We start from the raw sequence: 53,340 nt of genomic DNA, 5'->3' as shown, positions 1-53,340 counted from the left end.
ACCAAGGGCCAATCGATCGCCCTCCCGGAACCAATCTCGCACACTTTCAACAGACAAGGGCCAATGCGGGAGCCACAGACAAATCTGCGCGGACTGGAGACCCTCGGGTCAAGCCCGAGGGAACACCGAGAATGTGATGAGCGCGTCTAGAGAAGCGGGCTACGGGCTAGCGGCGGCCCCTACCGCACCGCATCCTTCGGCGGCCGCAGCTTTAGCGACAGCAACACACACCCAATCGCGATCGAGCATGTCACCGTCGACGAATAAAACGCGGCGGACCCAAAAAACTCCACCAGCCAGCCAAAGCAAATCAGCATGACCATGGCCGCGCCCTGGTTGAGCATATTGGCAAAGCCCTGCGCTTCGGCAGCATTGCTCTCATGCGTCCAGTTGGCGATGAAGTGCACAACGCCGAAATAACCCATGCCGAAGCTGAAGGCGTGGAGCAACTGCACGGCGAACAACACTTCCACAGGCGGCGAAAACGCCAGGACAGTGAAGCGCAACAGCCCGGCGATGGCAGCTGCCAGGATCATATTGCGCGCCGTCACCCGTCCGCCAAACCGGCGCCAGGCAAACATCAGCACCGCTTCCCCGATCGCTGCACTCCCGAGCAATGGCCCAAGGAAATAGTCAGGAATACCCTGCTGGTGCCAGAGCAGCGCTCCAAAGCTGCCGATCACCGCATTGCTCGAGTTGACGAGCGCGAAGGCAATCAGCGGCAGCACGAACCAGAGCTTGAGCGAATCTTTGAGACGCGCCGTCTGCGGCAATGCCTGCGTTACGCCAGCCAGTGTCGGTTCGGCCGCTGGTGCCCTGAACCGCGGCAGCAGAAAGCCGAGCGCGGCTCGGAGCACTGTCATCAGAATATAGAGCGTGATGAACGCACTTGGCCCCAGAAGCGTCAGCAGGATGCCAATGCCCGACGCCCCAAGCACATAACCGACCGTCGCCCAGGCTCGCACCGCCCCGAAGTCCGTACCGTTCCGCTGAGTCATGCGCACCGTTGCGGCATCGATGATCGGTGCGACGAGGCCGTTCGACATGCCGGTCAGCGCCCAGATCAGCAGAATTCCCCAGAATTCAGTGGTGAAATAAAGCGCGAACGGCACGATCGTCGCGACCAGCGAAATCGCGATGATCGCCGTGCGCCAGTCATCGGCCCTGTCGGCGATACGCCCGATGACCATGTTGAGGACCAGCAGCCCCAGCATCGGCAGGGCATTGATCAGCCCGATCTGGTCGGCGGGAATCCCGTGCTGGCTCAGCCAGATGCCAAGATAAACCGAAGCGACCGCACCCGGCAGGTAGACGGTGAATTGATAAAGGGATGCGCGCGCCTCGGGCGTATCGAGGCGGGATAATGCGGGGGGCATGGAAAAAACTCCGGACGCAAATCATGCGTCCGATCCCCTTGGTGCATCGCAGCGAACGACAATGCAAGACCGAATATGCCGGAAAAATAACGTTGCAGCCGCGATGTGACAAAGGTGTAACGTAAGTTACGCCTGCTTAAACTGCCGCCGCCATTTCCGCCACACGGCTCGTCGCCGGCACTAAGCCGTCCAGAAACTGCCGCGCGCTAGCGGCCCAGGTGAAATTCTCCGCGTGCGCGCTAGCATCCGACATTGTCAGCATGAGCGCACGCCGAACCGCCACAGCAAGATCCTGATGCACGACGCCCGCTCGGCCGTCGGTCAGAATGTCCTTCGGCCCGGTCACCGGATAAGCTGCCACCGGTGTCCCGCAGGCGAGAGCCTCGGTAATGACATTGCCAAACGTGTCCGTCCGGCTCGGAAAAACCAGCACATCCGCGCCGCGATAGGCATCGACCAAGTCCTCGCCGTGTCGATAGCCGCAAAACACCGCCTCAGGGTAAAGCTTTTCGAGCCTCGTCCGATCGGGCCCATCACCTACGACGATCTTGGTCCCCGGCACATCAAGGCTGAGGAAAGCCTCGATATTCTTCTCCGCCGCCACGCGCCCAACATGCAGCAGTTTTGGCCCCTGCAAATGCGCAAAGACGTCCGACCGTCCCGGTTTGAACCGCTCCATATCGACCCCCCGGCCCCAAAGCCGCAGATGCGAAAATCCGCGGTTCAAGAGATCATCCCGCAGCGATGGCGTCGGCACCAGCGTATTGGCGGCCGGATCGTGGAACCAGCGTAGATAGCCATAGCCCCAGTCCTGCGGCACAGGCAGCCGCGCCGAGAGATATTCGGGAAAGCGCGTGTGAAAGCTCGTCGAGAACGCCTTGCCGCGCTCTAGACAATAACGTCGCGCCAACAGCCCCAGCGGGCCTTCCGTCGCAATATGAATGTGATGCGCGCGGGCATGCGCCAGCCGATGAAACACGGCCCGGCGGGAGGCCAGCGACAGCCGGATTTCCGGATAGGTCGGCACCGGGACGGTCCAGAATTCTTCCGGCGTCAGATAGTCGACGCTGTGGCCCCATTCGCGCAGCACCTTGCCGGTGCTTTCGAGCGTCCGAACCACGCCATTGATCTGGGGACGCCAGGCATCGGTGACGATGACGATACGGCGGGATGAGGCAGGCGAAACGGTCTTGGCCATGGCGGCACCGCGGGGCTGATGTAACCGTCTTCAGCCTGCTCTGCCTGGATTGCGCTGCGATGACCCTATTGCGACGGGCGCGCGACAGCCTATTCGCCTAGAGACTTTCGCACTTTTGCACGCCGCGGCTCGCCGACGATCATTTCGGTCCATTTGATCATCTCGAACTGCCCATCGTGATTCTCCACCACAGCCGTGCAGCTTTCCACCCAGTCGCCGGTATTGATATAATGGATGCCAAGCCGATCATGCATATCGGCAAAGTGGATGTGGCCGCAGATCACGCCATGGACACCCGATTCCTTGGCCTCATGAACCAGCGCTTCCTCGAAACGCCCGATGACGGAAACAGCGTTTTTCACCTTCTGCTTCGCCCAGGCGCTCAGCGACCAATATTGCAGCCCAAGCCGGCGCCGCACCCAGTTGATCAGAATATTGACCCGTAGCGCGAAGTTGTAGGCCCAGTCGCCGACATGGGCGAGCCACTTGGCATTCATCACGACCACATCGAACTGATCGCCATGGATGACGAGATAGGTCCGTCCCGTCGCGGAGGTGTGCACGGTGCGATCGACGAGCTCGATCTCGCCGAAATAGGTTCCGAGGTATTCGCGCAAAAACTCGTCGTGATTGCCAGGCAGATAGACGACGCGCGTCCCCGTCGTGGCCTTATCGAGCAGAATCTGCGTCAGCACATTATAGTCTTCAGGCCAGTGCCAGGCCTTGGCCAGTCGCCAGCCGTCCAAAATATCGCCGACGAGATAAATGGTCTCGGCGTCGTGAAGGCGCAGGAATTCGATGAGTTGCCGCACACGGGTTGGCTTCATGCCCAAGTGCACGTCGGACAGGAACAACGCCCGGACGTGCCGGACCTCGCGATCATCCGTCATTGCTCTTTGGCCTCCAATCAGGCGCTCACCTTAGCGTTGCGGGCCTTCGGAGGAAACGGGCTTCATGAGAAAGAGGTGGAAAGGCTTAACCTAAGCGCCGCTTGAGCGCGACGATGCGCTCATAGCTCTCCTCGATCCGCGCCTTGAACACAGGATCGGCCTCGGCGTGCTCGACGAGAATGTCGAGAATTTCCTTGCCCAAGGTCGGCCGCTGATAGCCGGTATTGGAAAAGAGCAGGATATCCATGCCCGCCGATACGGCCTGGACCACAGTTTCTTCGAGCGTGAAATGATCGCGGATGGCGCCCATTTCGAGATCGTCGCTGATCACGACGCCCTTATAGCCAAGATCGGTGCGCAAAACCCCGTCGATCCAACGCTTTGAGAGCGATGACGGCGTCTGCTCAGCGCCCTCTGCATAGTCCGAATGGAACAGGTGCCCGACCATGACCATGTCCAGCACGCCCTCGCCGATCAACGCCTTATAGGGCTCGAGTTCGGTCTCCGACCAAGTCTTCGAAATATCCGTAAAACCCTCGTGGCTGTCAGTCGTCGAAGACCCATGCCCCGGGAAATGCTTCAGCGCCGTCGCCAGCCCCGCTGCATGATGCCCCTCGATGAAGGCACGATCATAGGCGGTCACGATTTCCGGATCGGCGCTAAACGCCCGGCCAAACTTCGCAATGACAGGATTGTCCGGATTGACGTTGAGATCGGCAACCGGCCCGAAATTGACGGTGAAACCAAGCGCAGCAACGCTCTTGGCCATGGTCTCATAGATGCCCTCGGCCTGCTCCGGGGTGTTCTCGGCGGCAATCGTCGACGCCCGCGCGATCTCCTTGAAACCGACATCCTCCGTCAACCGCTCGACCGCGCCCCCTTCCTGATCGAGCGTGACAAACGGCGGCAGGTCCGGTGACGCCGCACGAAACTGCGCATTCATATCCCGGACTTGCCCGACCGACTTCACGTTCTTCTTGAGATACATGACGCCGCCGAGTTGACCGCTTTTCAGCTCGTTGGCAATCGCCTTGACGCTGGCATCGCTCGCACTATCGCCATCGAACCCGATCACGATCATCTGCCCCGCCATGTCCTCAAGCGTCGCGGCATGGATCGGCGCAGCCAAGGCAAGGCTGGTAAAGGCAGCAAGAAATAGCGGGCGCAAGCGACGCCTCCGGAGTGCGAATCTAGTGGCCGACACTGGCCATGGAAAGCGGGCGAGACAATGACTGTGGTTATGGACGGGTGTCACCCCCTCCCAGCCTCCCCCATCAAGGGGGAGGTGCAGGCTGGTGGATTTGACTGTATGGCGCCACAAACTCGATGTGACACCTCCCCCTAGATGGGGGAGGTTGGGAGGGGGTGACCGGCAATCACCACCCCCGTGACGAATTACCGATTTTGCCGATTGCTAATCAGATCATCCACGACAGCCGGATCAGCCAATGTCGACGTATCCCCCAAGGATCCGAAATCATTCTCGGCCACCTTGCGCAAAATCCGTCGCATGATCTTGCCCGAACGGGTCTTGGGCAAGCCTGGTGCCCACTGAATCAAGTCCGGCGTCGCGATCGGCCCGATTTCCTTGCGTACCCAGTTCCTGAGTTCGCTGCGCAGCTCGTCCGAACTCTGCTCGCCCGCCATCAGCGTCACATAACAGTAGATGCCCTGCCCCTTGATGTCGTGCGGATAGCCCACCACGGCCGCCTCGGACACCTTTGGGTGCGCCACGAGCGCACTTTCGACCTCGGCCGTCCCGAGCCGGTGCCCAGACACATTGAGCACGTCGTCGACACGCCCCGTGATCCAATAATAGCCATCGCTATCCCGCCGGCAGCCGTCACCGGTGAAATAATAGCCCTTATACTGGCTGAAATAGGTGTCGACGAACCGCTGATGATCGCCATAGACGCTGCGCATCTGCCCCGGCCAGCTATCGGCAATCGCCAGCACGCCCTCGGCCTTGGTCTGGCTTTGCACCACGCCCTCGGGCGAGAGCACCACCGGTTTGACGCCAAAGAAGGGCTTCGTCGCCGAGCCCGGCTTGGTCGGAAACGCGCCGGGGAATGGCGCGATCATGTGCCCGCCGGTCTCGGTCTGCCACCAGCAATCGACGATGCCGCAGCGCTCCTTGCCGACATGCTTATAATACCACATCCAGGCTTCCGGGTTGATCGGCTCGCCCACCGAGCCCAGCAATCGCAGGCTCGGCATGTCGTATTTGTCGGCAAAGTCATGCCCCGCGCCCATCAGCGCGCGGATCGCCGTCGGCGCCGTGTGGAACACGTTCACCTTGTGCTTTTCGACCACCTGCCAGAAGCGGCTGGCGTCCGGATAGCTCGGCACGCCTTCGAACATCAGTGTCGTCGCGCCGTTCGCCAGCGGCCCATAGACGATATAGGTGTGCCCGGTGATCCAGCCCACGTCAGCCGTGCACCAGAAAACCTCGCCATCGCGATAATCGAAGGTCAGCTGATGCGTCAGCGACCCATAGACGAGATAGCCGCCCGTCGTGTGCAGCACGCCCTTGGGCTTGCCGGTCGAGCCGGAGGTATAGAGGATGAAAAGCGGATCTTCCGCGTTCATCGGCTCCGGCGGACAATCGGCGCTCACCTTGGCCGCCTCGTCGTCATACCAGACGTCCCGGCCCGCCTCCATGGCGACGGTATTGCCGGTCACCTTGGTGACGATCACCCGCTCGACGCCGCCGACCTTGGCCAGCGCCGCGTCGACATTCTTCTTGAGTGCGATGGTCTTGCCGCCGCGGCGACCTTCGTCGGCTGTCAGAATGATCCTCGAGCCGCAATCCTCGACGCGCCCGGCAATGGAATCGGGCGAGAAACCGCCAAAGATCACCGAATGCACCGCGCCGATGCGCGTGCAAGCGAGCATGGCAACAGCCGTATCGATCACCATCGGCATATATATGGTGACTCGATCGCCTTTCTTGACGCCATTCGCCTTCAGGACATTGGCATAGCGGCAGACGCGCTCATGCAGTTCGCGAAAGGTCGCCTTGCCATCCGTGCCCGGCGTATCGCCTTCCCAGATGATCGCCGTTTGATCGCCACGCTTTTCGAGGTGTCGGTCGAGGCAGTTGTAGGAGACATTGAGCACCCCGTCCTCGAACCATTTGATCGAGATATCGGGATAGGCAAAGCTCGTGTTCTTGATGGTCTTAGGGAAATTCACCCAATCGAGGCGCTTTGCCTGCTCGGCCCAGAAACCATCGGGATCGTCGATCGAGCGCCGATATTGCGCTTCGTAATCGGCTTCCGTGGTCCTGGTATGCGCGAGTGCAGCCGCATTGGGCTGGAACAAGAGCTCTTCGCTCATTGTCGTCCTCCTAGTCTCTCCCGCTATCCGTTCTAGAGAGCCCGGCAACCGCCCGCAACCCCTTGACCATTCGAGGCAAAGCTGAGTGCAAACGCCACGGTCCATTAACGGCCCTCGGCTATTCTAGCCTCTCGCAGATATGCGCAAGGGAAGAGATCAATGGTAGAAATGACCATCCGGGCCGCCGAGCCCAAAGATATCGACCTCATTCACGCCGAACTCGAAGACGTCATCGCGACGTCCCCGTTCTATAATGACCGCTTCAAGGCCTATGAAACGGCGCGGCTCAACAAGACCTATCTGCAAAATCTCCTCGCCATCGATCCCTGGCACATCATGATCATGTGCGCCGATGGCGTCCCCGGCGGCGCCATGGTTTCGGGCCCCGAATTCGGCGCCGTCTTCCGCTATTGGAGCTGGGTTTTCCCGTCCCATCGCCAAACCAAGCTCGGCATGTTCGGCATGCGCGCCTTCGACGAACACTGGAACGAAAACCGCTTCCATAAGGCCTACACCTTCGTACGCCCGGAAAACGAAGTCGCCCGCATGCTCCTGAAGCGCTACGGCTATCGCGAAACGGCGCTCCTCGAGCAGCACATTTTCGGCCAGGACTATCTGATGATCGAAAAGTTCTACATCAAGGTCGGCGACGACTACGACAACGGCGTCAACATCGGTCGTTTGGGTCGGTTGAAGAATAGCATCAAGGGTTTGGTCGGGGTCTAAAACCTTGCGATCACCACAAGATTTCACCCCGGCGCACGCCGGGGCCCATCCCTGAACCTATCAAAATTGCTCGCAAGCAGTGGCGTGAACATCATCCCAAGATGGATCCCGGCCTTCGCCGGGATGACACCGAGTGCTTGGCCGCCTACTCCGCCGCCACCACAACCCGCCGGCTCCTGAACCACTGCAAGATGGACACATCCACCCGCGCAGTGTGCAGCGCGGTCATCCACAGTGCCATCGACCAGATGGTGATCGAGAGGATCGCCGCCAGCGACGCCCCGACTAGCCCCATGGCCGGCACCAGCACGAGATTGCTGACAAACAGCGAAAAAATCCCCAGCGCAATCGCTGGAAGGCTTGCCCAGGGCCGATCATGGATCGAGAGCACGATCGAGGCTGGCCCCAAAACCGATCGCACCACCAGCGACAGGCAGAGGATGGCGAGGGGCGCCGCGCCTGCGGCAAAGTCGGGCCCAAACAGCATCAGCGCAAAAGGCGCGCCGACGACGGCCCCACCAAACAACAGCAGCGCGACGCCGCTCGCCACGGCATTGGCCTCGCCCACCTTGCGGTTGAATTCGCTGCGGTCCGCCTTGGCCTCGCTCTCGAACATGTCCGGCATGGTCACGGCATAAACCGCTGCCACGCCAAAGGACACGAGCGAGAAGATGCGCGTGCAGACGCCGAAGATTGCCAGCTCTTCCTTGCTCAGCAAATGGCTCAGCAACAGAAGATCGATGTCGAAGAAAAAATCGGTCGCAAGACTGATGATCACCCATGGCAGTGCAAAGCGCCACCAACGCTTGCTGTCCACCGGTGCCGGGTCCGCACTCAGCGGCACTTGCGGCAGGCTCTTGATCACAAGACCAAACTGCACCAGCGACACGACGATATAGGCGAGCCCAAAGCACCAGAGCATCTGCGTAAAGCCAGCCTCCGGCAAGCCCACACCCAGCGCAAAGAGGAAGGAGGCCAGCACGATCATCGGCCGCAGCAGCGCATCGGCGAAGAAGCCGGCAAAGGGGCGCTTGAGCCCCACCAGCATGGCGCTGTTGACATAAACGATCGCAGTGCCCAGCGTCAGCAGCGCAAAGGGCACGAAATGCAGCGCCAGCGTACCCTGGCCCTGCCCGATCAGGTCGAGCAGCATCGGCCCGGCTATGATCAGTCCGACGAAGGTGAGCAGCACATGGCCATAGGCCCGCGCCAGGAAAGCTAGCAATTGCTGCCGGCTGCCGCGCGCCCGATATTCGGCCGCGAAATAGGTACCCACCGTATGGAAGCCGAGCGGCATCACCACGGCGACAAGATTGACGCTCGCCACCGTCAGCAAAAACTCGCCGAGCAGTTGCGCGCCCCAAAGCCGAGCGATGAGTGCCTGTGTGGCGAAGATGAAACCGGCGCCAAAGATTCGGGCCGCAAAGATAACCGACGACTGCGACGCTAGTCTCCGGGCAAGGCTCATTTCAGATACTCGTCCCAGATATGTGGCGTCTGGTCCGGCTTGGCCTTGCTGCTCCGCAAGCCATCGATATGCCGGCGCGTGTGCTGATAAAGATCGCGCAACGTAAACGCCGCCGTGCCGATCAGCTTCGCCCAAGGCGAGGTGGCATAGTTCAGGACGGGCGGCACGGGCCGAATCACCCCGGCATCGCCCACCATGCCCGTCTTGAACTGGTGCAACCCCTGGAAACCGTCGGTCCCGCCGAGGTCATACCACTGGCCCCGCGTATTATCGCGCAGCCAGCGGATCACGTGCCAATGGAGGAAGTAACCGGCGCGAAGCGGCAGCGCCTTGTCATTGGTCGCGCCATAAAGATAAACCGCGCGCTCGCCCGCCTTGAAGACCAGCGCCCCGGCCACCGTCTCGTCGCCTTGCCGCACGAAGAACAGTTCGGGCCGGAGCGGCTCGTCGAGCGCCATCAGCGCATTGAGCGTTTCGTAAGCCGAATGATCGGGAAATTGCTTGCGTTCCGTCATCGCCGCATAAAGCGTCTTGAACGCTTCGATCTCGCCCGGCTCAGCGCGCCAGAACTCAAGACCAGCCTTGTCCGCCTTATTAAGCTGCCGCCGCCAGGTCTGGCTAAAGCTCTTTCGCAGATCGGCATCGGGAAGCTGGAGCTTGACCATATAGCGATTGGGAAACAGCAGCGTCGAGCCGCGCGCAAAGCCGAGCTGGCGCAGTGCCACATAGCCCGCATTGATCTCCTCAGGCGCGGCATGCAGCAACACCGAGAGCATCATGTTCCGGGTTTCGGCATAGTCCTTGACGAGGCATTCAGTCATCGCGACGCGTAAGGCGTCGGCATCCGCAACCTTACGCGAGGCCAGCATCGGCGCCCACTTGACCACAGCCATCTTGCCCAAGCCGAGCGGCAGCGGCTGGATCATCACCAGCGCCCCACCAACCACAGTCCCGCCGCGCGAAAAGATCAGCGGCTCCTGGCTCACGCCCGGCCAGCGGGTCGAGGCAAACGCATGCATCTGCTCTTGGCAGACCTCGTCAAAACTGCCGATGATCGCGTCCCAGTCTGCGCCTGCAACCTGCTTGCTGGCCAAGACGATGCCGGATGCTCCAACGGTGGAAGCAGCCCGGCTCTGGTCATACGAATCTTCGGCGATGACGGACATAAAAATCCCCGCAACTTGATGTTTGCGGGGAAAGCTAGTGCCTCTAGATGAGCAAATCCCTATTGAGCTCTCGCAAATGCCCCGGATTTGGGGGCGTGGTTAGCGAAAGCTCAAATCATTGGATCAATGTGCAGCTGCTGCGCCCACTGCATGCGGCGTATAGAGCAGCGGGATTTCGGGGATGGTGACGAAAGCACCGGCACCTTCGAGCGTCATGCGCACCGCCACGAACAGGATGATCGCGAGGCCGACCCAGGCGATCCAGCGGAAGCGATGCAGCAGCCGCGCGATGAAGGTCGCAGCGACGCCCATCATGACGACGGAGAGCGCGAGACCAAAAATCAGCGCCTCGGTGTGATGCTGCGCCGCGCCAGCCACGGCCAGCACGTTGTCGAGCGACATCGATACGTCGGCGATGATGATCTGGGTGACGGCCTGACGCAGCGTCTTGCGCGGCGCTTTGCCGGCAACGGTACCATCGGCATTGAGATCATTGCCGGCGAGCGCTTCGGTCGCCTCGCCTTCTTCCTCGTGACTGACGCTGAGCTCGCGATACATCTTCCAGCAGACCCAAAGCAGCAGGATGCCGCCGGCAATCAGCAAGCCGCCGCCCAGCGCGAGGAGCTGCGAGGTGATGAGCGCGAAGATAATGCGGAGCACGGTCGCTGCAGCAATACCGACCAGGATGGCTTTGCGGCGCAGATCGGCCGGAAGGCCCGCCGCGGCGAGACCGATGACCACGGCATTGTCACCTGCTAGCACGAGGTCGATCATGATGACCTGGAGCAGCGAGGTGAAGAAACTCGGATCGATTCCGAACATGAGGGGATGACTTTCAGTGAGCAATTCTTGCTGCGGCTATACGACGCGCCGCCGCGGGAGAAAAGCGCATCCCACGCAGATTAGCCTATTTAACTAGAAACGGGCTCAAAGTTACCGGAATGGTAGCAGAAACCACCCGAACTGCCACGCCCGGGGAGAAGCGGCACATCTCTCGTGCCGCCCTGTCATTTGATCGCCATGTCAGGGGCTTAGAAGACTTTGGTGGGCGCACAAGGGCTCGAACCTTGGACCCGCTGATTAAGAGTCAGCTGCTCTACCATCTGAGCTATGCGCCCGTCTTTGAAGACCGGCACCAAAGTGGCGCCTATGTAACAAGGGTCTTTTGGGCTGTCTATAGCCAAGTGCCCGAACCTGTGGATAAAATTTTGGGACCCTTCTGGGTCCCGCCAACATTTCTGGCATTTTCTCCTGCGGCACGCTTTGGCGCCGCTGAAGTTCCCCGTTCCGAACCGTCCTATCGGCGGGGATAAGGCCTTTTACCGCCGCGCCTGACGATAAGCGTCCAGTTCAAAAACGTTATCGGTCTGGCTCGTCTCCTCCGGTCGGAAATCATCCATCAGGCTGATCGTACGCTCGATGATATGACGCAATTGACGTGATCGCTGGTCGGCGCCTTGCAGTATGATCGCTGCTCGTTGCAGGTGATCACGTGCAAGCAAGTAAGTTGGGTTCACGTTTTGCTCCTTTATACCCGGCATATGGGTAACCCGCCGTCCACACGGCGCGTTGCAGAAGGTGGACCCGTATAGTTGTCGCTAACTTTCTGATTGCGCTCGCTTTTAATTCAAATGCCAGCGATCGGCCTGCGCCCATCGAATCTCCCCGCAGCAAGTGGGTCCGCGATTTATGAACAGGAAAACCGCCTGTTGAGAACCGACTCGGGGCTGGTCGCGAAAGCCATGTTGCGCCCCATGGAACTGCGCTAGAAATGAACCAACACACGCCTTCGGAGCGCACAATTGGCCCCGCCCAGATTGACCGAAATCGCCGAGAACTTGCCCGAAACCGTACCCTTCGTTGGCCCGGAGGCCATTGAACGGCGCATGGGGATAAAATTCGCCGCTCGAATCGGCGCCAACGAATCGGGTTTCGGCCCAAGCCCCAAGGTTCTCGACGCCATCCGCGATGCCGCAGCGGGGATATGGCAATATCCCGATCCAGAGAATCATGACCTCCGCACTGCCCTGGCCAAATTCCACGACGTAACCGCCGAAGAAGTTGTCATTGGCGAAGGTGTCGATGGCCTGATGGGCCAAATCGTCCGCCTTTTCCTCGCCCCCGGCGAGGTTTTGCTGACCTCGCTCGGCGCCTATCCCACTCTAAACTATCACGTAATTGGCCATGGCGGCCGTTTGGAGTTCGTCCCCTATGCCGGGGCACACGAAGACCTCACCGCCCTTGCCGAGGCTGCCCAGCGCCTAAAACCGCGGATCGTTTATCTCGCCAATCCCGACAACCCGATGGGCTCGTTTTGGCCCGCTGCAGACGTGGAGAGATTTATCGCAGCTATCCCCGAGGATACGCTGATCATGCTCGACGAAGCCTATGGCGAATTGGCTCCAGAAGACGCCCTGCCCGCCATAGACACGAGCAAAAACAACGTCTTGCGCCTCCGCAGCTTCTCGAAGGCCTATGGCCTCGCCGGCATCCGCGTCGGTTACGCTATCGGTCCTAAACCCATCATCGGCGCCTTCAATCGCGTCCGGAATCACTTTGGGGTCAATCGCCTAGCTCTGGCCGCCGCGCTGGCCGCTCTTGACGACCAGGATTATCTTGCGCACGCCAAGGGTCAGATCGCCCACGCACGCGATCGAATCGCTGAAATTGCTAGGGAAAATGGCCTCAATCCCCTGCCCTCAGCCACCAATTTCGTCGCCGTTGATTGCGGCCGCGACGGCGCCTATGCGGCGAAAATCCTCGAAGAACTGGCAAAACTCGGCGTCTTCATCCGCAAGCCCGGCACGCCGGGCCTCGACCACCATATCCGCATCAGCGTCGGTCCAAAGGCGGCGATGGATCTTCTCGCCGAAACCCTGCCAAAGGCTATCGCCGCCGCTCAGAGCGGCGCGTAAAGGCCAATCCGCGCAAAGAGATAGCGATGGTTCGACCCAAAGCTATCCTTGCCGGACGTTGTGTAGATGATCCGCGCATCGCCCTTGGTGAAGATATTGTCAATCGGCACGCCGAACTCGCCAAATTCCACCGGCCAGGTCGAGCGATATGTCGGGGGCGGAATCAGCTCCTGCGCCCGACCGAGAAAAGCTAAGGGGGCCGACCAAGCCGCGGCATTGAAATCACCAGATAACACGATCGGCCCGGTAATCTTCGAGAGCGTATACCGCAGATAACCAAGCTCCTGCAGCGACGCTTCGTCAAAATACGGCTTCGAGAGATGGATGCCGACGACCGTCACCTTCACACCCTCTACCGTCATCGGCGCAATCGCCAGACGCGCGCGGCGAAACGGGGGGATATCTCTTATTTCGCCAATCTCGATCGGGAATCGCGAGAACAGCGAAATATCGCACGTCGCGACCCGATCGCAGCCCAGCCGATAGGGCAACACCGCCTCGATCTCGGGCAGATACTCGACCACCCCCGGCGTCTCCATGATCAGCGCCACGTCAGCGCCTGACGTCGCGATGTAATGCGCCGCCACGTCGGCCGTCTGGTTGGACGCTAACACATTGTAATTTAAATACGAAAACTCAGCCTGCAGCGCCCCGACGGGCACTTCGCGCCGCTTCTGGAACTCCCAGACATAAAAAGCGCCATGCGCAAACGCGCCGCAGAGAAAAACGAAAAACAGCGCCGCCCGCCATTTCGCTCCGAAGATGACCATCAGAACGGTCAATACCAGCCCGAGCGCAACGAGGTGAAACCTTAGAGACTGCAACAGCAATTCGCCCGGAATCCCGGGCGAAATGGAGGTGATGATCAGAATGACGGCAAGCACCCCGCCAAGGGCGAGGACAGCGCCACGAAACTCTGCCCGGCTCCACATGTTGCCCCCTGACGACGTGCCGTAAGGCTAGAGCAGCTTCCTCATCTGGATGCAAGACTCGGCAATGCCAACAAGCTCATCGCGGTCCCACTCGAACCGCTCCCAGCCCGTCTTCTCGTAAAAACCCAGCGCGTCCGCCGCCGCATTGACCAGCAGCGTGTGCACACCAAGCGCCCTGGCCCGCTCGGTCAACAGCTGCTCCATCACGCGCCCATGGCCCGCGCCCTGCGCATCTCGCGTCACTGCAACTAGTCGCACCGCCGCCTTGCCTTCACCAAAGAGATCAAGCCGCACGGTGCCAAGCGCGCGGCCATCTTTCTTCAGCAAATACGGATGGGCAAAATCGGCAAAGTCATCGGGATGCCCGTCATTATAGACCCCGAATCGCCCTTTGGCTTCGAACAATTCCTGCCGTCGAATGGCATGGAAATCGCCCCAGTCCTGCGGGTCGGTCACCGCGACCAGAACGTAGCTCATGGCTCGCCTCCTCGCGTCGTCCACGGCGTTTGGCTGCATCACGCCAAACGGGCGATGCAGCCTCGCTTTTTTAGCCCGCCAAAGCCCCTTGCGCCGCAGCGCCGCGCTCGATCATCACGCGGTTGAGCGCATTGAGATAAGCGCGGGCCGAAGCCACCAGCGTATCCGGTTCTGCCGCGTTGCCCGAGGCGATGCGGCCGTTCATTTCGAGACGCACATGGGCCGACGCCTGCGCGTCGGTGCCGCCGGTCACGCCGTCGATCGCATAGAGCACCAGATTGGGGTCCTGCCCGACCCCTTCCTTGATGGCGTTGAAGATCGCATCCACCGAACCCGTGCCCTCGTAGGTTACCGAGGATTCGACGCCATCGACAGACAGCGTAATAGAGCAACGATGCACGCCGCCGGTCTTGCTGACGACCTCCATGTCGACGAGCTTGATCCGATCGCCAACCGAGCCCACCTCATCATCAACCAGCGCGACGATGTCTGCGTCATAGACATGCTTCTTGCGGTCGGCCAGATCCTTGAAGCGCTGGAAGGCTTCCTGGAAGGCATTGTCACCCAGTTCGTAGCCCAGCTCCTTGAGCTTGTCCTTGAAGGCGGCGCGACCCGAGTGCTTGCCCATCACCAAAGTCGTTTCCTTGATGCCGACGCTGGCGGGCGTCATGATTTCATAGGTTTCGGCATTCTTCAGCATGCCGTCCTGATGGATGCCGCTTTCATGCGCAAAAGCATTCTTGCCCACGATGGCCTTGTTGTACTGCACGGGGAAATTCGCCGCGGCTGACACGACGCGGCTGGCGCGCGCCAGGTGGGTCGTCTCGATATCGGTGAAAAACGGCATGGCATCGCCGCGTGTGCGCAGCGCCATCACTACTTCTTCGAGCGCAGCGTTGCCGGCGCGTTCGCCCAAACCGTTGATCGTGCACTCGATCTGTCGCGCGCCGCCGGCAACGCCTGCCAGCGAATTGGCAACAGCCATCCCGAGGTCATTGTGGCAATGAACCGAGAAAATCGCCTTGTCAGAGTTCGGCACGCTCTCGATGATGGTCTTGAACATCTGGAAATGTTCTTCGGGCACCGCGTAGCCCACCGTGTCGGGCAGATTGATCGTCGTTGCGCCGGCCTTGATGGCGGTATCGACGCATCGCTTCAGGAATTCGAGCGGCGTGCGGGTGGCGTCCATGGCCGACCATTCGACATCTTCAACCAGATTGCGCGCCTGAGCGACGGTCCGCGCGATGATCTCGATCACCTCGTCCTCAGTCTTCTTCATCTGGTGGGCCAGATGGATTGGCGAGGTAGAAACGAAAGTGTGGATGCGGCCCTTCTGAGCGTAGCGCACAGCTTCTGCAGCGCGGTCGATATCGGCTTTGATGGCGCGGGCCAAGCCGGCGACGGTCGCCTTCTTTACCTGCTTCGCCACAGCAACGACGGCTTCGAAGTCGCCATTGGAGGCAATCGGGAAACCGGCTTCGATAATGTCGACGCCCATCTCGTCGAGCGTTTCGGCAACCTGCAGCTTTTCTTCCAGCGTCATCGTCGCGCCGGGCGATTGCTCACCGTCGCGCAGCGTGGTGTCGAAGATGAAGACGCGTTCTTTGTTGCTGTTGGCAGTTGCAGTCATTTCAGGCTCTTTTCCTATCGGCCCCGAGGCAATGGCTCGTCGGACCGGACATTTTTGATGTTCGGTTTGTGGCGATATCCCCTGACGACCCGCTCGCTAATCCGAGCTGCCGGTAATCAGGGGCTGATAAGAAGGAGAAGAAGCGCGGCCGGAAGCAGCAGCATGCCAGCAGCGATCATCAAGGCGCTGTTACGCTCCTGAGTCTGTGCGATGGCAATGGCTTTGGCGCGACGGCGCTGCATGGAGAAACTCTCTATTTCGATCGGAGCATGCGCGAATTTGCTGACCTATGCAAGTGTCGAGAGGCTGATGTCGCCAAATTTCGGCCGCCTCTCGACGAAAGGCTTAGTCGAGGTCGAGCTTCCCTTCGCCGACGATGACCGCATAGCCGCCGATCGCGCCATGTGTCAGCACTTCGGCTTCCTTGCGCAATTGCAGCGTGATGCGGCAAAGCCGGCCCATTTCCTTGCCCTGACGGAGGATATAATCCGCTTGGCCCGTACCGAGATCGGCCTTATCCGCCAAAAGCCCGATCAGCGCCGCGGCCGCCGAACCGGTGCCCGGATCTTCGCCGATATCCATGCCGAACATGCGAGCGGCGATATCGTTCTCGGGCTCCTCTGGCGTCAGCGTAAAGACATAGGCCGAGTTGTGGTCATGCGAAAACACCTCGCCGAACATTGCCTGATTGGGGCGAACCCGCGCCAAGACCGCTGCATTACGGACGGGAATGAGGTGAAATGTGACGCCTGCCGTGTAAACCGCCGGCGTAAAGAGATCGCAGCCGATATCCTCGGGCTCGATCCCCATCGCTTGCGCAATCCCGAGCCGGTTGTCGAGATCAGCCACCTTGACCGGCAGCTTGGGCAACGTGAAGCGCGCCTCGGCCGTCCGCTTGTCCGCCTTTTCGACCAGCGCCGTCACGAGCCCGATCTTCTCTTCCATCCGCACCGCGCTGCGATCGCCCTGCAGACCCAGCACTACCGCCGCGCCAACCGTCGGGTGACCTGCAAAAGGCAGTTCCTGATAGGGCGTAAAAATCCGGACGCAGGCAGCATTGCTCGCGCTCTTCGCCTTGGTCAGAAATACGGTTTCGCTGAGATTGAATTCCCGTGCGATGGCTTGCATCTCTGGGTCGGAGAGCCCGTCCGCCTTCAGAACGACCGCAAGCGCATTGCCCTGCAGCTGGTCGCGGGTGAAAACATCGAGCAGCAAATAGTCGAGTTTCATCTCAAGAGGCCTCAGGCAAAGCGTAATCGGCGCGATCGCGGCCAAGATGGTCGCACAGCGCATCAACCGCCACGGCATGATCCTTCCAACCCGGCAGGCCGGAAATCGTCAGCGACCCGATGATTCCCGCACCCGGCACGCGCAGCGGAAAGCCACCGCCGGCAATGACATAGTCGGCAACGTCGGCGCCGGACTGCGGCGGAAACGGCACCTCGCCACGCTCCAGCACCATGCGATAACTCGCCCGGTGAAAGCGCTTCACCGTATTGATCTTGCGTCGCACCCATTCAGCATTGTCCGAACTCGTGCCCGGCGTGGCCGTGAAAAACAGCTGCCGGTCCCAGGTGCGGATATCGACCACCAGCGACAATCCCTCAGCCACAGCGCGCCTCCGAATGGCCGAGCCGATATCGTAGGCCACGGCTTCGTCGAGCACCGGCAGAACCAGCTCGAGCTCCTGGCGCTTCACCTTGGCGATATGGTCTTCATTGCTCATGCGAGTCAGTCCTGATCGAGCGCAAACTATGCTGATAGCGGTATCCGGTCGAACGCCGATCGTGCAAGCAGTGTCGATGAAAAAGCGCGCCTAGAGCGTGATCCGTCCATCATGCCAGGCATCCAGCAATTCGGCAGCATAAGCCATTACCTGCCCCCTGCCTGCCGCATCGGCGCCACGGCGTAGCGCGACCACGTCAGCCAGTTCGCGATGGTCCTGCGTTTCGAGATTTGCTCGGATCTGAGCGACGAGATCATCTGCCGTCGTGTCGAAATGGTATGCCTGACCAATCGAAATGCGCGGGCCATCGAGAACGGCCACGAGGTTGCCCAGACGCGCATCCGCATGGTTCAATCCGGTTTCCTCCTCCAACTCCCACTGCGTCGAGCGGGCCACGTCGATCCGCCCATCCGGCAAGACATCACGCGGCTCCAGTGAACCGCCAGCCGGATAAATCTTCCCGGCATTGGCGGTATCGTCGCCCATCAGCCCAAGGATCATGTACCCGTCGTTCGACATGATCAGCGCCGAGCCGAAGAGATTATGAATACCGATCTGTGGGAAACCCGCCTCACGCCAGGTCAGAAAAGCCGAGAATGCGTCCTCCTTCGCCTCCGCACGCAAAATGCCGTTGTTGTCGATTATGGGCGGGGTCACCCCGATAATGCGACCGTCCCAGAGATGCGGATTGGCCGCGATCATCTCTGCCCAGCGCGGCGCAACTGAAGCCCGAAGCTCATCCGGCAGTGGCCAGGCTCCTTCGACAAAGCGGATGTCTACGCCCTTGATGGGGACGATGCCGATGCTCATGCGCTCTTCGCTCCTGTAGCCAAACGAAAACGGGGGCCGAAGCCCCCGTCTCTATATTGCGAGTATGGCGATTAGGTCTTCGCCTTGTCGACCAGCTCGTCAGCCTTGATCACTGGCGCCGCGTTAGCGCGCCGACGAAAAGACCGGGGAGCAAGGCCAAGCTTAGTTCTTTGCCTTGTCCACGAGAGCGCCGGCCTTGATCCACGGCATCATGTCGCGGAGTTTGGCGCCAACTTCTTCGATCGGATGCTCGTCGGCGAGGCGACGGGTCGCCTTGAAGCGCGAGGCGCCGCCCTTGTATTCCTGCATCCAGTCCGAGGTGAACTTGCCCGACTGGATGTCGTGCAGCACGCGCTTCATCTCGGCCTTGGTTTCCGAGGTGATGATGCGCGGACCGGTGACGTATTCACCCCACTCGGCCGTGTTCGAGATTGAGTAGTTCATGTTGGCGATGCCGCCCTGGTAGATCAGGTCGACGATCAGCTTCACTTCGTGCAAGCACTCGAAGTAGGCCATTTCCGGCGCATAGCCAGCTTCCACCAGCGTTTCGAAGCCAGCGCGGATCAGCTCGACGAGACCACCGCAGAGAACGGCCTGTTCGCCGAAGAGGTCGGTTTCGCATTCTTCGCGGAAGTTGGTTTCGATGACGCCCGAACGGCCTCCGCCAACGCCCGAAGCATAAGCGAGCGCGATGTCATGGGCATTGCCCGACGCGTCGTGGTGCACGGCGATCAGGCACGGCACGCCGCCACCCTTCTGGTATTCGCCGCGAACAGTGTGGCCCGGGCCCTTTGGCGCGATCATGATCACGTCGACGGTGGACTTGGGTTCGATGAGGTTGAAGTGGACGTTGAGGCCGTGGGCGAAAGCGAGCGCTGCGCCGTCACGGATATTGGGCTCGATGTCCTTCTTGTAGATATCGGCCTGCAGTTCGTCCGGGGTCAGCAGCATGATGACGTCGGCCCAGGCAGACGCTTCAGCCACCGACATGACCTTGAGGCCTTCGCCCTCGGCCTTCTTGGCGGACGGCGAGCCGGGACGCAGACCAACGGCAACGTCGGTAATGCCCGAGTCGCGCAGGTTCAGCACATGGGCATGGCCCTGCGAACCGTAGCCAATGATGGCGACCTTCCGGGACTTGATGATGTTGATGTCAGCATCACGATCGTAATAGACGCGCATGGGTATCTCCCCTCAACTGCGTTTTTCTTAAGAGTTTGCCTTGGCCCCATAGAGGGCCAGGAATTGATCCGTCGCTGCCACGACATCGGCTTCGATATTGGCTTCGACATTGGATTGGGTGAGGCTGTTGTCGCCGAGCAGCAGACGGATCTGCACATCGCGGACAACGAGGCCGAAAAAGGTGCGATAGGCGTCTTCGCTAGACGTGAAGCGGACAAGCCGCGCATCGCGCGCTGCTTCGAGAATGGGCTTGAGCCGGCGACGGATCGCCATCGGGCCGTTTTCGAGAACGATATTCCCAAGGCTGTCCTTTTCTTGGGCAGCATGGGTAATGGCGGTGCGATTGAGCGTGATGGAAACTTCGCCGATGATCGTCGTCAGCAGGTCCCGCGCAAATTGCTGCAGGCTTTCGCGAAGCACCTTGGCGCTGAGGTGGCTGCGATCGACATGCGGCATGCGCACCTTGGCCGCCTGCCACTGCACGGTGGCCGTGAGAAGGCCGTCGCGATCCCCAAACCACTTATAAAGCGTTTCCTTGGAGCACGACGCCCGTCGCGCCACGGCGGTCATGGTCAGGCCGTCTCCATTTTCGACCAGCAGGTCGAGGGCCGCCGTCAGCACGGCCTGCTGGCGCGGCGTAAACGTCTCTTCGCTGATCTTGATAGGCAAAGGCACTTGTCGTTCCCGCACGCCGATGCCGAACGCTTCCGGCACTTTCCGTCCGCAGGCGTACCGTACGGTACGGTTCCGCGCAAGAGGGATTCGTGTCGCTCTCCCGACGAAATGCGGCAGTACCTTTGCCACATCCTAGATGGGCCAATTTAACTAATAGACCGGTGAAACGCGAGTATCTCCAGCCAAATCGCTTTCAAAGAGAACGTCATTGCCGACAACCCGGCTGACCACGACAGCCGTGGCAAAATTTTCTCCTTCGGCGTTGAGGCGCGCAAGACCAGACCTTCTCAATCCCGACTGTGTTGATAGAGTTTTGGAACAAGACGCGGCCGCTTCGCGTGGTCCACTTCAAGGAGAAATAGCATGGTGCCCTTCTTCGGAATTCTTGACCCAAGCCACAGCCAACGGTTCCGGGCTGCCGAAGCTCCGCAAAAGCTGAGCTTCTTTGGCGGCGTGTCTGCACTTACCCCCGATGCCATATTCGAGAGCCAGCCGGAACAAACCGTCGAGGAAAAAGCATCGGACATGCATTTAGATAAACTGGAAAATCCAGAAAACCTCCAAACGCGATGAGCCGCACCCATCTCATCGTCCCCGGTCTCAATGGATCCGGCGACGGCCATTGGCAGCATCATTGGCTGGATGATCACGAGCATTCCGAGCTGGTCGAACAGTCCGACTGGTCCAATCCGCATGCGGGACGCTGGCTGGCCCGGCTTGAGCGCGCCGTCATCGCTCACCCTGGCGCAATTATCGTTGGTCATAGTCTCGGCGCCATCCTGATCGCGCGCCTCGCGTCCAGCTCTGTCGCGCCGCTGGTTGGTGGCGCCCTGCTTGTCGCAACCGCCGATATCGAGCGCACCTCGACCATTCACGCGCGCACCTATGAGTTCGGCACGCTGCCCACCGATGCCCTGCCCTTTCCAGCGCTCGTCATTGCCAGCCGCAATGACGATTACATGAGCCAGGAAAAGGCGCGTTCGCTGACCTCAGCATGGGGCGCCACCTTCTTCGGCTTCGGAGACAATGGCCATATCAATATTGCCAGCGGCTTCGGTCGCTGGACCGGCGGCTATGATCTTGCTCAACAGATCGAGGCAAAAGCCGATCGGCGCTTGCGTCACGACATCGGCAAAGGACTTGTCGAGAATGTCTATCAAATTTAAAGCGGTACCCGCGATACTGATGGCCGTCGCGATCGGACCGGGAACTGCGCATTATGCTGACCAAAAAGGGCAAATACGGGCTCAAGGCTCTTACGGCGCTGTCGCGCCTGCCAGAGGGTCAGTTGACGGGCGTTGCCGAACTGGCTCAGGCCAATGCGATCCCCAAGAAATTTCTCGACGCGATCCTCGCCGAACTGCGCAATGCGGGCTTCGTACGCAGCCGCAAGGGCAAGCTCGGCGGCTACGGTCTGGCCCGACCGGCGGCGGAAATCATGATCGGTCACGTCGTCCGCGTGCTCGATGGCCCGCTTGCGCCCATTCCCTGCGCCAGCCGCACGCGCTATCAGCCCTGCGAGGACTGCGATGTGGAAACCTGCCAGGTGCGGCATTTGATGCTCGACGTGCGCAATGCCATCGCGCAGGTTCTCGACCAGACCAGCCTGACGCAAATGGCCGCCATGGGCGGCGCCGAAGCGGTGGAGCAATCGCTCACCGCCTGAACAAGCGGAACACCCCATGAGCGCTGCCAACAAGTCGATCATCATCATTGGCGGCGGCGCCAGCGGCGTGTTGCTCGCGGCACATCTCTTGCGCAATCCCGATCCAGATCTTCGGGTCACACTGGTTGAACGTCAGGGCCGCTTTGGACAGGGCCTCGCCTATTCCGCACTCCAGCGCGATCATCGCGTCAATGTTCCCGCCCGCGGCATGAGCGCCTTTGCCGATGATCCAGAACATTTCTGGCGCTGGCTGCAGCGCCGCGAACCCGGCCGCCATGCTACATCTTGGACCTTTGTGCCCCGCCGGGTCTATGGCGCCTATCTCGAACACGTCCTGCGCGAAGCCGGCGAATCCCTGCCCGGCCGCTTACGGGTGTTGAGCGAAGAGGTCGACGCGGTGCGCGAAAGCAAAACCGGCGTCGAAGTTGCTCTCGCCAATGGCACCAGCCTCGTCGCCCGCTGGGCGGCTCTCGCCGTTGGCCACGAAACCCAGCCTGCCCGCGGCAAGGGAATCGCTGTTCGCGCGACCTCCGACCGAGATACGGCGCTGCCGCCCGATTCTCCCGTAATGATCCTAGGGTCCGGCCTCAGCATGGTGGATGCGTGGGTATCTCTTTCGGAAACCAAGCACACCGGCCCCGTCACTGTCGTGTCGCGAAACGGCCTCCTGCCACAGGCGCATAGGGACGTCGCCCCTATCACCATCGACGCTGCTGACGTCCCCTTCGGCACGAGCCTGACTTATCTCACGCGCTGGTTCCGCGAATTGATTGCCGAGACAGAGGCCAATGGCGGCGATTGGCGCAGCGTCGTCGATGGTCTCCGCCCCTTCAATCAGCGCCTCTGGCAAAGCTGGCCCGATCACGAAAAGCGCCGATTCCTCCGCCATCTGCGCCCATGGTGGAACGTTCATCGCCACCGCTTGCCGCCTGATCTTCATGCTGGCCTCGTTCGTGCGGTTGAAAGCGGCCAGGTCGAGTTGGTTGCCGCCGAGTTCGTGGGCATCGAGCGCCAGGGCGACGGCGCCCGCGCCACCATTCGCCCGCGCGGCACCGAGCGGCGGGAAACAATCGATGTCGCCCGCGTCTACGATTGCGGCGGCGTCAGCGTCGATGTCACGGCCAGCGCCAATCCGGTCATCCGCCAACTCATCACCGCCAGCAGCGCCCGTCCCGATCCGCTCCATATCGGCCTCGATGTCGATGAACAGACTGCACTCATCGCTGGCGACGGCACCGTCTCTCAGCACATCCGCGTCGTTGGTCCGCTCACCCGTGGCCGGTTCTTCGAAATCGAAGCTATTCCCGACATCCGCGTGCAATGCGCCAAACTGGCAGCGACGCTCGGTACCTAACTGGCGCGGGCTTCGCCAAACCGCGCGATGCCGATCCCGAGCATCACAAGCCCAAGCGCCAGGAGGAGGCTGACCGTCACCTCCGCTTGCCCGAGCGCCACAAGACATACCGCTGACAAAACCGGCGTCAGAAAACTCAACACGCCGATCATCTGGGCATTGCCGTGCTTCATGCCGAAATCCCAGGCCGCGTAGCTGAGTGCAAAGCCGATCGAGGCTACCCCGACAATCGACAGGCTCAATCCCGGCGCCGGTGGTGCGCCGATAAGTAGCCAGATCGATCCGTTGATCAGGCTGCTCATCAGGAAGACGACGCCGAGGAACTTGCTCGACAAATAGGAGTAGCGCGCGGAAACTGCCGAGAAGACGCTCCAGCTCAGCGAACACACCACTGCCCAGCCATGCCCCGGCATCAGTGTGAACTCCCCTAGCGCGAGACCGCGTCCTGCGAGAAGGGCGGCGATACCCGCGAGTCCCAGTATCCCAGCCACGATATGATACCACCGCAGCTTCTGTTTGAGGGAAATCGTCGTCAGCACGATCACCAGCAGTGGCCAGGTATAGATGATCAGTGTCGCTTCGAGCGGCGGCGCGTTCTGCACTGCTGCCACCCAGGTGATGTTGTGGAAGCCAATGCCAATCAGTCCGAGCCCATAAAACCAGCGCGGCACGATCCGGAGTTCCGGCAGCGGATTTTCGCGCCGCAGGATCCAGAGCACAAAAAAGGCCAGAGCCCCGACCCCATCCCCCAACGCCACATACAAAAACGGATCGACGCCCACCGCCAGCGCCATGACCGGCGCCGTCAGCGACCAGATCAGCACCGATGTCAGCCCCCCGAGCGTGCCGAGGCCCGATCGCTTTTCCATATAAAAACGTCCCCGCAAATTGCAGGGACGCTCCTATCATCAGCGCGGAATAATCACAGCACTTCCGGTATCCACACCACCATGCTGCCCTGGCCACGATTGGCCCAGAGATAGTAAGGAATTGCCGTCAGGCTCGACTCCTTTTCGACGGGCGGCTTGCTGCGATAGAGCCCTTGCCATTCGCCTTCGTCTACCGCGAGCGCCTGCGCTTTCAGCGTCACCACACCATCAAAGAGCCCGCTGTCAGTCTTCGCTTCTACTTCGCCATCGCGCTTGATCCTGATCCGCTGCACGCGTCCACCGGGATTGTCGACTTCCTCGATGCAATAGACCAGCGGCCCGCGCTTCAGCGCGACGCGACCAGCGTTCATGATCACGCCTGGATGCGAATAGAGCCGCTCGGCGGGCATCGGCAGATCAAGCGCAATCGTATCGCCCCTGGCCCAGGTCCGCCGAACCGTGACATAGCCGTTCTCGGGTTTCACCGGCACAGCCTCGCCATTGACCGAGAGGCTCGCGCCCTCGCACCAGCCCGGAATGCGCAGCTTCACGTCGAATTCGGCCGCAGTCTCGGGATCGACAGAAATCTTTATGTCGCCCGACCAAGGATAGTTGGACACTTCGCGGAAAGCGACCTTAGTGCCGGCTACGTCGACCATGCTCGAAATCCCACCATAGAGGTGGAACGCCACACCATCCTCAGCCGTCGAGAGGAAATAGCCCCCAACCGAGGCCACGAGCCGCGAGACGTTCATGGTGCAGCACGGGCAGGTATGCCAATCCCAACGGGTTGGCGTACCGTCACTCTCAAGCGGATTGGCATAGAAATAATGCTCGCCATCGCGGCTTAGCCCGGATAGCGCGCCATTGAACATCGCAAGCTCGAGAATGTCGGCATATTTGCCGTCGAGATCGAGATGCAGCATACGCTGCGCCCAGAAGATCAGCGCAACCGAAGCACAGGTTTCGGCATAGGCCGTCTGGTTGGGCAGGTCGAAGTCATGCGTAAAACCCTCGTTATGCGCCGAGGGACCAAGGCCCGCCGTCACATACATTTTGGTTTCCATCACGTCGTCCCAGAGCACTTCGCAGGCGCGCTTGAGCTCGGGATCATTAAGTTCTGCCGCAAGGTCCGCCATGGCCGTATAGAGATACATGGCGCGCACTGCGTGCCCGACCACCTTCTCCTGCTCGCGCACCGGCTTGTGGCTCTGCGAATATTCGTAATTCGCGAAGACATAGCGTTGTTTGGATTCTGCCCCTTCGCGCGCTTCCCGTTCGATATCGAAATAGTGCGGCGGCTGTTGCCCGCGCTCGTTGATGAGATAAGTAGCGAAGTCGAGGTGCTTCTTTTCTCCGGTGAGGTAATAGAGCTTCATCAGCGCAAGCTCGATTTCCTCGTGCCCATCATAGCCGCGGCGCTTGCCCGGCTCGGTGCCGAAGGTCGAATAAATGTGGTCGAGATAGCGCTCCATGATATCGAGGAAACGTCGCCGGCCAGTTACGCGATAATAAGCTACAGCGCCTTCGAGTAGATGCCCGGCATTGTACATTTCGTGATTGTCGCGAAGGTTCGTCCAGCGGTTCTGCGGCTCATGCCCCAAATACCAGCAATTGAGATAACCGTCGGGCGCCTGCGCCTTTTCGAGGTCATCGACTGCTGCCTCGATCTTGGCTTCGATATCCTCGTCGCGCCGATGCGCCAGGGCATAGCTTGCAGCCTCGATCCACTTGCCGACATCGCTGTCCCAAAAGACCTGGACAGTAAACCCGTTGGCGTGACGCGGAAAACGCAGTGGCGGTGGCGGGTTCGGCAGCTTCAGCGAGTCGAGAATGCCGTATTCGCCCAGCTTCTTGTGCTGGCTGGGCACGGTCCGGTCGAGCACCGTTTCCAGGCGCTCATGCCAGAATTGTCCTTCAAGCCGCACATCCGGAAACGGCACGGGAGCATAGCGAGACATTTGAGAAAACCTTTTCGCTGACAAATTCTTAGACGTTGGATTTTGGGCTCCCTCCTATCCCCGATAGTCACCCCAGCGAAGGCCGGGATGACAGCCGGTGGGAGAGGCGAAGAGAAAGTTAAATCCGCTTCCCACTCTGCGGATCAAAGAGATGGATCAACGTCGGATCGATCTCGACCCCAACCCGATCGCCGACCGAAACCGTCGAGCGTTCCGATTGCACCAGTTGCAGGTGACCGTCAGCGGAGGTGAGATAGGTCGCAGATCCCGTCGACTCCACATTGCCCACCGGAAAGTGGAAAGTCGGCGTGCCCGTTGCGAGCTTCATGTGCTCCGGCCGCAAACCCGCCACCACCGGCTGGTTCGGCTCCGCCTGTCGCGCCAGCGGAATGCGCTCGCCCCCGACGAGGTCCACAGCCCGCCCATCACTCGCAATCTTACCTTCGATGAAATTCATAGCCGGCGAGCCGATGAAGCCGGCGACGAATCGGTTGACCGGATGATCGTAGAGATCAAGCGGCCGCCCCTGCTGTTCGATGATCCCATCGCGCATCACCACTACCCAATCGGCCATGGTCATGGCCTCGATCTGGTCATGCGTCACGTAGACCGATGTCGCGCCAAGCCGATCATGCAGCGCACGGATTTCCTTGCGCATCTGCACGCGCAGCGCCGCGTCGAGGTTCGAAAGCGGCTCGTCGAAAAGGAACGCCTTGGGGTTACGGATGATCGCCCGACCCATGGCCACGCGCTGGCGCTGCCCGCCCGAAAGCTGGCGGGGATAGCGGGGCAAAAGCTGGCCCAACCCCGTCGTCTGCGCCACCTCGGCCGCCTTGGCTTTTGCCTCAGCCTTGCCGACACCATGGAGCCGCAGCGAATAGGTGAGGTTTTCCTCCACCGTCATGTGCGGGTAGAGCGCATAGCTCTGGAACACCATGGCAATGTCGCGATGCCGTGGCGGAACCCCGGTCATCGTCTTGCCAGCGATGGACAATTCGCCCGAACTGATGGTTTCGAGCCCGGCAATCGAGCGCAACAGCGTCGATTTTCCGCATCCCGAAGGCCCGACCAGCGCAACGAAGCTGCCCTTGTCGATCGTCAGGCTCACATTTTTGAGGGCATGAAACGACCCATAGTGCTTTTCGATATTCTTGAGTTCGATCTGGGCGGTCATTTGAGGGCTCCCGAGGTGAGGCCGGAGACGATACGGCGCTGCAACAGCACGAAGACGGCAAGGATCGGCGTCACATAGATCGCCGAATAGGCCATGATGGAATTCCAGTCGGTCGAATTGGGACCGAGGAAGCCGGAAAGGCCGACGCTGGCCGGTTGCAGCGATGGGTCTTGGATGATCGACTTGGAGTAGATGTATTCGCCGAACGAGCTCATGAAGGTGAGAATGGCGCAGACCAGAATGCCGTTTCGGGCCAGCGGTAGGACGATCGAGAAGAATGCCCCCATGCGGGAATTGCCATCGACGAGCGCCGCTTCTTCGAGTTCCCGCGGCACCGTCATGAATGTTGCGCGGACCAGCACAACGAAGAACGGCATGGCTTTGGCGGCTGCAGCGAGCACCACGGCGGTGCGTGGATAGTTGAGCAAGCCGAACTGATTGAAGGCGACGAAGAGCGGGGTCACCATCACCGATGCTGGCAGAACCTGCAGCATCAGAATGGCAAAGAGGCCCACATCCACCCAGACATTGCGATACCGCGCCAGCACATAGGCGCAGCCCGTGCCAAAGATGACCGTAATCGCCGTCACGCCCGCCGCGATCAGCGTCGAGTTCCAGAGGAAGGTCGACATCGTCCGTCGCGACCAGACGGCGCCGTAGACCGACGGATCGGCTTCGCGTGGCCAGAAGGTCGGCGGATTGGCAAAGATCTCCGAGCCCGATTTTAGGCTGGTGATATACATCCAGTAGAGCGGGAAGAGATAAACCGCCGCCAGCGCCAAAGCGACGGCCAGCAGCAGCCAAGGAACATAAGGCCGGGTCATCCGCGCACCTCGTGCCGGGTTGAACGCACATAGATGATCGAGGCGAACAGCACGAGCACCAGCATCATCACGGAAATGGTCGCGCCCTTGGCAAAGTCGTAGAGCTGGAAGCTCATCTGCCAGGACCAGTATTGCGCCACGGTCGAGGTATTGGCCGGGCCACCCTCGGTGATCGCGGGAAAAAGGTCGAACTGCTGCAAGGTGCCGATCAGGCCAAGCGACAGCACCGCGCCGATCGTCGACCGCATCATCGGCAGGGTGATGGTCCAGAAGCGCTGGAAGGCATTGGCACCATCGAGTTCCGCAGCCTCATAGAGATCGCGCGAGATACCAGCGAGACCCACCGAGAGCAGCAGCATATTGAAGGCAAGGCCAAGCCAGATATTGGCAATGATCACTGCCCAGATCGAAACGCTTGGGTCCGACTTCCAGAAGATATTGGATTGGATGATGCCAAGGCTCTTGAGGATGGCGTTGAGCACCCCAAAATCACCGGCGAGGATCCAGCTCCAGATTGCGCCGACGACGAGTCCAGGCATGACCCAGGAGACGAGGAACAGTCCGCGAATGGTGGCAGCGCCTGGAAACTTCTGCGCGAAGAACAGCGCCAGAGCGAAGCCGAGCACAAATTGTCCGGCCATGGAGAAGAAAACGAAGACGGCGGTATTACGCGTAACCAGCCAGAATTCGGGCTGACGCACCACGTCGATATAGTTTTGGATGCCGGCAAATGGCCGGATGAATGAGCCCAGGGTGAACATGTCCACCTGCTGAAAGCTCATCAGCACATTATAGACCAGCGGCAAGCCCGCCATGGCGATGAGAAAGAGCATCGCGATACTGATCAGAAGAATATCGAATCCCACGCCATCGCGCAGGCCAGAAAGAAATCGTTGCATAAGACCTCCAAGGCGGGCCGCAGGCCACCCCTCCCTTTGCGGGAGCAGTCGGATTGCAAAGCACTTGGGGTGAATGAGCCTTCTCTTCAGGGAGGACTAGAAGGCCCCCTCACCCCAACCGAATTCGCTGACGCGAATTCGGTGATGCTTCGTGTCGACCTCTCCCCTTGGGGAGAGGCGAAGACCTTACTTTCCGAGGATGGTGTCGATCGAAGCCTGGGCCTGATCCAGCGCGTCCTTGGACGACATCTGGCCGGTCAGGGCTGCCTGCATGGCATCATAGATCGCCTTGGAGATCTTCTGCCATTCCGGGTGCGGACCGCGCGGCTGAGCATATTTTAGCTGTTCCTGGAACACCTTGAGAGCAGCGTCCTTGTGCGCATCGCCGCTGGCGGGCAGAGCGATATCGGCGCGGGCTGGAAGGTTGCCGAAGTCTTCAAACATCGTACCGTCTTTGCTCGAGAAGAACTCGAGCGCGCGGAAGGCTTCGTCCGGATGCTTGGTCGTCGACATGATGCCCCAGTCGAAGCCGCCGAGAGCCGAAGAGCGATCGCCGCCTTCGGTGATGGTCGGGAGCAGCGTCACGCCCCAATCGAACTTGGCGTCTTCGATCATGCGATCGACTTCCCATGGACCGGAAACCGCCATGGCGGCATTGCCCGAGTTGAATGTGCCGGTCGAATCCCACTGACCCAGGCTGAGGACGTCCTTGGAGGCCCAGCCATTGTCGATCATCTTCTTCCACAGATCGAGCACCTGGGCCGCGCCCTCGGTGTTCACGTGGTCATATCCGCCACCCGACATCTGGATGATGGGTAGGAACTGGAACGTGCCTTCTTCGCCGGCGCGAGCGGAGAACGTCGCGCCATAGACGCCAGCGGCGCTATCGGTCAGCTTTTCAGCGTCGGCAGCAAATTCGTCCCAGGTCTGCGGCGGCTCGGTGATGCCAGCCTTGGCGAAAAGATCCTTGTTATAGAAGACGCCGATCGTGTCCGTATATTTCGGAATGCCGTAGAGCTTGCCGTCCCAGGTGACGGAATTGAGCGGGCCTTCGAAATACTGCGCCTTGCTCAGGATTTCCGAGTTCTTCACGCGATCGGTGATGTCGAGCATCGCCCCGCGCGAGGAGAACATGGCAAAGTCCGGATTATCGAACGAGACGATATCGGGCGCATTGCCAGTCGCGAAGGCGCGCAGGGTTTCGTTGACCAATTCGTCGAATGGAACGGCGCGATATTCGACGACGATATCTTCATTGGCTTCGTCGAATTCCTTGGACCAGGTATCGGCGATACCGGGACGATCGACGCCATCGATCGACCAAATCTTTAGCGTGACCTGCGCGAAGGCGGGCGTCGCAAGGCTCATTGCGCCAATGCCGGCGGCAGCCATCAGTGCGGCAAGATGCAGTTTCATGTCGTTCCTCTCCCAAGCGGCACAAGCGCCGCAAATTGCTCCGATTGGGGCCCTCCAGCCCCAGCCAGGCTTTAGTCGACGGTGGCTTCTACCCCTCCGCGTCGATGCGTAACCGCAGCGTTTCCGCCGCAGGATTGTCTGATGACGAGACGGCACGGCAGTTTCCGGATCCCCGGCTCAACTACCCTCCCCTCCGCCAATTCCAGGACCAGCCGCCCGGCTTCCCGCCCGATGGCTTTCAAGTTCATGTCGACCGACGTCATCGGCGGCCGCGTCTGGCTCGCAACGATGTCCCAATTGTCGAACCCGACCACGGCGACATCTTCCGGCACGCTGACCCCGCGCTCGCGCAAGGCATCGACGACGCCGCGACCGATCTGGTCATTGCCGCAAAAAATCGCATCCGGCCGCGCGCCTTCAGCGGTCCACAGAAGATCGACGGCCGCATGTCCCCAATGCTCAGACCACTCGCCATGGAGCACGATGCCCTCGCCTCCCAGCGCGTTGCGATAGGCTGCCGCGCGCTCACGCACCGAGGCGAAGGTCTCAGGACCGGTAACGTGGACAATACGTTTTCGACCCAGACGCTTGAGATGCTCGACCGCCTCGGCCGACCCCTGCGCATCGTCTGAAACCAGCGTCACCGACCCCTCATGCCCTTCTGTAAAGGCATAGACCACCGGCACTGGCAGGTTGCTGAGGTCCACCGGCAACCGTCGGTCCACACGCTTGCCCGAGGCGATGATTCCATCCACCTGCTTGTCGAGCATGGCATCGAGATGAAGCTTGCCCAGCGCCGGATCGTCCTCGATCCCGCACAGGAAAACCGACACACCCTGATCAACCAGCGCCTCTGAAATCCCAGCCATAACCGGCAACGTAAATCGGCCATAGCTGTCGTTGGTCAGCAGCCCAATGGTAAAGCTGCGGCGCTGGATCAACCCCCGCGCCATCGCATTGGGCCGAAAGCCCAGTTCTGCCGCAGCGACCTTAACCTTGGCCCGCGTCTCGTCGGTCATGCGGCCCGTATCGTTTAAGGCCTTCGAGGCCGTCGCAACGCTCACGCCGGCGAGGTGTGCGACATCGTAAATGCGAACTCGACCTCCCCCAGCGCTCACGAAATCCTCCCGAGAAACCGTTTTCTCATCCAGAGAAAACGTTTTTCTTGCCTACGTCAAGTTAAGTATGACTTATGCGGCGACAAATTCTCCGCCCCTGCTGGCCTTGAGATAATTGAGCGCATGCACCTGCCCCGTCATCTCGAGATCGCCGCGATAAACCGGGTCATGCCAGCCCTCGATATCGATCGAGCCCTGATAGCCAGCGAGCCGCAATTCCGAGATCACGTCGGTCCAGTTGCTGTCGCCAAAACCCGGCGTGCGCATGAAGACGAACTTCTCCTTGCCAAAGACGCCATGCTCCTTGATGACTTCCCAGCGGATCGTCGCGTCCTTGCCGTGGATGTGGAAGAATTTGTGCGCCCATTTCCGGATCTGCGGCATGGGATCGATCAGATAGACCATCTGATGGCAGGGCTCCCACTCGAGCCCGATATTGTCGTCCGGCGTCTCGTTGAACATCAGCTCCCAGGCATCGGGATTGTGCGCGATGTTCCAGTCGCCGCTCGCCCAATTCCCGTCCATGGCGCAGTTTTCGAAGGCGATCTTCACACCGTTGTCCGCCGCGCGCTTCGCCAGTTCGCTCCAAACTTCCTTGTAGCGTGGCAGGCTATCGGTAAGCACCTTGTTACGAATGCGCCCGGTAAAACCGGCGACACAGGTCGCCCCGAAATGGTGCGCATTGTCGATACACTGCTTCCAGCCTTCGAGCGTCTGGCGGTCCATCTCTTGGTCTTCGAGCGGATTGCCGAACATGCCGATGGTCGAAATGGTGATATCGCGGTCCCCGATCGCATCGAGACAGCGCTTGCCCAGTTCGGCCAGGTCCTGGCCATTCGTCGTCTGCCAGAAGAACGGCTCAAAGCTCTCAAAGCCGAGGTCGGCGATTTTTGCAATGTTCTCCGGCGCCTTCCCCTCCGTGGATTGGATCATGGTGCCGATGCGAATGGATTTGGCGGGGTTGGACACGAACAAAAACCTTAAGCTGAAATCTGAACACGTTGCTTGAGCCGCGCGCTTTCGATGGCCCCGAAGACCATGGCGAGGCTTTTTATATTGTCGCTGCCGACCGTTTCGGGCGCAGCGCCAGCTTCGATAGCGTCGAGGAAATCAGCGATGACGCTGGCATGCCCCCCGGTCTTCGAGGCATCTGGCATTTCGGGAATGTCGAGCGGCTGCAGATCGCGGAAGAACCCTTCGGTCCCCGACACCTGATGCGCTTCGAATTTGTCGTAGCCGTCCCAGAGCAGCGTGCCCTTGGTCCCGACGATTCGCCAGGAGGCTTCCCAACTGGTATTGGCGCCCTCGGCGCTCCAACTGCCGCGATAGTTGAAGACGATATCGTCCTCGAATTCGAAGATCGCATTGGCCGCCGCGCCATGGGCATACCAAGAGCCCGGCGGATTGACTTCGAGGCAATAGACGGCCCTCGGCGCCGTGCCAGCCATGAACCGCGCCGCGTCGAGCGTGTGGATCGCCATGTCGAGCAGCAGCACATTTTCCATCTGCTCGCGGAAACCACCAAAGTGTGCGCCGACGAAGAAATCGCAATTGATCGACGTCAATTGCCCTAGCGCGCCGCTCTCGATCACCTGCCGAATGCGCCGCACGCCCGGTACATAGCGCCGGTTCTGCACCACGGCATGAATTTTCCCGGCCGCTTTTGCCTGCTCGACCATGGCGCGCGCACTATCGAGCGCAGGCGCCATCGGCTTTTCCGTCAGCACATGACAACCATGGCGCAAACCGGTCGCGACAAGTGCAGGCCGCGCATTGGGCACGACGACGTCGAACAGCAGGTCGGGTTTGGTGTCAGAGAGAACCCTATCGAGATCGCTACCGATCACCACATCCGAAAGGGAAAATTCCGCAGCCCGCGCCTCGGCTACCTTCGGGTCGAGATCCACGAGGCCGACAATGCGCACCCGCCCCTTGAGCAAAGGGTGCTCAGTCAGAGCGTTGAGCCAGCCTTTGGACATGGCTCCGCAACCCGCAAGTACGGCTGTAAACTGCAAAGATCCTCTCCCCTGCAACAATCGGCGGGCCTCTTGTGGGGCGTCCTGCACGTGTTGCCGTAAACGTTTACGACGCTACAATCGGGAGCGATTTCATGTCAAGACATCGCCGTAAACGTTTCTGGAAATTTCTTGGGGGGCCAAGTGAAGGGCATCAGACGGCTTGCGCAAGAACTCGACATCTCGATCGGCACAGTCTCGCGTGCCCTCAACGGCCGCGCCGATGTCAGCCCAGAAACCCGTCAGCGCGTTCTCGAAGCCGCCGCCGCCATGGGCTATGTGCCCAATCAGGCTGGTCGCAGTCTGCGTCAGGGCAATACCAATGCCATCGGCTTCATGATCGAGCTTGGCGCCGATGTGAATGGCGGCAATGACAACTTCTTCATGGGCGTCTTTGATGGCGTGCAGTCCGTGCTTGCCCGCCACCATCTCGATCTTATCGTCCTACCCTGCCCCACGGGCGAAGATCCTGCCGTCTATCTCCAGCGCATGATGGCACGGCGCCTAGTCGATGGGCTCATCATCTCGGCGACGCACCGCAAGGACACGCGCATCGATATGCTGACCAAGATGCGCATCCCTTTCATCACCCTGGGGCGCTCCAACACGCCGGGGGACTATCCCTGGATCGACCTCGATTTCGATGGCGCCGCCCGTCGCGCCATCGATCGACTGGTCTCGGCCGGCCATAGCCGCATCGCCGTGGCCGTGCCCAGCAATGACATCAATCTCGGCTTCATCTTCCTTGATGGCTATAAGGCCGGGCTGGCTCGCCACGGCATCGCTTTTGACCCTTCCATGGTCTTCCGCGTGCCGTCGTCAGAGCTTGGCGGTTATCAGCTCGGCCACGAGCTCTTGGCCATGAAGGACCGCCCCAGCGCCGTCATCCTCAATTATGAATTGCTGGCGCTCGGCCTCTATCGCCAACTCGGAGAAGCTGGCCTGCAAGCCGGGCGAGATCTCGCAGTGATCGGTTTCCGCGAAAATCCAGTCTCTCGCTACATGTCCCCCCGCCTCACCTGCTTCCGCCTTTCCCTCACCGGACTGGGCGCTGCCATCGGCGAGGCGCTGCTAGCCACGATGCCGGCTTATGCGGAGGCATATCCCTTGGGCCGAACACAGCGGATTTGGCCGATGGAACTGGTCCCTGGCGAGAGTGACGGCGCCTAGAAAGCTTACCCCAACCACTTCCCAAAAAACGCCAGCACCGCCTCCCGCATCCGCGTTGTTTCCTGATGCCCGACACCTGGCTCGCTCACAAGCTCCAGCTTCCCCTGCGCTTCGGCGTACGCGGGCTGCAACTCCGCCCAGGCCCGCTGCACGGTCAGCGGCGGGCTCAAATGATCGGCCTCGCCAACGCAGATCAATTGCGGCCGCGGTGCGATCAGGGCCGCAATCGTCCCGCCATCGGCCTCACGCAACAGGCCCGGCACGGTCAGATAAATCCCGTGCCCGTGATGCGCGCCGAGTTCGATCATGGTTCGGAAATCGGCAAAGCAGCAGAGATGTGCGACGGCGGCGATCCGATCATCGATCGCGGCAAGCCAATAGCTCAACACGCACCCCATCGAGAGCCCGAATGCCCCGATGCGCTTGGCGTCGACATCGTCGCGTCCTGCAAGATAAGTCAGCGCCGCTGCGTGATCAGACAACATTTCACCGAACAGCGATTTGCCGTGCCAAAGCAACGCCTTGGCCGCAGCGCTTTCGCTCACTGTGGCCCGCTCGCCAAAGATCGGCATATCGATGCAGAGCGTTACATAGCCGGCGCGCGCAAAAACCGGCCCCAGCGGCCCCACCAGATATTCGCGCCCATCAAGCAATTCACGCGCGCCGATCGCATAGCCGCCGCCATGCGAATGGCCATAAAGGATTGCTGGCAGTGTCCCATCGACCACGGTAGGCCGCGTCAGAATTCCACGCACATCCTGCCCGCCGATCTGCAGGCGTAAATATTCGACGACATAATCGCCGTAGTCTTCGATCTGCCGATCGGTTTCGACAGCCGACCGTTGCTCGAAACCTAGAAGCGCGCGAAATCTCTCAGCGGTAAACGTCATCTATGCTTTGCCTTTTGTAGGCCGGTCGCCGACCCAATGGTTGAAACGCGCGAGGGCAAGACCGAAAACGATCAGCAGCAGCCCACCGCCGAGGATCGACAGAGGTTGCGCGCCGAGGAAGGTGAACCACTGCGTGAAAAAGTGGACGGCACCGAAAACGGCGACGCTATTGACGACCCAGCGCCGGTTTGCTGCAACGGCCCAGGCGCCAAATGCGAGCAGAGCCAGCGCCCAGACGATTGAAAACCACGTCGAACTGATGCCGGCGCTATCGTCGCCAAAGAGAGAGCCTAGGAGAAAAGCTCCGTTGACCAGCACAATCGCCACGCGCATGGCGACGATAGCCAGACCTTCCTCTGCCGGCCGCAGGCGCAGCGAAATCAGATAAAGGGCAAGGATCAGCGCGCACAGACCGATGATGACGGTGACCATCATGTGGTTTGGCGGCCAGGACACATCGTTGAAGACGAGAATGGTCGCAAAGCCGAGCACCGCCAGCGCTGCGAGAAGTCCGGACCTGGCCACGATTGAAGCGGCCGCCAAGCCGAGCGTCAGCGCCACGCGCACCAGCGGATTGTCGCCATAGAGCCCGCCGATGCCGCTGCAGAGTGCAAGGGCGCCAATTGTCATGATGATCTGTGCGAAGATCTGCAGCCGCGCCAAGCCGCGCAGCCGCACGACGAGGCCGGCCGTAAAAAGCACAGCGCCGAGCGCGAATAAGGTCTCGAGCGTCGGGAGCAATGCGCCGACGCCACCGCAAACCGCTATAGCGCCGAGCGCGAACAAAATATTGGCACCGAGGGCGCCAGTATCGGCTGCGGCAAAGCCTTTGAGACGTTCGGCTTCCTCCGGCGAGATTTTGCCCGCCGCGACAAGCGCATCAAGGTCTAGCGTAATCTTCATCGCCCTCTCCCAGTGCGCCGTTCAAGGTTAGTGTAACGTTGCGATTCTGCCCATGCCAGAGCTGCTTAACACGCACTCCTGCAATGTCAGCCCACGAATATCTCCATCGGCACTTGCCGATAGAGCGAACGAAGTGCATCTATCCAGCGATGCCGTTTCCGGCGACGCGTTTCGAGAGAATTTCATGACCGAATTATTTTCCCCCATCACCCTGCGCGACCTGATCCTGCGCAACCGGACCGTTGTCGCCCCCATGTGCCAATATTCCGCCATCGATGGTTTCGCCAATGATTGGCACTTCGCCCATCTCGCCCGCTTCGGCATCGGCGGCTTTGGGCTCGTTATTTTCGAGGCGACTGGGGTCGTTGCAGAAGGCCGCATTTCCTATGCCGATCTCGGCCTCTGGAAAGACGACCATATCGCCCCCCTCGCCCGTATCGTTGATTTCCTCCACACGCAGGGCTCGGCCGCAGGCATTCAACTTGCCCATGCCGGCCGCAAGGCTTCGACCCCTGTTTCCTGGCGCGGCCCGGAGGAATTGCAGACCGAAGGGCAGAAGAAGGCCGCTGGTTACGAACACTGGCAGCCGGTTGCGCCGAGCGCTGAATCGGCCAATCCGGCCGATCCGAGCTTCCAGGTCCCGACAGAACTCGATAAGGCCGGCATCCAGAATGTGATTGACGGCTTCGTCGCCGCGACGCTGCGCGCCGAAAAGGCCGGGTTCGACACGGTCGAAATCCACGCCGCCCATGGTTACCTCCTCAACCAGTTCCTTTCGCCGCTCGCCAATCACCGGACGGACGAATATGGCGGTTCGCGTGAGAACCGCATGCGGCTGGTGCTCGAGGTTACCGAGGCTGTCCGCGCTGCTTGGCCGGCCCACAAGCCGCTTCTGGCGCGTATCTCGGTCAGCGACAACGCCGAAGGCGGTTGGACCGTCGAGGACAGCGTCGTGCTCTCGCGCGAACTTAAGGCACGCGGCGTCGATGCCATCGATTGCTCAAGCGGCGGATTTGCGCAGGGCCGTATCGCCTCAGCACCCGGCTATCAGGTCGATTTCGCGCGGGCGGTCAAGCAAGGCGCCGATATCCCGACCATGGCCGTCGGTCTTCTTGGCGATGTGCATGAAGCCGAATCCATCATCCAGCGCGGCGACGCCGATTTCATCGCCCTTGCCCGCGGCGCAATGAACGACCCCAATTGGCCCGTCCACGCCCAGCGCGAACTGGGCAGCGTCGACTATTCGCTCTGGCCGGTCCAAACGCAACGCGTTTCCGATCACGACCGCATCCTCGGCCTACAACGCGCCTAACAATCTCAAGCTCGGCACAACCTCTCGTCCGGCCTGAAACAAAATAAGCCCATCCGACCGTGAGGTTAGATGGGCTTTCGTTTATCTCACCGCCAATAGCTATCTCGTCCGGCCGCCCCCAAAAATCCTCTCAGCCATCGAAATTTCGCCGCAAGGCGGGAACAGCCTTGTACCTGTCATTTGAGGTGACCATCTTGGCTGCATAAAGGGAGAAGTGCATGGATACCAAGGCAGCAATCATTGCCCTCCTCACCGTCTGGGGCGTCGGCGCCGCGGGGTGCATTCCGGCAGCAGCAGAAGACACTGCGATCGATGGCGACGTCGATACTGACAGCGACAATCCATTGCTCAACAAAGTCTGGATACAGCAGGGTGACACGGCTAGCCCTGGTGCCGCGCAAATCTTTCTCGCCGACGGCACGCTAGTCACCGATAGCTGCTGGGAGACCTATCGCCTGTCCAAATGGCAGCAGGTTTCAGATACGGCCATTTCCTGGGACGAAGATGGCATGACCATCAATGCTGATATCGTCAGCGTGTCGGCGAGCGAACTCGTCCTCAACCTGCATCTGGTCAGCGAGAATGTCGAACAGCGCTTCGTGCTGGCCGACGTTCCCTATGTCTGCCCTGACATGCCGAAATAAGCGGCCTAAATCACCACCTGAGTGCCGATCTCGACAACTCGACCCGTCGGAATATGGAAATATTCCGTCGCGTCGCTGGCGTTGCGTGCCAGGCGAACGAAGAGGCGATCCTGCCAGAAGCGCAGCATACCGCTCTTGTTTCCGACCTTGAGCGACCGACGTGACAGGAAGAACGAGGTAGACATGATATCGAACTTCCAGCCCAGTTTGCGGGCGAGCGCCAAGGCCTTGGGAATGTTCGGCGTTTCCATATAGCCGAAGGTCACGACGACGCGGAAGAACAGCTCGTTATAGGCGTCGATCGTCACCTTCTCATCATCGGGCACACGCGGAGAGGCCGAGGTCTTGACCGTCAGGATGACGTTCTGCTCGTGCAACACCTTGTAGTGCTTGAGAGAGTGCAAGAGCGCCGTCGGCGCGCCTTCGATATCGCTGGTGAGGAAGATCGCGGTCCCGGGCACCGTGGTCGGTTTCTTCTTGGCCAGATTGTTGACTAGAAACTCCAGCGGAACTTCGTCGCGCCGCGTCTTGTCCGCCAGGCGCTTCCGTCCGGCCATCCAGCTCCACATCAGGAGTGCGACCCCGAGTGCAACTGCCGCCGGCACCCAGCCGCCTTGGAAAAGCTTGGAGACGTTCGCGGCGAAGAAGCCGCCATCGATGCACAGATAGACGGCACCGAAGAGCACGACGACGATAGGGTTCCATTTCCAGTTGCGCCACATCACGACGACGAGAAGCAACAGCGTCACGATCATCACGCCCGAAACGGCGATGCCGTAAGCGTTCGAAAGGGCTTCAGAACTCCGGAAGGCTGCCACCAGGACCAGCACGCCGATCATCAGCATCGAGTTGATCTGCGGCATGTAGATCTGGCCGCTCTGTGTCGCCGAGGTGTGGTGCACGACCATGCGCGGCAGCATATTGAGGGCGATGGCCTGCTGCGTGAGGCTATAGGTGCCGGTGATCACCGCCTGGCTCGCAATAATCGTCGCGAGAGTGGCAAGGCCGACGAAGGGCAACAGACCCCATTCCGGGATCATTTCGAAGAACGGGCTCGCGACGTTATCGACGCCATGGCCGATGACATAGGCGCCTTGGCCAAAATAGTTGAGCAGCAGACAGGGAAAGACCAGGCCGAACCAAGCGAGGACGATGGGCTTGCGGCCGAAATGACCGAGGTCGACATAGAGCGCTTCGGCGCCGGTCACGGCAAGGAATATGGCACCGACGACAACGAAGGCGATGCCGATATGTGTGGTCAGAAACTGCAGGCCGAGCAAAGGGTTCAGCGCCTGGAGCACGTCGGGATGTTGGAAAATGTTGACCAAACCGGCAATGCCGAGCGTCAGGAACCAGACCATGGTGACCGGGCCGAAGACGATGGAGACCTTGGCGGTGCCGAACCTCTGGACGGCGAAGATGCCAAGGATGATCACAAGGGTGATCGGTACGACCCAGCGGGTCATGCCCGGCTGAACCAGTTCGATACCTTCCACGGCCGAAAGGACTGAAATTGCTGGCGTAATGATAGCGTCGCCAAAGAAAAGCGCCGCGCCGAGGACGCCGAGTGTCGTGATCCAGATCGGCGGATTGGTGAAGGTTTTGCGCGCAAGCGCCATCAGGGACAGCGTACCGCCTTCGCCATTATTGTCGGCGCGGGTCACGAAGAACACGTATTTGACGGCCACCGTCAGGGTCAGCGCCCAGACGATCAGCGAGAGAAGGCCCAGCACTTCGATGTTCGACGCTGCGGCCCCGGGCCTGACCTGCATGGCCTGACGAAAGGCGTAAATCGGGCTAGTGCCGATGTCCCCATAGACGACGCCGATGGCGCCAAGGGTGAGAATGGGGAGATTATTGTGTGAGTGCCCGGCGTCACCGGTCGCTGCCACACCGGCATGACCGGTCGAATCCACTTGCGTCATGAGCTTTTGGGCTCTCGCTGTTAAGGGCGGGCGCCGCTATACACCCGCCCATTCCCACACACAACACCATTAGAGTTACAGAACTACAAAGGCATGCAGGGGTTGCACCTTTCGGCACAACCCCTGCAAGGCAAACGAGACTTGGAGGTCTTCGTTATTCCGGTTGGCGCTGCGGCTTAGCCGCGAGCAGCCTTGGCTGCATTGCCCCACCAGATGAGCTGGTCGAGCATGTCCTTGGTCGAAGCGCCGATCGACGGCTCGATGTCGGACATTGGCTTGTTCTGCTGACCAAGCGGGTGCACGGCAAAGAAGTCGCCGCCGGCAATGTGGACGGCCGAACGGGTCGAAACCATCTGGAGTTCGATACCGATGGTGCGGAGGTTTTCGATGGCGCGCGCAGCACCGACAGTGCCGTAGCCGACTGCACCGAAAGCCTTCTTGTTCCACTCGACATAGGCCTGGTCGAGAGCATTCTTCAGCGCGCCGGTGACAGCGCGGTTGTATTCAGCAACGACGAAAATGAAGCCGTCGAATTCGCCGATCTTCTTCTGCCAGCGAACAGCTTCCGGGTTCTGCGACGGCATCCAGGCATTGGAGGCCATTTCGTCGAAGAACGGCAGGTCGAAATCGCGGAGGTCAACGATCTCGGCTTCGATTTCGGGGCGCTCGTTCGCCTTTTCGAGGATCCACTTGGCGGGGACATCGCCGAAACGGGTGGGACGGGTGGACGAGATGATGACGCCGATCTTGAGCTTGGACATTTGATGCCCTCCTTGGTCACAAAAGGTAACTGAGGCGATATATGTGCCTGAGAGTATTTTCCTCAAGAGGGCACCGACGTGTGATCCAGGGTCACACGATTGCCTAAGGCACATTCATGTAAGTATTGGATCTGGCTGATGTTTAGCGATTGTCAGGCGGAGTTGTGACGCGGCGCCTTGGCTCCGTCGTCCAGGCGGCGACGAAGCGTTCGCAGAGCCGAAACAATGAGGGTCAGGCTAGAACCTCGATATACCGCCTGGTCGCTGCATCGAACCCCATCAGCAAAGCATCGGCGGTAATGCCGTGGCCGATGGATGCCTCGGCAACGCCGACAACGGCGAGTTGAAAGGCTGGCAAGTTGGCAAGCGTGAGGTCGTGGCCAGCATTGACTCCAAGGCCGGCGTCGAGAGCGGCCTGGCAGGTAATGGCAAGCGCCTCGAGTTCGACCAGTGCCTGTTCCGGATCGGCATAACAGGCACCATAGGGGCCGGTGAACAATTCGATCCGGTCCGCACCTGTGGCTTTCGCGGCCGCGACCCCTTCCCTTCCGGCGTCAGGGTCGCAGAAGAGGGAAATACGACAATCGGGCCGCCGCATCTGCTGGACGACGGAGGTCAGAAAATTGTTCTTGCCAACAAAATCCCACCCGTGATCGGAAGTGGCTTGAGCCGGATCGTCCGGGACCAGCGTCACTTGGTGCGGATTAACGTCCTCGATCAGTTCGAGGAAGTCATCGCTGGGATATCCCTCAATGTTGAATTCTGCTTCTGGATAATCCTGCCGCAACAATGTGCTGAGGTCATAGACGTCGGTGCGGCGGATGTGCCGTTCGTCCGGACGGGGGTGGATGGTGATGCCGCTCGCGCCCGCATCGAGAACCACGCGCGCAATGCCGGTGACGCTGGGCCAAGGCAAATCGCGGCGATTGCGCAATTGTGCGACGGCGTTGAGATTGACGGACAGAAGAGTCATGGCACGGCCCCGAGTGATTGCCCCTGCCTTACACCAAGCAGAGCGAGCCGCCCAAGCCAACCTTTTATGAACCGGTCAGATTATGTGCCCGGCATCATCATATATTGACGCCTGACCACGTGGATAGAAAGGCCGCCGCGGTTGCCCGCGGCGGCATTTAATCACATGCCTTCGGGACCACGGCCGATGGCAGCAAGGCCGGTCCTCACCACCTCGACGAGACCGAGCGGGCCCATCAAGGCGATGAAGCTGTCGATCTTGTCCGGCTTGCCGGTCACTTCAAAGACGAAGCTTTCAACGGTGGCATCAACGATGTGGGCGCGGAAGGCATCGGCCAGACGCAGCGTTTCCGCACGGTGTTCGCCCGTGCCCTTCACCTTGATCAGCGCCAGCTCGCGCTCGACGTAGTTGCCCTCGGCCGTCAGGTCATGCACCCGATGGACGGGCACGAGACGCTCGAGCTGGAGCTTGATTTGCACCAGCACCTTTGGCGTTGCGACCACGACGACAGTGATGCGACTAAGTCGCCGGCCATGTTCCGTCTCGCTGACGGTCAGGCTTTCGATATTGTAGCCACGCGCCGAAAAGAGGCCGACGACGCGCGCGAGGATTCCCGGCTCATTGTCCACGAGGACCGACAGCGTGTGGCGTTCGGTCTGTTGCGTTTCCTGGGTCAGGAAATAAGCGGACCCGGTCGGCTGCATATGTGCGTTCATTTCTCGTTCCTCCGCTGCCGGCTTAGACCAGCGCGCGCCCCTTTTCGTCGATGATCGAACCGAGATTGGCCGTATCGGGCAGGATGATCTCGTTGTGCGGCTTGCCCGATGGGATCATCGGCAGGCAGTTTTCGTCCTTTTCGACGATGACGTCGAACAGAACCGGGCCGTCATAGTCGAGCATTTCGGCAATTGCGGCGTCCAGTTCGGCCGGGTTTTCGCAACGGATCCCCTTGCCGCCATAGGCTTCGGCGAGCTTGACGAAATCGGGCAGCGATTCCGAATAGGAATGCGCATAGCGCGAGCCGTGCAGCAGATCCTGCCACTGACGAACCATGCCCATGCGCTCATTATTGAGGATGAAGATCTTGATCGGCAGGCGATATTGAACCGCCGTCGACATCTCCTGCATGGTCATCTGCACCGACGCTTCGCCGGCAATGTCGATCACCAGCGCATCGGGATGTGCCACCTGCACGCCGACGGCGGCCGGCAGGCCATAGCCCATGGTGCCGAGGCCACCCGAGGTCATCCAACGATTGGGCTTGTCGAAGTGGAAGTGCTGCGCGGCCCACATCTGGTGCTGGCCCACTTCGGTCGTGATGAACACGTCCTTCGACTGCTGCTTGGTCGCTTCATACAGGCGCTGGATCGCCCATTGCGGCTTGATCGTCGTCTCGGAGTTTTTGAAATTGAGCGAGCCGACGCTGCGCCACTTTTCGATCTGCTTCCACCACGGCGCAATGGCCTCCGTGCGCGGCTGATTGGTGCGGCTACGCCAGACGCGGATCATCTCTTCGAGCACACGATTGCAATCGCCGACGATCGGGATATCGACGCGGATGATCTTGTTGATCGACGACGGGTCGATATCGACATGGATCTTGCGGCTATTGGGCGAGAACGCGTCGATGCGGCCGGTGATGCGATCATCGAACCGCGCGCCGATATTGATCATGACGTCGCAGTCATGCATCGCCCAATTGGCTTCGTAAGTGCCGTGCATGCCGAGCATGCCGAGCCACTGCGCATTGGATGCCGGGAAAGCGCCGAGACCCATGAGCGTAGAGGTCACCGGGAAGCCGGTGAGTTCGGCGAGTTCGCGCAGGTTTTCAGAGGCTTCGGGACCAGCATTGATCACGCCACCGCCAGTGTAAAACACCGGACGCTCGGCCTTGAGCATGAGATCGACAGCTGCTTCGATGGCTTTCAAATCGCCATCCACCTGGGGGCGGTAAGACGCGTGGCGCAGCGTTTCGATCTCGGGCTTATAGTAGTCGCCGAGGGCGAACTGGATGTCCTTTGGAATATCGACCACCACCGGGCCCGGACGGCCGGTCGTGGCAATATGGAAGGCCTCGTGCAGCACGCGCGGCAGATCCTTGATATCCTTCACCAGATAATTGTGCTTGGTGCACGACCGGGTGATACCGACGGTATCACACTCCTGGAAACCATCGGTGCCGATCAGCGACGTCGGAACCTGGGCCGTGATGCAAACGAGCGGGATGGAATCCATCAGCGCATCGGTGAGGCCAGTCACCGCATTGGTCGCGCCGGGGCCGGAGGTCACCAGCACGACGCCGGGCTTGCCGGTCGAGCGGGCATAGCCTTCGGCCATATGCGTGGCGCCCTGCTCGTGGCGGACCAGGATATGCTTGACCTGCTCCTGCTGGAACATCGCATCGTAGATCGGCAAGGCGGCACCGCCGGGATAGCCGAAGATATGTTCAACACCTTGATCCGCAAGCGCCTGGATCACCATTTCCGCGCCGGTCATTTTCTCGGCCATTTGCGCTTCCTACTCCTCGAGCCCACCGTACCGGGCATTACGTTTCTTGACGCCTTCAAACCGCTTTTGCGAAAAAAAGGCAATAAAAAAGGCCCCTTTCGGGACCTGTGTTCGGCGCACCAGCTATCGCGCGGGGACTTACCCCACGTTGCCGATGCGCCAGCGTACTACGAGAATGAGTGCCCGCACGGGACCTCTCCTAAAAATCAGATGCGTCTTGATAGAGGTTTTGGATCGTCCATGTCAAGACCAGCGGCTCTACCGCCAGAACTCAACTGCCGCGCCAGCTTCTCGGCCAGGTCACACAGCACGGGCTCACCCAGCAGCCGCTGCGCTTCCGTCAGGGTCGCCCAATGGCGCAGCCGCTGGCCCTTTTCGCGCCATTGATCATACTGGCGCGTCACCTCGAGGGGATAGATATCGACGGTGACCAGCAGTGCATCTGACCCGACCCGTGCCTGATATGCGCCGATCGGCAGATCGGAAATCTCGCCCCCAACCCCTGCTTCCTCTTCCGCCTCGCAGGCCGCGCTATCCCATGGGGTATAGCCCTGCTTCACACCGCCCTTTGGAAATATCCAGCGTCCGGACCGTCGCGTGGTGACGATCAGAAAGTGAAGGTTACCATTGATATAGGCATAGGGCAGCGCGCCCGACTGTCGGACTTCGAGCTGCTCTGGAGCTGGCGGGATGGTTTCAGACGGACTGGTCAATGGCGCGATAACTCTGGCTCCGGTGCAACGCCATCTCACGGTGGCGCCAGAAAAACAGTGGGGACTTCACGCCCTTAGACATAAGTCCGGATCGATGATTCGGATGCTGACATTAACCAATAGCGAACCATTGTGTCGGCTTCAATTGCACGCGTGTGCAATCGTGAACGGCAAAACACCCGGTCGGTGGGGGATCCGACCGGGTGCCTTTGCACCACATCAGCGGTTTAGGTCGTAAACCGCCTCAGCGAAATTAGCCGCGTGGGCAGGTATCGACGTAACGCGTGCCGTTCGGACGCTGATAGACGCAACGGTCGTTGCTGCCTTCAACGCGGCCGAGGACGTCGCCAGCGGCTGCACCGACGACTGCGCCAACGCCGGCGCCAACGAGGGTCCCTACACCGCTACCGCCGGTTGCGGCAGCACCAACAACGGCACCGCCGAGTGCGCCAACCGTAGCGCCCTGCTGTGTGGTCGTGCAGGCAGCCAGGGAGAGGGTGGCGGCGGCGATAATCAAGAACTTATGCATAGGATCCTCCAGGGAACTGATCGATCACATAATGCGGAATTTTGGGCTTGGTTCCGGATCGCGCTCAAGAAAGTTTGAATCAATTGTTAAAGGATGACCGGAACGCGGCTGAAATCGCCATCACAATCCAGCCAACGATCAAGGCTCCACCTCCTATCGGCGCGGCGCCGGGGAATAATGGCGCGCCGACCCACTGTCGCATGGCGAGGTCAGCCGTGAATAAGGTTACGCCGATCGAGAGAATTACGCCCGCTGCGACAAGGGCCCTGCCCCGGCCGACCAGTGCAAGAAGCAAGAGTACCGGAGCATGGGCCAGTGCGATCGTCGATATGGCCGCGACATTGCGGACGTCGGAGCCATGGGACGCCGCGGCCGCGCTCGCGACGCCGAGCGCACCCAGAAAACCTGCCAGCACCATGAATGATCTGCGCAATGCGAGCGTCAATTTCGTCTCCATCTTCCAGCGGCAGCCGCTTTGGACTAGAGCATGACGCCTGAAGGTGGGAAATGGAAATGACCGATAATGTCGCGGGCGTTGGCAGCGACGCCGAACAAACCGGCTTGAGCAGTTGGGCGAGCGAATTCCGCGCGACCTTTGCGCTCGCCTGGCCGCTGGTCATCGCGCAATTGGCCCAGAATGCCCTTCACACTACGGACGTGATTCTTCTCGGCTGGCTCGGCTCCGACTATCTCGCGGCCGGCACGTTGGCGACGACATTTCTGATGCCGTTTCTGGTTGGCGGCATCGGCGTCGTGGGCGCTGTAGCCCCGCTCGTGGCGCAGGCGCGCGGGTCGCGCAACATCAAGGCCGTGCGCCGCATCGTGCGGCAAGGCTGCTGGGCGGCGATCGTTCTGGCCATGGTACTGGTGCCGATCGTTCTGCAGATCAAGCCGATCTATCAGGCGCTGGGCCAGGACCCGCAGGCGACGGAATTGGCCAATCAGTTCATCCAGATTGCCGCGTGGTCGCTGTTCCCGGCCCTCGGCATTATCGCGTTTCGGTCTTTGCTATCGGCCTTCGATGCGACGCGGGCGATTCTCGTCATTACAGTGATGGGCGTGCTGGTGAATGCGCTCACCGCCTATGTGCTGATCTTTGGCCACTTCGGCTTTCCGCGGCTGGAACTACGCGGGGCGGCAATCGCGACGACGCTGACCAATGTGGTGATGCTTATTGCTATGGTGACCTATGTCGTGCGGCATCGGCGGCTGAAGCGCTTCCATGTGCTGCTGCGATTCTGGAAACCGGATTGGCCGCGCTTCCGCGAGATTTTCCGCATCGGCACGCCGATCGGGCTGACGGTCGTCGCCGAGGTTGGCATGTTTACCGCTGCTGCCTTGCTGATGGGCCGGCTCGGGACGGACGAGGTGGCGGCGCACGCGATTGCGCTGCAATGCGCGTCGATCGCCTTTATGGTGCCGCTAGGCCTGGGCGTTGCCGCGACGGTGCGTGTCGGCATGGCCTATGGGCGCGGCGATGTGGAGGGCATTCGCAAGGCGGGTTGGACGTCGTTCATGATGGGCACGGCGTTCATGACCGTGTCCTGCATATCGTTCCTGACCTTCGGGCCGCATATCGTAAAAGTGTTTCTTGATCCGCATGTCGATGCCAATGTCACCTCGCTGACGCTGGCGGCGTCATTCCTCGTCGTCGCCGGGGTTTTCCAGCTCGTCGACGGCGCGCAGGTCGTTGCGGCGCATTCGCTGCGTGGGCTGAGCGACACCAAGACACCGATGATTCTGGCGATCGTGGGTTATTGGATGGTTGGGCTGCCGATCGCCTATTTCCTCGGCTTCGTGGCGGAATGGCGTGGCGTCGGCATCTGGATCGGCCTGGCTGCGGGCCTGGCTTTCGTTGCCGTGGTGCTGGTGACGCGGTTTGCGCTGCGCGAGCGCATCGGTCTGATGCGTGGGATTGGCCAACCGGCCTAAACCAAGGGCGCGCCCTCGAGGCCGAGGCGCGGCCATTCACCCATGCGGTTTCGGAACCAGGTGCGCTGGCGCTTGGCATATTGATGCGTGGCGATGGTGGCGAGCGAGATAGCGTCGTCGCGGCTTTGGACGCCATCGAGCCAATCGCCGATTTCGCGGACGCCGATAGCTTTCATGACCGGCAAAGATGGGTCGAGATTTTGCGCCAAGAGCGCCCTCACCTCTTCGACGGCGCCGCTGGCGAACATGGCTTCGAAGCGTCGGGCAATGCGGGCGCGGAGCATGTCGCGATCCGGCGAGAGCACAAAGCGCTCGATCCCCCAGCCATCGAGAAGGCCGGGTTGTAAATCGTCCTGAAAGTCGGAGAGCGGGCGGCCGGTGGCGCGCTTGACGGCGAGAACGCGGATGACGCGCTGGGGGTCTGCGACGCCGAGCCGTTCTGCGGCATTGGGGTCTTCTCTCTGAAGCAGAGCCATGCGAGCGGATTCGTCGAGGTGCCGGATTTCATCCTGAACGGCCAGCGTCAGCTCGGGTGAGATTTCCGGGACATCGGCAAAGCCTTTGATGAGCGCGTCGAAATAAAGGCCCGTACCGCCGACGAAAATGACTTCGCGGGCGGGGTCGATATCATCGAGAATGGCGCGGACAGCAGTGAGCCATTGGCCGGTCGAGAAGCGGGTCGCTGCCGGCACTGTGCCGTAAAGGCGATGTTCGGCCTGTGCCTCGTCTTCTTCGGACGGGCGGGCCGTGACGATGCGGAGCGTGTCGTAGAGCTGCATGGAATCGGCGTTTACGATGACGCCGCCGCGCTCTTGGGCACGTGCCAAAGCGAGGCTCGACTTGCCGCTTGCGGTGGGACCCGCTATCAGGACGGCGCTTCTCTGGCGCGTCACTCTACTCCCCCGAAAGTCTCTTTTGCCATGCCGGTTCTCAGCCTCATTGCCAATCCTGCCGATTCCGAACTGGACGTTTCGCTCGCGGCGGCAGTCGTGCAGCAAACGGGCGGAGAACTCAACTGGCTGACCCATCAGGTCGCCTGCGATATTCTCGAACCCAAGGCGCCGAACGCGGCCGAAATCGCTCGCGAAATCATTGGCAGTCGCGCGGTCGACGTCAATATCGTGCCCTCCGAAGGCCGCCGTAAGCTGCTGCTGATTGCCGATATGGATTCGACGATGATCCAGCAGGAGTGCATTGACGAACTGGCGGCTGCCCTGGATTTGAAGCCGCAGGTTGCGGAGATCACCGAGCGCGCTATGCGGGGCGAGCTGGATTTTGCCGAGGCGCTCGATACGCGCGTAGCGCTGCTCAAGGGGCTGGAGCGCGCGACGATCGAAGCGATCCGCCGCGAGGCCATTACCTTGACCCCGGGCGGCCGAACGCTCGTCCACACGATGAAGGCCTATGGCGCCTATACCTCGCTGGTCTCGGGCGGCTTTACGTTCTTTGCCGACTATTTCTCCAAGCGCATCGGCTTTGATGAAGCGATCGCCAATGTGCTCGAATTCGATGGCGACGCGCTGACAGGGACGGTGCAAAAGCCCATCGTCGACAAGAACACCAAGCGTGAGCGGCTCGAGGCTTTGGTGGCCGAGCGCGGCTTGACGCTGGCGCAGACGGTTGCTGTCGGCGATGGCGCCAATGATCTCGACATGATCGGCATTGCCGGGTTTGGCGTGGCGCTCCATGCCAAACCTGCCGTTGCTGCTGCTGCCGGCTATCGGGTTGACCACGGTGATCTCACCGCACTGCTCTACCTGCAGGGGTATTCAGACGAAGATTTCGTGCGCTGAAGAACCGGACGTGCCGAAGCGCCGCCCAGCCTTTTGGCGTTGCGGTTTCACGGTGACGGGCGGCCATTGGCTCTACCTCTTTAGACATTGGGAGCCAAAGGCCGCCCGTCACAGGATCCGGAGTTTGCAGCGGGTCCGGGATCAGGCGCGAACGTTATTTCAGTCGCGGCTGCCGTATTTCAACTCCCCGCCCGGATAGGCGCCCCCATCCACCGGCCATTCCGCCCGACCCTGCGTGGGGGCCGTGTGACTGGCGGAATGGGTGGAGTATGGGCGAGGTTTTGGGGCGCGGGGAAAAGATGGATAAGTTTTTTGGGGGGGTTAGGGCCTTCGGTCACATCGCACCCTCCTTACCATTTGCCCCCTTTTCTCCTTGAGGGAGAAGGTGCCCGAAGGGTCATAGAATTTGCGAGCGAATTCGATTGGGATGAGGGGTTAGCCATCTCATCACACGCTTTCTCTGCGGAGGAGAGAGACCCCTCACCCTGCAATTCTGCTGAACGCAGAATTGCTGTCCCTCTCCCTCAAGGGGCGAGGGATGGGCCGGTGGGTGGGGAAAGACTGCCCACAAACAAAAAGCCCGGCATTTCTGCCGGGCTTTTCTCATATCGTCGGGTCCAGACTAACCGCCGGTGCCCGTTGCCGGGGCCGGTGTGGTGGCTGGAGCAGGCGTGGTGGTTGCCGGAGCTTCCACCGGTGCCGGGGCTTCCGTGCCGACCGTGGGGGTCAGTTCGGAGCCGTCTTCCAGCGTGACGGCTGGAGGGGCGATCGTCTCTTCGATGCCGAGGCCATCAAGAGCGGGTTCCGTGCTTGGCAGCGCGCTTTCGGGAACTGGCTGCGGCGCGATAGGCGTCGCAAAGTTCGTGTTGGCGGCCGGCAGTTCGCCGCTCGAACCGAAGTAGCGGAAGAAGGCGCTATCGGGCGAGAGGACCATGGTCGTGCCGGTGTTCGAGAGAGCCGTGCGATACGATTCCATCGAGCGGTAGAACTCGAAGAATTCGGGATCCTGACCGTACGCAGCCGCGAAGATGCGGTTGCGTTCGGCGTCACCCGTACCACGGATGATTTCGGCGTCACGCGTGGCGGCAGCGACGATTTCGACAGCCTGACGATCAGCGATAGCGCGAAGGCTCTGGGCCTGCTCTTCACCGCGAGCGCGGAGGAGTGCCGCTTCGGCAAGACGTTCGGCGCGCATACGCTCGAAGGTCGTGGCCGAAACGTCGGCATCGAGATCGGTCCTTAGGATACGCACGTCGACGACATCGACGCCGATTTCAGCAAGATCCGGACGGATAAGGTCACGGGTTTCCTGCATCATCTGGGCGCGCTGGTCCGAGAGAGCCGCGTTGAATTCGCGTGCCGCATAGACCTGGCGAAGGGCCGAGTCGAGGTTGGCTCCGATACGATCTTCGACCACCGAAAGCTGGCCGGTGGCGCGCTGACGGAAGAGACGAGCGTCTGCAATGCGGTAGGTCAGGAAGGCATCGACCTGATAGAAGGCGTTGCCCGAAACCTGAACGCGCATATTGGCGATATCGTAGCGCAGGAGCCGGTCCTCGACGAGCTGGACGCGATCGACGAAATCGGTCGGGATCTTGAAGTAGACGCCCGGCTCGGTGCGGATATCGGTGATCTGGCCAAAGCGCGTGACAATGGCCTGCTCACGCTCATCGACCACGTAGATCGAGGAGAAGAGGACGTAGAGCGCCGCAACGATGACGGCACCGATGATAAAGAGGCGGTTCGTCATGATCAGTTCCCCGTCGCGTTCGGCGTGGTTGTCGTCGTGGTCCGCGAACGGAGCTCAGGCAACGGCAAGTAGGGAACGACACCGGAACCATTGGCACCGCTTTCGATCAGCACCTTTTCGGAGCCGCCGAGAACCTCTTCCATGGTTTCGAGATAGAGACGCTGACGCGTCACCTCAGGCGCATTGACGTATTCGGCATAGACGGCGTTGAAACGCTCGGCTTCACCGGTTGCTTCCTGCACCACGCGGTTGGTGTAAGCGGCAGCGTCTTCGCGCTGAGCCGCCGCACGACCACGGGCATCGCCGAGGAGCGTATTGGCGTAAGAGCGGGCTTCTTCCTGAAGACGGGTTTCGTCCTGGCGGGCACGCTGCACTTCGTTGAAGGCGTCGATGACTTCTGCAGGCGGGCCGGCGTTTTCGATTAGCACCTGCGAAACGTTTACGCCGAGGCCATAGCTTTCGGCGACGTTGCGGATGATCCCGAGCACTTCCTGCTGAATGCCGGCGCGGTCGTCGCTATAGACTTCCTGAGCCGGACGGCGGCCGACGACTTCGCGCATGGCGCTTTCGGCGGCGTAGCGGATCATGGCTTCCTGATCGCGCACGTTGAACAGATAGGCGATCGGATCGTTGACGGCCCAGAAGACCGAGAACTGAACGCTGACGATATTCTGATCGCCCGAAAGCATCATGCCTTCGCTCGCCGGCGCATTGTTCGCCTGGGGGCGGTTCGATGTGGGCGTGGCATTGGAATTGGCCGTGCCGATCTGGGTCTGGTTGAGCGTCAGGGGAACGCGTTCCACCGTTTCGATCGGCCAGATCAGGAAATGCAGGCCTTCGCCGGAGAGTTCGGGCTTGGGCGAACCGAAGCGCAGCTCGACGCCGACTTCACTCGAATTGATCGTATAGACCGAATTGACGCCCCAGAAGGCGAGCAGCGCGACAACGGCGCCGACAATCGCCCAGCGACCGCCGGGCACACCGCCGCGAAACTGGTCGCGACCGCGATTGAGAATTTCCTCGAGATTGGGAGTGTTTCCACCGGGACGGCGCGGGCCGCCGCCACCTCCACCGGGTGCCTGGCCCCAGGGACCGCCATTATTGCGGCCACCTCCGCCTCCATTATTCTCCCAAGGCATCTCGTTCCTTTCGGTTCCTGCGCATTGTCGTTGGAAACATATATAGGCAAGGCTTGAGAACGATCAATGCGTGGGCTTGGACCGTCTTTCGTAGACTTTTATCACATAGGGCGCCGGGTCCTTGTCGGACGGGGTGACCGGGGGCTCGTCGACAACAGCCCAGATTTCGGGGTCGATGGCCGGAAAATGCACGTCGCCTGAGGGTTCGAGGTCGACATGGGTGATGTAAAGCCGGTCGGCCGAGAGCAGCGCCTGCGCGTATATGTCGCCCCCGCCGATGACCATAATTTCATCGGCGCCAAGGGCGTTTGCCTGGGTTTCCGCATCCGCGAAGGCAGCGTCGAAGTTATGGACGACGGTCACGCCCTCTGCCGCGTAGTTGCTTTGGCGCGTGACGACGATATGTGGGCGACCGGGCAAGGGTTTGGGGAAGGTCTCGAATTGCTTGCGGCCCATGATCATGGGCTTGCCCATGGTCGTCGCCTTGAACCAGGCGAAATCAGACGGGATACGCCAGGGCATGTCCCCGTCCCGGCCGATGACGCCGTTGCGCGCGACAGCAGCGATGAGCGAGCGGCGGATGGTCATGATT

The 53,340-nt window shown here is 60.6% G+C and carries 53 protein-coding genes and 1 tRNA gene (1 of these 54 cut by a window edge); 11 read left to right on the top strand and 43 right to left on the bottom strand.

Going from position 1 to position 53,340, the window contains the following annotated elements; translation table 11 throughout:
* Window positions 1-179 precede the first annotated feature (179 nt).
* The 5 genes from ASE94_RS20355 to acs all read right to left on the bottom strand — a co-directional run bounded on the left by ASE94_RS20355 (window position 180) and on the right by acs (window position 6,803).
* Window positions 180-1,376 (bottom strand): MFS transporter, encoded by a 1,197-nt coding sequence (locus ASE94_RS20355; RefSeq protein WP_062631820.1) that lies wholly within the window; start codon window positions 1,374-1,376, stop codon window positions 180-182.
* 136 nt (window positions 1,377-1,512) lie between these two features.
* The gene (locus ASE94_RS20350; protein ID WP_061911127.1) at window positions 1,513-2,574 is read right to left on the bottom strand and encodes a glycosyltransferase family 1 protein; all 1,062 of its coding nucleotides are present in this window, start codon (window positions 2,572-2,574) and stop codon (window positions 1,513-1,515) included.
* A gap of 89 nt (window positions 2,575-2,663) precedes the next feature.
* On the bottom strand, window positions 2,664-3,464 hold the full coding sequence (locus tag ASE94_RS20345) for a UDP-2,3-diacylglucosamine diphosphatase (RefSeq protein WP_061911125.1): 801 nt from the start codon (window positions 3,462-3,464) through the stop codon (window positions 2,664-2,666).
* Window positions 3,465-3,549: 85 nt separating this feature from the next.
* Window positions 3,550-4,632: a glycoside hydrolase family 3 protein gene (locus ASE94_RS20340; protein ID WP_062631819.1), complete on the bottom strand. Its 1,083-nt coding sequence runs from the start codon at window positions 4,630-4,632 to the stop codon at window positions 3,550-3,552.
* A gap of 227 nt (window positions 4,633-4,859) precedes the next feature.
* Window positions 4,860-6,803, bottom strand: a complete 1,944-nt coding sequence (gene acs, locus ASE94_RS20335; RefSeq protein WP_062631818.1) for an acetate--CoA ligase — start codon at window positions 6,801-6,803, stop codon at window positions 4,860-4,862.
* Between the two features lie 159 nt (window positions 6,804-6,962).
* Between acs and ASE94_RS20330 the strand changes: the two genes are divergently transcribed.
* Window positions 6,963-7,529, top strand: coding sequence for a GNAT family protein (locus ASE94_RS20330; RefSeq protein ID WP_062631817.1), 567 nt, complete (start codon window positions 6,963-6,965; stop codon window positions 7,527-7,529).
* A 145-nt stretch (window positions 7,530-7,674) separates the two neighbouring features.
* Here the strand turns inward: ASE94_RS20330 and ASE94_RS20325 are convergent, their stop codons facing one another.
* The 5 genes from ASE94_RS20325 to ASE94_RS20305 form a co-directional block, all read right to left on the bottom strand.
* On the bottom strand, window positions 7,675-8,997 hold the full coding sequence (locus ASE94_RS20325) for a polysaccharide biosynthesis C-terminal domain-containing protein (RefSeq protein ID WP_062631816.1): 1,323 nt from the start codon (window positions 8,995-8,997) through the stop codon (window positions 7,675-7,677).
* Window positions 8,994-10,163, bottom strand: coding sequence for a GNAT family N-acetyltransferase (locus tag ASE94_RS20320; protein WP_062631815.1), 1,170 nt, complete (start codon window positions 10,161-10,163; stop codon window positions 8,994-8,996). Before ASE94_RS20320 ends, ASE94_RS20325 begins: the two co-directional genes overlap by 4 nt.
* Before the next feature lie 123 nt (window positions 10,164-10,286).
* On the bottom strand, window positions 10,287-10,985 hold the full coding sequence (locus ASE94_RS20315; protein WP_061911113.1) for a TerC family protein: 699 nt from the start codon (window positions 10,983-10,985) through the stop codon (window positions 10,287-10,289).
* 220 nt (window positions 10,986-11,205) lie between these two features.
* Window positions 11,206-11,281 (bottom strand) — tRNA-Lys (locus tag ASE94_RS20310).
* 201 nt (window positions 11,282-11,482) lie between these two features.
* Entirely contained in the window at window positions 11,483-11,680 is a 198-nt protein-coding gene (locus ASE94_RS20305; RefSeq protein WP_156352242.1) for a hypothetical protein, read from the bottom strand.
* A gap of 285 nt (window positions 11,681-11,965) precedes the next feature.
* Between ASE94_RS20305 and ASE94_RS20300 the strand changes: the two genes are divergently transcribed.
* Window positions 11,966-13,078, top strand: a complete 1,113-nt coding sequence (locus tag ASE94_RS20300) for a pyridoxal phosphate-dependent aminotransferase (RefSeq protein ID WP_062631813.1) — start codon at window positions 11,966-11,968, stop codon at window positions 13,076-13,078.
* Here ASE94_RS20300 and ASE94_RS20295 read toward each other — a convergent pair.
* From ASE94_RS20295 to ASE94_RS20260, 9 genes are all read right to left on the bottom strand, one after another.
* Window positions 13,063-14,010: an endonuclease/exonuclease/phosphatase family protein gene (locus tag ASE94_RS20295; protein ID WP_156352241.1), complete on the bottom strand. Its 948-nt coding sequence runs from the start codon at window positions 14,008-14,010 to the stop codon at window positions 13,063-13,065. The genes ASE94_RS20300 and ASE94_RS20295 overlap by 16 nt on opposite strands.
* Before the next feature lie 27 nt (window positions 14,011-14,037).
* Window positions 14,038-14,487: a GNAT family N-acetyltransferase gene (locus ASE94_RS20290; protein ID WP_162236123.1), complete on the bottom strand. Its 450-nt coding sequence runs from the start codon at window positions 14,485-14,487 to the stop codon at window positions 14,038-14,040.
* 70 nt (window positions 14,488-14,557) lie between these two features.
* Window positions 14,558-16,117: a 2-isopropylmalate synthase gene (locus tag ASE94_RS20285; RefSeq protein WP_062631810.1), complete on the bottom strand. Its 1,560-nt coding sequence runs from the start codon at window positions 16,115-16,117 to the stop codon at window positions 14,558-14,560.
* Window positions 16,118-16,233: 116 nt separating this feature from the next.
* Complete coding sequence (locus ASE94_RS21610; protein ID WP_274532533.1) at window positions 16,234-16,359, bottom strand: hypothetical protein; 126 nt, start codon at window positions 16,357-16,359, stop codon at window positions 16,234-16,236.
* A 103-nt stretch (window positions 16,360-16,462) separates the two neighbouring features.
* Window positions 16,463-17,347, bottom strand: a complete 885-nt coding sequence (locus ASE94_RS20280) for a PhzF family phenazine biosynthesis protein (protein ID WP_062631809.1) — start codon at window positions 17,345-17,347, stop codon at window positions 16,463-16,465.
* 1 nt (window position 17,348) lies between these two features.
* Window positions 17,349-17,843: a heme-degrading domain-containing protein gene (locus ASE94_RS20275; RefSeq protein WP_061911099.1), complete on the bottom strand. Its 495-nt coding sequence runs from the start codon at window positions 17,841-17,843 to the stop codon at window positions 17,349-17,351.
* Window positions 17,844-17,933: 90 nt separating this feature from the next.
* The gene (locus ASE94_RS20270) at window positions 17,934-18,653 is read right to left on the bottom strand and encodes a hypothetical protein (RefSeq protein WP_062631808.1); all 720 of its coding nucleotides are present in this window, start codon (window positions 18,651-18,653) and stop codon (window positions 17,934-17,936) included.
* 162 nt (window positions 18,654-18,815) lie between these two features.
* Window positions 18,816-19,835: a ketol-acid reductoisomerase gene (gene ilvC / locus ASE94_RS20265; RefSeq protein WP_061911095.1), complete on the bottom strand. Its 1,020-nt coding sequence runs from the start codon at window positions 19,833-19,835 to the stop codon at window positions 18,816-18,818.
* Window positions 19,836-19,862: 27 nt separating this feature from the next.
* Window positions 19,863-20,510, bottom strand: coding sequence for a TetR/AcrR family transcriptional regulator (locus ASE94_RS20260; RefSeq protein WP_062631807.1), 648 nt, complete (start codon window positions 20,508-20,510; stop codon window positions 19,863-19,865).
* A gap of 363 nt (window positions 20,511-20,873) precedes the next feature.
* Between ASE94_RS20260 and ASE94_RS20255 the strand changes: the two genes are divergently transcribed.
* Genes ASE94_RS20255 through ASE94_RS20240 form a run of 4 tightly spaced genes read left to right on the top strand, consistent with a single transcriptional unit; the run spans window position 20,874 to window position 23,530 of the window.
* Entirely contained in the window at window positions 20,874-21,083 is a 210-nt protein-coding gene (locus tag ASE94_RS20255) for a hypothetical protein (protein WP_062631806.1), read from the top strand.
* On the top strand, window positions 21,080-21,676 hold the full coding sequence (locus ASE94_RS20250) for an alpha/beta hydrolase (protein ID WP_082461346.1): 597 nt from the start codon (window positions 21,080-21,082) through the stop codon (window positions 21,674-21,676). The genes ASE94_RS20255 and ASE94_RS20250 overlap by 4 nt, the downstream gene beginning before the upstream one ends.
* Before the next feature lie 53 nt (window positions 21,677-21,729).
* Window positions 21,730-22,176 carry an Rrf2 family transcriptional regulator gene (locus ASE94_RS20245; RefSeq protein WP_061911089.1) on the top strand — a complete coding sequence of 149 codons (447 nt, stop codon included), beginning with the start codon at window positions 21,730-21,732 and terminating at the stop codon, window positions 22,174-22,176.
* A 16-nt stretch (window positions 22,177-22,192) separates the two neighbouring features.
* Entirely contained in the window at window positions 22,193-23,530 is a 1,338-nt protein-coding gene (locus tag ASE94_RS20240; RefSeq protein ID WP_062631805.1) for an FAD/NAD(P)-binding protein, read from the top strand.
* On the opposite strand, the gene ASE94_RS20235 is transcribed toward ASE94_RS20240, so the two are convergent.
* The 9 genes from ASE94_RS20235 to ASE94_RS20195 form a co-directional block, all read right to left on the bottom strand.
* A complete protein-coding gene (locus ASE94_RS20235; protein ID WP_062631804.1) occupies window positions 23,527-24,399 on the bottom strand; it encodes an EamA family transporter in 873 nt (290 codons plus the stop codon). The genes ASE94_RS20240 and ASE94_RS20235 overlap by 4 nt on opposite strands.
* Before the next feature lie 53 nt (window positions 24,400-24,452).
* A complete protein-coding gene (locus tag ASE94_RS20230; protein WP_062631803.1) occupies window positions 24,453-26,360 on the bottom strand; it encodes a beta-L-arabinofuranosidase domain-containing protein in 1,908 nt (635 codons plus the stop codon).
* A 118-nt stretch (window positions 26,361-26,478) separates the two neighbouring features.
* Window positions 26,479-27,534 carry a sn-glycerol-3-phosphate ABC transporter ATP-binding protein UgpC gene (gene ugpC / locus ASE94_RS20225; protein ID WP_062631802.1) on the bottom strand — a complete coding sequence of 352 codons (1,056 nt, stop codon included), beginning with the start codon at window positions 27,532-27,534 and terminating at the stop codon, window positions 26,479-26,481.
* On the bottom strand, window positions 27,531-28,358 hold the full coding sequence (locus tag ASE94_RS20220; RefSeq protein ID WP_061911079.1) for a carbohydrate ABC transporter permease: 828 nt from the start codon (window positions 28,356-28,358) through the stop codon (window positions 27,531-27,533). Before ASE94_RS20220 ends, ugpC begins: the two co-directional genes overlap by 4 nt.
* Window positions 28,355-29,257, bottom strand: coding sequence for a sugar ABC transporter permease (locus ASE94_RS20215; protein WP_061911077.1), 903 nt, complete (start codon window positions 29,255-29,257; stop codon window positions 28,355-28,357). The genes ASE94_RS20220 and ASE94_RS20215 overlap by 4 nt, the downstream gene beginning before the upstream one ends.
* Before the next feature lie 186 nt (window positions 29,258-29,443).
* Window positions 29,444-30,673, bottom strand: a complete 1,230-nt coding sequence (locus ASE94_RS20210; protein WP_062631801.1) for a sugar ABC transporter substrate-binding protein — start codon at window positions 30,671-30,673, stop codon at window positions 29,444-29,446.
* Between the two features lie 71 nt (window positions 30,674-30,744).
* Complete coding sequence (locus ASE94_RS20205) at window positions 30,745-31,791, bottom strand: LacI family DNA-binding transcriptional regulator (RefSeq protein WP_062631800.1); 1,047 nt, start codon at window positions 31,789-31,791, stop codon at window positions 30,745-30,747.
* 72 nt (window positions 31,792-31,863) lie between these two features.
* Complete coding sequence (locus tag ASE94_RS20200) at window positions 31,864-32,760, bottom strand: sugar phosphate isomerase/epimerase (RefSeq protein WP_062631852.1); 897 nt, start codon at window positions 32,758-32,760, stop codon at window positions 31,864-31,866.
* A gap of 11 nt (window positions 32,761-32,771) precedes the next feature.
* The gene (locus ASE94_RS20195; RefSeq protein ID WP_156352240.1) at window positions 32,772-33,806 is read right to left on the bottom strand and encodes a Gfo/Idh/MocA family oxidoreductase; all 1,035 of its coding nucleotides are present in this window, start codon (window positions 33,804-33,806) and stop codon (window positions 32,772-32,774) included.
* A 144-nt stretch (window positions 33,807-33,950) separates the two neighbouring features.
* Between ASE94_RS20195 and ASE94_RS20190 the strand changes: the two genes are divergently transcribed.
* Window positions 33,951-34,976: a LacI family DNA-binding transcriptional regulator gene (locus ASE94_RS20190; protein ID WP_062631798.1), complete on the top strand. Its 1,026-nt coding sequence runs from the start codon at window positions 33,951-33,953 to the stop codon at window positions 34,974-34,976.
* 5 nt (window positions 34,977-34,981) lie between these two features.
* On the opposite strand, the gene ASE94_RS20185 is transcribed toward ASE94_RS20190, so the two are convergent.
* Together ASE94_RS20185 and ASE94_RS20180 are read right to left on the bottom strand one after the other, a co-directional pair.
* Window positions 34,982-35,866, bottom strand: a complete 885-nt coding sequence (locus ASE94_RS20185; RefSeq protein ID WP_062631797.1) for a dienelactone hydrolase family protein — start codon at window positions 35,864-35,866, stop codon at window positions 34,982-34,984.
* On the bottom strand, window positions 35,867-36,769 hold the full coding sequence (locus ASE94_RS20180; RefSeq protein WP_062631796.1) for a hypothetical protein: 903 nt from the start codon (window positions 36,767-36,769) through the stop codon (window positions 35,867-35,869).
* A gap of 184 nt (window positions 36,770-36,953) precedes the next feature.
* Between ASE94_RS20180 and ASE94_RS20175 the strand changes: the two genes are divergently transcribed.
* The gene (locus ASE94_RS20175; protein WP_062631795.1) at window positions 36,954-38,081 is read left to right on the top strand and encodes an NADH:flavin oxidoreductase/NADH oxidase; all 1,128 of its coding nucleotides are present in this window, start codon (window positions 36,954-36,956) and stop codon (window positions 38,079-38,081) included.
* Window positions 38,082-38,299: 218 nt separating this feature from the next.
* On the top strand, window positions 38,300-38,725 hold the full coding sequence (locus ASE94_RS20170) for a hypothetical protein (RefSeq protein WP_062631794.1): 426 nt from the start codon (window positions 38,300-38,302) through the stop codon (window positions 38,723-38,725).
* 5 nt (window positions 38,726-38,730) lie between these two features.
* On the opposite strand, the gene ASE94_RS20165 is transcribed toward ASE94_RS20170, so the two are convergent.
* The 8 genes from ASE94_RS20165 to ASE94_RS20130 form a co-directional block, all read right to left on the bottom strand.
* Entirely contained in the window at window positions 38,731-40,650 is a 1,920-nt protein-coding gene (locus ASE94_RS20165; protein WP_082461345.1) for a potassium transporter Kup, read from the bottom strand.
* A 176-nt stretch (window positions 40,651-40,826) separates the two neighbouring features.
* Window positions 40,827-41,411, bottom strand: a complete 585-nt coding sequence (locus ASE94_RS20160; protein ID WP_062631793.1) for an NAD(P)H-dependent oxidoreductase — start codon at window positions 41,409-41,411, stop codon at window positions 40,827-40,829.
* Between the two features lie 232 nt (window positions 41,412-41,643).
* Window positions 41,644-42,384, bottom strand: a complete 741-nt coding sequence (locus ASE94_RS20155) for a pyridoxine 5'-phosphate synthase (protein ID WP_062631792.1) — start codon at window positions 42,382-42,384, stop codon at window positions 41,644-41,646.
* Between the two features lie 161 nt (window positions 42,385-42,545).
* Complete coding sequence (gene ilvN, locus ASE94_RS20150) at window positions 42,546-43,100, bottom strand: acetolactate synthase small subunit (protein ID WP_061911054.1); 555 nt, start codon at window positions 43,098-43,100, stop codon at window positions 42,546-42,548.
* 22 nt (window positions 43,101-43,122) lie between these two features.
* Window positions 43,123-44,892: an acetolactate synthase 3 large subunit gene (locus ASE94_RS20145; protein ID WP_062631791.1), complete on the bottom strand. Its 1,770-nt coding sequence runs from the start codon at window positions 44,890-44,892 to the stop codon at window positions 43,123-43,125.
* Window positions 44,893-45,098: 206 nt separating this feature from the next.
* On the bottom strand, window positions 45,099-45,605 hold the full coding sequence (locus ASE94_RS20140; RefSeq protein WP_062631790.1) for an NUDIX domain-containing protein: 507 nt from the start codon (window positions 45,603-45,605) through the stop codon (window positions 45,099-45,101).
* 253 nt (window positions 45,606-45,858) lie between these two features.
* Entirely contained in the window at window positions 45,859-46,134 is a 276-nt protein-coding gene (locus ASE94_RS20135) for a YMGG-like glycine zipper-containing protein (RefSeq protein WP_061911048.1), read from the bottom strand.
* A gap of 79 nt (window positions 46,135-46,213) precedes the next feature.
* Window positions 46,214-46,579: a DUF423 domain-containing protein gene (locus tag ASE94_RS20130; RefSeq protein WP_244484240.1), complete on the bottom strand. Its 366-nt coding sequence runs from the start codon at window positions 46,577-46,579 to the stop codon at window positions 46,214-46,216.
* 68 nt (window positions 46,580-46,647) lie between these two features.
* Here ASE94_RS20130 and ASE94_RS20125 point away from each other — a divergent pair, with 68 nt between their 5' ends.
* Complete coding sequence (locus ASE94_RS20125) at window positions 46,648-48,066, top strand: MATE family efflux transporter (RefSeq protein WP_062631851.1); 1,419 nt, start codon at window positions 46,648-46,650, stop codon at window positions 48,064-48,066.
* Here the strand turns inward: ASE94_RS20125 and miaA are convergent.
* A complete protein-coding gene (gene miaA / locus ASE94_RS20120) occupies window positions 48,063-48,959 on the bottom strand; it encodes a tRNA (adenosine(37)-N6)-dimethylallyltransferase MiaA (protein WP_062631788.1) in 897 nt (298 codons plus the stop codon). The two genes, ASE94_RS20125 and miaA, sit on opposite strands and share 4 nt — an antisense overlap.
* A gap of 27 nt (window positions 48,960-48,986) precedes the next feature.
* Here miaA and serB point away from each other — a divergent pair, with 27 nt between their 5' ends.
* Complete coding sequence (gene serB, locus ASE94_RS20115) at window positions 48,987-49,859, top strand: phosphoserine phosphatase SerB (RefSeq protein ID WP_062631787.1); 873 nt, start codon at window positions 48,987-48,989, stop codon at window positions 49,857-49,859.
* A gap of 622 nt (window positions 49,860-50,481) precedes the next feature.
* Here the strand turns inward: serB and ASE94_RS20110 are convergent.
* The 4 genes from ASE94_RS20110 to ASE94_RS20095 form a co-directional block, all read right to left on the bottom strand.
* Window positions 50,482-51,609 carry a protease modulator HflC gene (locus ASE94_RS20110; RefSeq protein WP_062631786.1) on the bottom strand — a complete coding sequence of 376 codons (1,128 nt, stop codon included), beginning with the start codon at window positions 51,607-51,609 and terminating at the stop codon, window positions 50,482-50,484.
* Between the two features lie 2 nt (window positions 51,610-51,611).
* Window positions 51,612-52,748, bottom strand: coding sequence for an FtsH protease activity modulator HflK (hflK, locus tag ASE94_RS20105; protein WP_061911040.1), 1,137 nt, complete (start codon window positions 52,746-52,748; stop codon window positions 51,612-51,614).
* 63 nt (window positions 52,749-52,811) lie between these two features.
* The gene (locus tag ASE94_RS20100) at window positions 52,812-53,336 is read right to left on the bottom strand and encodes a dihydrofolate reductase (RefSeq protein ID WP_062631785.1); all 525 of its coding nucleotides are present in this window, start codon (window positions 53,334-53,336) and stop codon (window positions 52,812-52,814) included.
* A protein-coding gene (locus ASE94_RS20095) for a GNAT family N-acetyltransferase (RefSeq protein ID WP_062631784.1) crosses the window boundary here: on the bottom strand, window positions 53,333-53,340 show its final stretch. The gene runs 475 nt beyond the window's last position; the window shows 8 of its 483 coding nt (coding positions 476-483); its start codon lies beyond the right edge, outside the window; its stop codon occupies window positions 53,333-53,335. Before ASE94_RS20095 ends, ASE94_RS20100 begins: the two co-directional genes overlap by 4 nt.

The organism is Devosia sp. Leaf64, assembly GCF_001421945.1.
Lineage (GTDB): Bacteria > Pseudomonadota > Alphaproteobacteria > Rhizobiales > Devosiaceae > Devosia.
This window is presented reverse-complemented; position numbering and strand designations above follow the sequence as displayed.

Coding starts and splice junctions, on each gene's coding strand:
- ASE94_RS20355 (WP_062631820.1), bottom strand. CDS start 1,376: ATGCCCCCCGCATTATCCCGCCTCGATACGCCCGAGGCGCGCGCATCC.
- ASE94_RS20350 (WP_061911127.1), bottom strand. CDS start 2,574: ATGGCCAAGACCGTTTCGCCTGCCTCATCCCGCCGTATCGTCATCGTC.
- ASE94_RS20345 (WP_061911125.1), bottom strand. CDS start 3,464: ATGACGGATGATCGCGAGGTCCGGCACGTCCGGGCGTTGTTCCTGTCC.
- acs (WP_062631818.1), bottom strand. CDS start 6,803: ATGAGCGAAGAGCTCTTGTTCCAGCCCAATGCGGCTGCACTCGCGCAT.
- ASE94_RS20330 (WP_062631817.1), top strand. CDS start 6,963: ATGGTAGAAATGACCATCCGGGCCGCCGAGCCCAAAGATATCGACCTC.
- ASE94_RS20325 (WP_062631816.1), bottom strand. CDS start 8,997: ATGAGCCTTGCCCGGAGACTAGCGTCGCAGTCGTCGGTTATCTTTGCG.
- ASE94_RS20320 (WP_062631815.1), bottom strand. CDS start 10,163: ATGTCCGTCATCGCCGAAGATTCGTATGACCAGAGCCGGGCTGCTTCC.
- ASE94_RS20315 (WP_061911113.1), bottom strand. CDS start 10,985: ATGTTCGGAATCGATCCGAGTTTCTTCACCTCGCTGCTCCAGGTCATC.
- ASE94_RS20295 (WP_156352241.1), bottom strand. CDS start 14,010: ATGTGGAGCCGGGCAGAGTTTCGTGGCGCTGTCCTCGCCCTTGGCGGG.
- ASE94_RS20290 (WP_162236123.1), bottom strand. CDS start 14,487: ATGAGCTACGTTCTGGTCGCGGTGACCGACCCGCAGGACTGGGGCGAT.
- ASE94_RS20285 (WP_062631810.1), bottom strand. CDS start 16,117: ATGACTGCAACTGCCAACAGCAACAAAGAACGCGTCTTCATCTTCGAC.
- ASE94_RS21610 (WP_274532533.1), bottom strand. CDS start 16,359: ATGCAGCGCCGTCGCGCCAAAGCCATTGCCATCGCACAGACTCAGGAG.
- ASE94_RS20280 (WP_062631809.1), bottom strand. CDS start 17,347: ATGAAACTCGACTATTTGCTGCTCGATGTTTTCACCCGCGACCAGCTG.
- ASE94_RS20275 (WP_061911099.1), bottom strand. CDS start 17,843: ATGAGCAATGAAGACCATATCGCCAAGGTGAAGCGCCAGGAGCTCGAG.
- ASE94_RS20270 (WP_062631808.1), bottom strand. CDS start 18,653: ATGAGCATCGGCATCGTCCCCATCAAGGGCGTAGACATCCGCTTTGTC.
- ilvC (WP_061911095.1), bottom strand. CDS start 19,835: ATGCGCGTCTATTACGATCGTGATGCTGACATCAACATCATCAAGTCC.
- ASE94_RS20255 (WP_062631806.1), top strand. CDS start 20,874: ATGGTGCCCTTCTTCGGAATTCTTGACCCAAGCCACAGCCAACGGTTC.
- ASE94_RS20250 (WP_082461346.1), top strand. CDS start 21,080: ATGAGCCGCACCCATCTCATCGTCCCCGGTCTCAATGGATCCGGCGAC.
- ASE94_RS20245 (WP_061911089.1), top strand. CDS start 21,730: ATGCTGACCAAAAAGGGCAAATACGGGCTCAAGGCTCTTACGGCGCTG.
- ASE94_RS20240 (WP_062631805.1), top strand. CDS start 22,193: ATGAGCGCTGCCAACAAGTCGATCATCATCATTGGCGGCGGCGCCAGC.
- ASE94_RS20235 (WP_062631804.1), bottom strand. CDS start 24,399: ATGGAAAAGCGATCGGGCCTCGGCACGCTCGGGGGGCTGACATCGGTG.
- ASE94_RS20230 (WP_062631803.1), bottom strand. CDS start 26,360: ATGTCTCGCTATGCTCCCGTGCCGTTTCCGGATGTGCGGCTTGAAGGA.
- ugpC (WP_062631802.1), bottom strand. CDS start 27,534: ATGACCGCCCAGATCGAACTCAAGAATATCGAAAAGCACTATGGGTCG.
- ASE94_RS20220 (WP_061911079.1), bottom strand. CDS start 28,358: ATGACCCGGCCTTATGTTCCTTGGCTGCTGCTGGCCGTCGCTTTGGCG.
- ASE94_RS20215 (WP_061911077.1), bottom strand. CDS start 29,257: ATGCAACGATTTCTTTCTGGCCTGCGCGATGGCGTGGGATTCGATATT.
- ASE94_RS20210 (WP_062631801.1), bottom strand. CDS start 30,673: ATGAAACTGCATCTTGCCGCACTGATGGCTGCCGCCGGCATTGGCGCA.
- ASE94_RS20185 (WP_062631797.1), bottom strand. CDS start 35,866: ATGACGTTTACCGCTGAGAGATTTCGCGCGCTTCTAGGTTTCGAGCAA.
- ASE94_RS20180 (WP_062631796.1), bottom strand. CDS start 36,769: ATGAAGATTACGCTAGACCTTGATGCGCTTGTCGCGGCGGGCAAAATC.
- ASE94_RS20175 (WP_062631795.1), top strand. CDS start 36,954: ATGACCGAATTATTTTCCCCCATCACCCTGCGCGACCTGATCCTGCGC.
- ASE94_RS20170 (WP_062631794.1), top strand. CDS start 38,300: ATGGATACCAAGGCAGCAATCATTGCCCTCCTCACCGTCTGGGGCGTC.
- ASE94_RS20165 (WP_082461345.1), bottom strand. CDS start 40,650: ATGACGCAAGTGGATTCGACCGGTCATGCCGGTGTGGCAGCGACCGGT.
- ASE94_RS20160 (WP_062631793.1), bottom strand. CDS start 41,411: ATGTCCAAGCTCAAGATCGGCGTCATCATCTCGTCCACCCGTCCCACC.
- ASE94_RS20155 (WP_062631792.1), bottom strand. CDS start 42,384: ATGACTCTTCTGTCCGTCAATCTCAACGCCGTCGCACAATTGCGCAAT.
- ilvN (WP_061911054.1), bottom strand. CDS start 43,100: ATGAACGCACATATGCAGCCGACCGGGTCCGCTTATTTCCTGACCCAG.
- ASE94_RS20145 (WP_062631791.1), bottom strand. CDS start 44,892: ATGGCCGAGAAAATGACCGGCGCGGAAATGGTGATCCAGGCGCTTGCG.
- ASE94_RS20135 (WP_061911048.1), bottom strand. CDS start 46,134: ATGCATAAGTTCTTGATTATCGCCGCCGCCACCCTCTCCCTGGCTGCC.
- ASE94_RS20125 (WP_062631851.1), top strand. CDS start 46,648: ATGACCGATAATGTCGCGGGCGTTGGCAGCGACGCCGAACAAACCGGC.
- serB (WP_062631787.1), top strand. CDS start 48,987: ATGCCGGTTCTCAGCCTCATTGCCAATCCTGCCGATTCCGAACTGGAC.
- ASE94_RS20110 (WP_062631786.1), bottom strand. CDS start 51,609: ATGACGAACCGCCTCTTTATCATCGGTGCCGTCATCGTTGCGGCGCTC.
- hflK (WP_061911040.1), bottom strand. CDS start 52,748: ATGCCTTGGGAGAATAATGGAGGCGGAGGTGGCCGCAATAATGGCGGT.
- ASE94_RS20100 (WP_062631785.1), bottom strand. CDS start 53,336: ATGACCATCCGCCGCTCGCTCATCGCTGCTGTCGCGCGCAACGGCGTC.